Consider the following 54,935-nt stretch of genomic DNA (forward strand, 5'->3'; position numbering starts at 1 on the left):
AGCAGCGCATAGGCATAGGCGCCCACGGCATAAAAGGCGACGTAACCGAGATCGAGCAGGCCGGCGAGGCCGACCACGATGTTCAGGCCCCAGGCCAGCATCACATAGATCAGAACCTGGACGCCGAAATTGTTGACCCATTTCAGCGAGCCCTGCATGCCCACCGTCGACACGATGATCACGGGATACAGAACCAGCAGCGCGATCATGATCTTGAAGCGGTGGCGGCGCAGGAAGGACTGGTCCTTCTCGGCCACGACGGCGATCGGTCCACGATTGGCGCGGCGCCGGTCGACGGCCGGAAGCACGAAGGCGATGAACAGGAAGCGGCCGATCGCGACGAGTGCCACAACCGTTGCCAGCACGCCCCAATGGCTGCGCAGGATCAGCCGGTTGGAAATGTCCTGCGTGCTTTCCAGGCCGATGAAGAAGAAGAACAGGCCGGCGGAAAGGAGCGCCGCGTAAAGGGCCTGGCGAATGGCTTCGCCATAGGGGCTCGACGTGGATCGCGCCGTGTTGTCCGAGATCGCTGTCATGGTCTCAGACCTTTTCCACTTCCGGCCGGCCAAGCAGGCCAGAGGGCAGGAAGATCAGCACGATGGCGAGGATCGAGAAGGCCGCCACGTCCTTGTAGTCGATGGAGAAGTAGGCCGACCACAGCGACTCGATGAGGCCGATCAGCAAGCCGCCGAGCACGGCGCCCGGGATTGAGCCGATGCCGCCAAGAACGGCCGCGGTAAAGGCTTTCACGCCAGGTACGAAGCCGTCCGAGAAGGCAACAACGCCGTAATACATCAGGAACAGCGTGCCGGCGACGGCGGCGAGCGAGGCGCCCATGATGAAGGTGATGGAGATGGTGCGGTCGACATCGACGCCGAGGAGAGCGGCCATCTTGCGATCCTGCTCGCAGGCACGCTGGGCGCGGCCGAGCGAGGTCTTGTTGACGAGGTACCAGAACAGAGTGAGCAGCACGATCGTGACCACCGCGATCACGATCTGCTTCAACGAGATCGAGATGCCGTAGACGTTGTACACGTCGGTGACCAGCGGCGGGATCGGCTTGTTGCGCGGACCTTGCGTGACCTGAACGAAGTTCGACAGCGCGATCGACATGCCAATGGCGGTGATCAACGGTGCCAGGCGGAAGGAGCCGCGCAGCGGGCGGTAGGCGACCTTCTCGATCGTCCAGTTGTAAAGGCTGGTCATGATCATCGCGACAACCATCATGATCAGAAGCGCGACCACCACCGGCACCGAATAGAAGATGGCCGAGAGGATGAGGAACACGATCAGCGCGGTGAAAGCACCGATCATGAAGATGTCACCATGAGCAAAATTGATCATGCCGATGATGCCGTAGACCATCGTATAGCCGATCGCGATCAGGCCATAGATCGATCCCAGCGTCAGCCCGTTGATAAGCTGCTGGATAAAATACTGCATGCTTTAAGTCGCGCTCCCCGAGAATGTCGCAGCCGGCTAAACCGCAGCGCATTCTTCTAGTTACCCCTCAAGTCGTAGCCGCTTGGCTTGCGAATGCAACGCCTAACTTCTACGCCCATCGTCTAGCTTCGTTGGGATGAGAAGGCCGCGTAAGAGGCCTGCCCCCTGTCGAAGTGGACCATCATCTGGCTAGCATTGGCCCAAATCAGAGTCATCGCTTTTTTTCGCCACATTCTCCTTCCCTTACGACATGCTGTCATGCCTAGACGGAAAAGCCGTGGCGGAACGGGTCGCGGTCGTCGATGAAGATGGTGTTGAAGCCGGTCTGACGCGCCCAGCCGCCGATCGACGGGATGATGGCGGGCGTGCCGGCAACTTCGGTTTCCATCTCGACGCGGCCATTGAAGATCGAGCCGATGATCGATTCATGCGCAAAGCTCTCGCCGACCTTCAGCTTCCCCTTGCCGTGCAGCTGCGCCATGCGCGCGGAAGTGCCGGTGCCGCAGGGTGAGCGGTCGATGGCCTTGTCGCCATAGAACACCGCATTGCGGCCATCAGCGCCTTCCACCGTCGGCGCGCCGGTCCATTGGATGTGGCGCAGACCTGATATGTCGGGATTGCCGGGATGGACAAATTGATAGCGTTCGTTGAGGCGCTGCCGCACCATCGGGCTCATGGCGATCAGATCGCCGGCCGAGTAATCCGCCATGTCGCGGTAGTTTTCCTGAGGGTCGACGATGGCGTAGAAGTTGCCGCCATAAGCGATGTCGACGGTGATCTCGCCCAGACCCGGGCAATCCACGGCGAGGCCTTCGGCGTAAAGGAAAGAGGGCACATTGGTGATGCGCACTTCTTCCACATAGTCGCCTTCCTGACGGTATTCGGCGATCACCAGGCCGGCCGGCGTGTCGAGGCGCAGCACGCCCGGCGTCTTCGGCTTCACCAGACCCTGTTCGATCGCCATCGTCACGGTGCCGATCGTGCCATGGCCGCACATCGGCAGGCAGCCGGAGGTTTCAATAAACAGGATGGCGATGTCGCAATCCTCGCGTGTCGGCGGATACAGGATCGAGCCCGACATCACGTCGTGACCGCGCGGCTCGAACATCAGGCCGGTGCGGATCCAGTCATATTCGGCGAGGAAGTGCGCGCGGCGTTCCAGCATCGTGTTGCCGTGGAGCAGCGGAGCGCCGCCGGAAACGAGGCGGACCGGATTGCCGCAGGTGTGACCATCGATGCAGGAGAAGGTGTGGCGAGCCATGGTGGATCCTAGAAGCGGTCGGCACGAAAGGGATTGAGGTCGAGCGAAGGCGTTTGGTCGAGAACAAGATCGCGGATGAGGCTGCCGGTGGCGGCGGCCTGGGTGAGGCCGAGATGGCCGTGGCCGAAAGCATAGAAGACATTGTTGGCGCGCGCACGGCTGATCACCGGCAGTGAGTCCGGCATGGAAGGCCGATAACCCATCCATTCGCGCCCGCCAGAGGGATCGAGGCCGGGCAGGAAGCGCTGCGCCTTGGTCAGCATGGCTTTCGAGCGTTCGTAATTGGCAGGACGAACAAGGCCGGCCAGTTCCACCGCGCCGCCGACACGCAAGCCGGTTTCGAGCGGGGTAATAACAAAGCCATCGCCGGAAAAGATCAGCTGCCGCTTCACGTCGAAGGCGGTGGTGGGCAGGGTGGTGTTGTAGCCGCGCTCGGTTTCGAGCGGGATCCGGTCGCCGAGATTGCCGGCAAGCTTGTGCGACCAGGCGCCGGCGGCGATCACCAGCCGTTTCGCGCGGCGCGTTTCGCCGGTGTCGAGATCGATCTGGATGGTGTTGCCCGAGCCCACCGCCCGCACGCCGGCTTGCACGAAGCGCGCGCCGCGGCTTTCCGCATAGGCCCAGATCGCCTTGCCGAGCAGCTTGGGATCGGACACCGTCTTCCAGTCTGGCACGAAGGTGCCCTTGGTGAATTCGCGGGACAGGCCGGGCTGAAGCGCGGCCAAATCTGCGCCCTCGACATGGCGGAAGGTGATGCCAAAGCGATCGCGCGCATCCCAGCCGGGCAGGGACGCCGCGAACTCGGCCTGGTCGCGATACAATTCCAGCGAGCCGTCTTCGCGCAGCATGGAACGGGTGTTTGAGCGCTGCATCAGCGCCAACCATTCGCGCTCGGCCAGCCGCATCAGACCGGCCTGGGCCTTGAGCGCGGTTTCATAATGGCGCGCGCCGCTGGAGCGATGAAAGCGCCACAGCCATGGCATGAGAGCAGGGAAGTAGGCAGGCGGAATGGACAGGGGCCCGAGCGGATCGCGCAACCAGCGCGGCAGATTGCGCAGCATGCCCTTTTGCGCCAGCGGCAGAACGTCCGAGAAGGCAAAGGCGGCGGCGTTGCCGGAGCTCGTTTCCTCGCAGATGCCGGTACGGTCATAGACCGTGACGGCCAAGCCCGCTTCCGCGAGAATGGCCGCCGTACAGATGCCGATGATGCCCGCGCCGATGATTGCGATATCGTCAGGCGCGGTGGTCATCGGGTCAGGTCCTCGTTTTGGTCAGAAGCTCGGCAGCGTCGGGCGGACGGCGAGCGCATCGGTGATGATCTTCTCGACCGATGCGCGGCGCTCGCCCGAAAGCGGCTGGCGCGGACGCCGTACGCGATCATTGGTATCGATTGCGTGCACTTCGGCCAGCTTGATGTTCTGAACGAGATAGGTGGACACGTCGAGATCCAGCAGCGGGCGGAACCAGCGATAGATCGACAGCGCCTCATCGCGGCGCCCCTGCTTCATCAGCTGGTAGATCGCAACGGTTTCGCGCGGGAAGGCCGTAACGAGACCGGCAACCCAGCCGATCGCACCAACCGACAGCGCTTCGAAAGCGAGGTTGTCGACGCCAGTGAAGAGATCGAAGCGATCACCGAATGTGTTGATGATCTCGGTGGTGCGGCGGATGTCGTCTGAGGATTCCTTGATCGCCACGAAGCGCTCGTCGGCGCCGAGGCGCTCCATGATCTCCAGCGTCACGTCGACACGGTAGGCGACGCGGTTGGAATAGATCATGACCGGCAAGTCAGCGGCAGCTGCCACGGCCGACATGGCGGCAACGGTTTCGTCCGGGTTGGTGTGGTAGATCGGGCTCGGAACCACCATCAGGCCGGAGGCGCCGGCCTGAGCAGCGCGCTTACCGAGTTGTTCGGCTTCCCGGGTGCCGGCTTCGTTAACCGTCATCAGCACCGGCTTACCAGCTGCCGCATCTTGCGCGATCTTCAGCACAGCCAGCTTCTCGTCATGGCTCAGCATCGGGCCTTCGCCCAGCGAACCAGCAACGATGATGCCGTCGCAGCCGGCTTCCATCTGGAGCGCGAAGCAGCGCTCCATCTCGGCGTGGTCGAGTTCATCATCCACGGTGAACTTGGTTGTTACGGCAGGAAAAACGCCAGACCACATAATGACTGCTCCAGTGATATATCAGCTGACAGCCGGCTTAAGGCCCGTCTTGGCTTCTGTCAATCAGTGATATATCAACGTAGCATGAATTTGACCTCGGACGTTCCCGTAGCCTTGCAGGCGTATCATGCGCTTGAAGAGATGATCGTGACCCTGGCGCTCGAGCCGGGCAGCACAACAACCGAAAGCATTCTGCTGGAACGTGTGGGGCTTGGCCGCACGCCGGTACGCGAAGCGATCCAGCGGCTGGCGTGGGAAGGGTTCCTGATCGTGCGGCCACGCACCGGCCTGCTTGTTGCGCCGCTCGATGCCGGCGGCTGGTCCAAGGTCATGGATGCGCGGCAGGGGATCGAGATCGTGCTGGCGCGCTCTGCTGCCTTGTCGATCACACCGGAAGCGCGCCGACCCTTCTTGCAGGCGTCGGAGGCCATGTATGCGGCTGCCGCGACGAATGACGACAAGGCGTTTTTGGCCGCCGACAAAGCTTGGGATGAAGCGCTGGCTTTCGCGTCCGACAATCCGTTTGCCGTGCGGGTGGCCGCACCGCTGCAAACCCACAGCCGCCGTTTCTGGTATCGCTACCGGCGCGGCAGCGGTTTGGCTCAAGCCGCCAACCGGCACATCACGGTGATCGAAGCGGTGTTGCGTGGCGATGCGGATGCCGCAGCGGACGCCATGCAGCGGTTAATGGATATGCTACGAGAAGACGCCGAAGCTTTGCAGCCCGGCGTCTCGATTAGGTCGGATAATGAATTGGTTCGACCGCTGGACGCTGCCGCTATCTAAGACAGCGGAAGCTTAGGCACTCGGGCCGATGTTGCCGCGGCTCTGCCAGCCATCACCGGCCGACAGGATGCAGGAGTTGCCATCCGTACCGGTGGCGAGGATTGTCCAGGTGCCGGCGTCAGACACGAACACTTCCAGCACGGCGCTCTGGTCGACAACACCAACCGACTGCGGTGCTTCCTTGAACTGGGCGTTCAGCTTCTGGACGATTTCGTTTCGTGCGCCGCAGGTGTTCATCTGATCCATGGTCGACGAAGCGAGCTGTGCTGCCGCAGTCTGTTGAACCGGTGCAGCCTGCTCGGCGTGGATGGCCGGAACGGTTGCGAACAGGCCGGCAATGGCGACGGGGGCAAGAAGAGTTGCGATGCGGATCATGGTCTTCTCCTTGAGAGCTTCGCCAACATCAGGAAGCTATGCTTCTCAGTTGCTCGCGCCGGTCTAGAATTCTCTTGTTCGCCGCTGCTTCCGTGTTCGTGCGCTGCGATGACCTAATAAGATTCCGGGGTTAACCTTGTTGCATCACGTTTTTGTGAAGAGTGTTAATGGCGCTTGACGGAACTAAAAAGGCGGCACCGAAGCGCCGCCTTTTCATAAAAGTAACGATAATAGCGATTAGTTCATGGTGGGGATAACGAACTCCGCACCTTCCTTGACGCCGGACGGCCAGCGCGAGGTCACCGTCTTGGTCTTGGTGTAGAAGCGGAACGCATCTGAGCCGTGCTGGTTCAGATCGCCGAAGCCCGAACCCTTCCAGCCGCCGAAAGTGTAGTAAGCGATCGGAACAGGGATCGGCACGTTGATGCCGACCATGCCGACCTGAACGCGCGATGCGAAGTCGCGGGCCGCGTCGCCGTCGCGCGTGAAGATCGCAACGCCATTGCCATATTCATGCTCGTTGGGCAGCTTGAGCGCTTCCTCGTAATTGGCCGCGCGGACAACCGACAGAACGGGGCCGAAGATCTCTTCCTTGTAGATCTTCATGTCCGGCTTCACGTCGTCGAACAAGCAACCGCCCATGTAATAGCCGTTCTCGTAGCCCTGCATGGTGAAGCCACGCCCGTCGACCACGAGCTTGGCGCCTTCCTTCACGCCGGTGTCGACATAGCCGCGCACGCGGTCCAAGGCAGCTTGCGTCACGAGCGGGCCGTAATCGGCGGTCGGATCGGTGGACGGGCCCACCTTGAGGCTTTCCACGCGCGGAACCAGCTTTTCGATCAGGCGATCGGCTGTTTCCTTGCCGACGGGAACCGCAACCGAGATCGCCATGCAGCGCTCGCCGGCCGAACCGTAGCCCGCGCCGATCAGCGCGTCGACGGTCTGGTCCATGTCGGCATCCGGCATGATGATCATGTGGTTCTTGGCGCCGCCGAAGCATTGGGCGCGCTTGCCGTTCGCGGTGGCACGCGAATAGATGTATTGCGCGATCGGGGTCGAACCCACGAAGCCGATGGCCTTGATGTCGGGATCATCGAGGATCGCGTCCACGATCTCCTTGTCGCCATTGACGACATTGAGGATGCCGGCCGGCAGGCCCGCTTCGAGGAACAGTTCGGCGATCTTCATCGGCACGCCCGGATCACGCTCGGACGGCTTGAGAATAAAGGCGTTGCCGCAGGCAATGGCCGGCGCGATCTTCCACAAGGGGATCATGGCTGGGAAGTTGAACGGCGTGATGCCGGCCACCACACCGAGCGGCTGGCGCATGGAGTAAACGTCGATGCCGGGGCCGGCGCCGTCGGTGAACTCGCCCTTCATCAGATGCGGTGCGCCGATGCAGACTTCCACCACTTCGAGGCCGCGCTGAATGTCGCCCTTGGCGTCCGGAATGGTCTTGCCGTGTTCGCGGGCCAGCAGTTCGGCCAGTTCGTTGTAATCGCGCTCGACCAGCTGCAGGAACTTCATCAGCACGCGCACGCGCCGCTGCGGATTGGTGGCAGCCCAGGCCGGCTGTGCGGCCTTGGCGTTTTCGACCGCCTGGCGCAGTTCGGCTACCGTTCCGAGCGCAACTTGGCCGCGCACCGTGCCGTCCATCGGCTGCATGATGTCCTGGCTGCGACCGCTGGTGGAAGCGACATGCTTGCCGCCGATGAAATGTCCGACCTGATCCAATGCTCTTCTCCCTGTTTTCACCTTGGAGCGATGATGCCCCACTGTGCCCCGCTCACGCCGCGCGCGCAACGCGAGAGGCCACGCATCCGTTGTGCATGAATTGATGTCGCTATGTTGTTCGTACTACATTCAGCGCAAGGCGGAGGCTCAATGCAATGAACTGGGACGACATCCGCATCTTCCTGGCCGTTGCGCGATCGGGGCAGATCCTCGGCGCTGCCAAGCGGCTCGGCATCAACCACGCCACGGTTTCGCGCAGGGTCGCGGCGCTGGAAAGCGACACGAAAACGCGCCTGTTTCGCCGCGTCACCACAGGCACGCTGCTGACGCCGGCCGGCGAGCGCTTTTTGGCCGTGGCGGAGCGCATGGAAGCCGATCTGATCGCCGCCCGGGCCGAATTGTCGGGCGAAGAAGAGGCTGTGTCCGGTCCGGTGCGCATCGGCACGCCGGATGGCTTCGGCGTCGCCTTCCTCGCCTCGCATCTCGGCGAGTTGATCAGCCGTCATCCCGAGCTGGAAATCCAGCTCGTGCCGGTGCCGCGATCCTTCTCCCTGTCGCGGCGCGAGGCTGACATCGCCATCACCGTGGATCGGCCGGTGGAAGGGCGGTTGGTGGCCGGCAAGCTGGTGGATTATTCGCTGCAGCTTTATGCGGGCGAGGGCTATGCGGGGGAATACGGCCTTCCGCAGACGATCCCCGACCTCCTGAAGCATCGGCTGGTCGGCTATGTCAGCGATCTCACCGTCAGCCCGTCGCTGGATTACGCGCCGGATATCACGCCGGACTGGCAGGCGCGGTTTTCGATCTCATCGGCGCTGGGGCAGGTGGAAGCCGTGCGCGCCAATGCCGGCATCGGCATTCTCCACACCTTCATCGCCCGGCGTTATCCGGACCTCGTACCGGTTCCGGCCGCCCCGCCGATCCGTCGTGCATACTGGCTGGTTTACCACGACTCGGTGCGCGCCGTGCGGCGGGTGCAGGTCGTTGCGGCCTTTATCCAGGAAGCCGTCGAAAAGAACCGCGGCATCTTTCTCTAGGCGCAAACGAAAACGGCCCGCCGAAGCGAGCCGTTCTCATCGGGGTCGTGAGAACCGCGATTACTGAGTCGTTGTAGTGCCACCAGCCGGAGCGGTGCCCCCTGCGGGAGGCGTTGCGCCGCCAGCCGGAGCTGAATCGGTCGCCGGTGCGGTCGTGGAACCAGCGGCCGGAGCCGTCGTGGTGCCGGATGCCGGAGGCGTAGTGGTCGCCGGGGCGGTCGTGCTGGTCGAGCCAGCGCCGGTGTCGCCAGCGGTTGGCGTCTGCGAGCTTGGAACGAAAACGAAATAAGCCACGATGGCGAGAACGACGATGATCGCGCCGATCAGGATGCCGTTGCCCGACGAGCGGTTCGAAACAACCGTGGAATGGCCTGGAGCCGCCGTTGGATTGACGAGCGGATCAACAGTCGGATCGGTCGGACGACGGGTCGGCGACAGCGGATCGTTGTTCGGGGGTAGTGCCATGGTGCGGATCTCCCTAGTTTGTTGTGGGGAGGTAACGCTGCGAAACCGATTCGGTTTCACGGTGCTGTTACAATGATCGCTAATGCACCACTGATACGCTGAATCCGGCATCCCGCAGCAGCTGCACGACCCCCTCTTTGCCCGGCAGATGCAGCGCGCCGACGGCCATGAACGTCCCGCCTTTGCTCAAGATCGGCTGCGCGCGCTCGGCCATGACACGGTTGCGCGCCGTGATCATCACCTGCTCGAACTGCGCATAGCCTTCGCCTGATATCTCCGGCATTTCATGTTCCAGCAGAGGCCACAGCAGCGCGATCTCGCCCTTGCCATAGAGCGCGATCATGGTTTCGTTGACGTCATTGATGCCGTCGCCCAGTGCCAGCGTATCCACCAGGCTGCGCACATGAAAATTCATCGGCAGCTTCGCCATGGCATCGAGTTGTTCCACGCCGGTTTCCAGCCCGAGCACCTCCTTGTTCGCCGCACTTGCCTTGGCGGCCAGCGTTGCATCGAGCACCACAGCGCCCTTTGCCTGCCGGGCAAGCTCGCAGGGCGAACTGGCCAGCATCGCCGCCAGCATCCACGGCTTCATCTTGTTGACGCTGGCCAGGGTGATGCCGCGCGCCTGCAAGCCATTCTCCACCGTCTTCTTGTCTTCCGGCGACAAAAGCGCGGTCAGCGTTGTGGCGTCGGTGAACATCATGAGGTCGGGACGCGCGGCCAGCACGGCCATCATCCGGTCCTGGCTGAGTGCATCGGTGGTTTCGATCACCAGCCGGTCGGCATGATCAAGCGCTTCGCTCACCGGGGCGGGAAGTTCCAGCACGCGCGGATCGGTGACATGCATGGTGCCGAATAAAAAGGACGGCGCCACGCCGTCGCGCTCGATCTTCCAAAGCAGGCCTTCGCCGTTCTCGGTCTGCGCGGCCTTGTTCCGGATGACGGCGAGCGCCTTCGGATCGCTGGCCTGCAATGCGGTCACGAGGTTCTTGCCGGAACAGGTCTGCTCCTGCGCCCACAGCGTCGCGGGCGTGCCGAGCACGAACAGGAAGGCGAGGATGCGAAGGAGAAAAGCGCTCATGCGACCCTTTTAACGCCGGGGATGGGCGGATTGGTAGATGTCGAGCAGTCGCGCCGAATCGACACCGGTATAGATCTGCGTGGTGGACAGGCTGGCATGGCCCAGCAATTCCTGGATCGTGCGCAGATCGCCGCCGCGCCCCAGCAGATGGGTGGCGAAGGAATGCCGCAGGGCGTGCGGCGTCGCGGTATCCGGCAGACCGAGTGCTGCCCGCATGCGCTGCATTTCACGCTGCACGATCGCCGGCTGCAACGGCCCCCCGCGTGCGCCGCGAAACAGCGGCCCCTCGGGGCTGAGATGATAAGGGCACAAGCGACGGTATTCGGCGACCGCTTGTTGCGCGGCGACCAGCACCGGCACCATCCGCGTCTTGCCGCCCTTGCCGGTGATGCGCAGCGTTTGTTCGCGGCCGGTCAGCGCTCCGGCGGGGAGCCCCAGCGCTTCTGAAATGCGCAAGCCCGCACCATAAAGAAGCGTCAGCACGGCGGCGTTGCGCGCGGCAATCCAAGGTTCTTCCGCCAGCTGCTCGCCTGCGGAAACGACGCGGATCGCGTCGGTTGCGGTCAGCGGCTTGGGCAGGGATTTCGGCTGTTTCGGCGTGCGCATGGCCGAAGCAGTCGCGGCATTGGCGAGGCCGCGGCGTTCGAGAAAGCGCAGGAAAGAGCGCAAACCGGCCATGCCGCGCCCCAGCGTGCGCGCGCCTGCACCATCACCGCGCCGCTGCGTCAGGAAAGCGCGCAGATCGGCCGATTGCAGGTCGGCCACGTCGCTGATGCCCGGCGGTCCGCCAAGATGGCTGGTGAGGAACAGAAGGAACTGCCGCGTGTCACGCTCATAGGCATCCACCGTCAACGGCGAAAGACGGCGCTCTCTCGCCAAACCATCCAGCCAGTCGAGCCGCGCTTGCACGAGGTCCGGCTTGGCGGGGATGAGGATCTCGTTCATGCGACGCGTCGTCCAGTTCAGGTTCACCCCAAACACTGCGCTGCATGCGGTTACTGCGGCGTGAAGATTGAACTCCGCCTCAAGGGCGCGTAGGACGCCGCGAACGAAAACGGACGCGATATGACCAACCTCATCCAAGTTGCCGTGATCGGCGCAGCGCACGGCATCAAGGGCGAAGTGCGGGTAAAGACCTTTACCGACGATCCCCTGGCGATCGGCGATTACGGTCCGCTGCACACCGAAGACGGTCGCTCCTTCACGGTCGCGCAGGTCAGGCCGTCCAAGGAAGTGGTGATCGTCCGCTTCAAGGGCGTGGAAACGCGCAACGATGCCGAAGCGCTGAACGGCACCACCCTGTTCGTGGATCGAAGCAAGCTGCCGGACGATCTGGAAGAAGACGAATTCTATCATGTCGATCTGATCGGCCTGGCCGTCGAAACCGATGCCGGCGAGGCTGTGGGCACCATCGTCGCCGTGCATGATTTCGGCGCGGGCGAAATGCTGGAAGTGAAGGCGCGGGGCGAGAAGCCGGTGCTGATCCCGTTCACGCGTGCGGCCGTGCCGGTGATCGACATCAAAGGTGGCATCATCCGCGTCGAGCCGGTTGCCGCCGGCCTCGTGGAAGACGAAGACGAAAAGAACGCGCCGCGCGAGGAGGGCGACCACTGACCTTCCGCGCCACGGTTCTCACCCTTTATCCCGAAATGTTTCCCGGTCCGCTGGGCCTGGCCCTCGCTGGGCGTGCGCTTGCATCCGGCACATGGTCGCTCGACGCCGTGAACATCCGCGACTTCGCCACCGACCGTCACCGCACGGTGGATGACACGCCGGCGGGCGGCGGGGCGGGCATGGTGATGCGCGCAGACATCGTCGCCAAGGCCGTGGATCATGTCAGCGACGATCGGCCCCGGCTGCTGATGAGCCCGCGTGGGCGTCCGCTCACCCAGGCTCGTGTGCGCGAACTGGCGGAGGGTCCGGGCGCGATCCTGCTTTGCGGGCGCTTCGAGGGCATCGACCAGCGCGTCATCGACAGCCGCGCGCTGGAGGAAGTGTCGGTTGGCGATTACATCCTGTCGGGTGGCGAGGCGGCGGCCCATATCGTGCTCGATGCCGTCGTGCGCCTGCTTCCGGGCGTGATGGGGAATGTCTTGTCGGGCGACGAAGAAAGCTTCGAGAACGGGCTGCTGGAACATCCTCATTACACGCGGCCGGCCGAGTTCGAGGGTATGCCGATCCCTGCCGTGCTGACGTCCGGCGACCATGCCAAGATTGCGGCCTGGCGGCGCTGCAAGGCCGAGCAGCTGACTGCCGCGCGCCGGCCCGATCTCTATGCCGCCTACACACCGCCAAAGACGGGCAAGAAAACCAAGCCGAAGCCACCCCAAGAAGGGTGACAAGCCCGCTAATCTCGTGTATTGGCGCGCCACCATGCGGACTCTGTCCTCATGCCCGTCAACGATCGACGGTGAAATCGCCCCTGTCGACCTGTTCGAGAACAGCAAGACATAGCCGGACGGTCTTTGAACTGGACGGTGAGTGCAGGGCGCTCTGGCAGTCGGAAGAACAAGAAGAGGTATGACCCGATGGATATCATCCGTCAGCTCGAGGCCGAACAGGCCCAGAAGATCGAAGCCAAGCGCACGCTGCCAGAATTCCAGCCGGGCGACACCGTCCGCGTTCTGGTTCGCGTGACCGAAGGTACGCGTACTCGCGTGCAGGCCTATGAAGGCGTTTGCATCGCCCGCGCCGGTTCCGGCTTCCAGGAAAACTTCACCGTCCGCAAGATTTCCTATGGCGAAGGCGTGGAACGCGTGTTCCCGGTTTACTCGCCGATGGTTGAAGGCGTGGAAGTCGTGCGTCGCGGTAAGGTCCGTCGCGCCAAGCTCTATTACCTGCGCGATCGTCGCGGCAAGTCGGCTCGTATCGTCGAGAACACCAGCGTTCGCGCCCGCAAGCTGAACGACGCGACCCGCGAAGCGGCCAATGCCGAGCGCGCCCGCGTTGAAGCCGAGAAGGTTGCTGCCGCCGAGAAGCTGGCTGCCGAGAAGGCCGCTGCCGAGGCAAACGCAGCAGAATAAGAAGCGGGGCTGCGATCGCAGCCGCTTCTAGCCAGACAGATCAAATGGCCGTATCGCTTTCCCGCGATGCGGCCATTTTCTTATGCGCGATAAGGACAAAACAGCATGACCACGATCAGGCCGGCGACCGAAGCGGATCTCCCCGCTATTACCGCGATCTACGGGGATGCGGTGGTAAACGGCACGGCGACCTATGAATTGGAGCCGGCGCCGGATCAGGCGGAAATGCTGTCGCGCTTCCGCGCCATCACCTCGGCCGAATACCCCTATCTCGTGGCGGAGGAAGACGGCGTGGTGCTCGGCTATGCCTATGCCGGCCCGTTCCGCGCCCGCGCAGCCTACCGCTTCATCGTGGAAAACTCGGTCTATCTCGCGCCGTCCGCGCAGGGCCGTGGGCTCGGCCGCTTGCTGATGCAGGCGCTGATCGATGACTGCACGCAGCGCGGTTTCCGGCAGGTGGTTGCGGTGATCGGCGATGCGACGCCTGCAAGCGCCTCGGTGAAGCTGCATACCGCGATGGGTTTCACCTTATGCGGAACCATGACCGGCTCGGGCTATAAGCATGAGCGCTGGCTGGACACTTTGATCATGCAGCTGCCGCTCAATGGCGGCAACACGCTGCCGCCGGATCCGCAATCCGTGCCGGAGCGGCGCTATCGCCAGGGTGCCTAGGGCAATTCCAGCAAAAGTGCGGAGCGGTTTTGCGTCCGGAATTGCTTCTAAACAAAGAGATAGAGCATTTCTGGCGATTCTTCTTTCGCCGGAAATGCTAGGCTTCCGCCAGTTTCAGCGTGCGGTCGAAGGCTTTCAGCGCTGTCGCCAGTTCGTGGCCGCGCTTCAAAACGACACCGCCGGCCGCGACAACCGAATAAGCACCCTGCTTGCGCGCGAGCGCCGGCGTTTTTTCAATACGGAACAGCGGCACTTCGCTGGCACGGCGGAACACGGAAAACACCGCCTGATCCTTCATGTGGTCGATCGCGTAATCGCGCCACTCATTGGCCGCCACCATGCGGCTGTAGATGCGCAGGATCTGGTCGAGTTCCTGCCGGTTGAAGGTAACAGGGATGTTGAGCCGCGCATTGCGCGCTTCGGCGAGCGGGATCAGCGTTGCCGACTGCCCCTTGTCCTCAGGACCAAAATCCATCTGCGCTGCCTCATCTGCTTTGCCGTCTTCGCGAAGTTGGGCCTGTCTGGCCTGCATTGCAAGGAAGGCGACCGCATTAAGTGATCACGCAGATTTCCCTGATGTAACAATTGGTGAAGAGCGAACACAATCTTGCCAAACCTTCAACCCGGTCGAGCCACGAAGCGAAGCGAACATTTCCGTGTTGCCTGAGACGGTTCGATCCGGTCGCATCCGTACCCCAAGCCCCCCGCCCACGGGCGTGGCTGGGTCGAACCAATCCTCCCAAGCGAAATTTCTCGTATTGAGTAGCGCTGGGCAAGCGTACCACAAGCCGGTGCCGCGTTCTTGGCGCCGGCTTTTTCGTATCCGCTTTCGGTTCGCTACTTCTTGTTCGCGACCGCAGGCGCTTCGAGTTCAAGCGAGGCCGCGCCCAGGATCGCACCCGGGCTGCCATTCTCATCCACCGACTGCACCAGCACCGCGCATCCGCCGGTGCCTTTCTTGGCGATCTCGCTCAGGGGGATCTCGAACCGCGCCGGCTGGCCGTGCCACATGCCGGTGGTCTGCATGTCGCGCACGGCGTTCCAATAGGTCACGGTGTGGCCGGCATTCTCACCGCGCTCGATCGTGACGGGGCTTGCGGCATCATAGGAGACGAGCAGGACATGGGCGTTCTGCTTGGGCCCGTCCTGTCCCGGCACGTCGATCACCAGCACGTCGCCATCCTTCTGTACGGTGACGGCCACCGGCAGGCTCGGCGTTTCCGCCAGCTTTTCGTCCACGGCCGACTGGTCGGCGCCATTGACATGGGCGCGGCCATTGATGACGGCTTGCGGCGTATAAAAGGCGCGGCCCTTCATCGCCTTCATGTAATCGCGCTGGCGGTCGGTGTTTTCGGGCGTGGCCAGCGTGTCGCGCCAGCCGCGATAATCCCAGTAATCGACGTGATAGGCCAGCGCCACGATGTCCTTTTGGTGGATCATCTCGCCCAGCATCTTGTCGGCCTTGGGACAGGAATTGCAGCCCTGGCTCGTGAACAGTTCCACCACACCCCGCACTTTTGCCTGTTCGGCCGGCGCCTGACTGGTCGCGACAAGCAGCGCCGCGAAAGCGAGGAAGGGGGTGTAATTCACGATGATCCAGACAGATGTGTTGCGGAACAGATCTGCTCAATGATGCAGAATATGAGCATTCAATGATAGGCAGCGAGCGCTTGAAGGGGGAAGTCACGTTGCGGTGACAAAGCTCATGCCGGGGTCACGAGGCCGTGCGCCCGGCTTGAGAAAAGCGGCCGTCTCTTCCCTCAAGCGACATTGCCGCAGAGGTCGAAACGGCCGCCTTGTTGCTTTAGGCCGCCAGGTCGCGCAGCACCGTCTGCAGGATGCCACCATTGTTCATGTAGGTGACTTCATCCAGCGTATCGATGCGGCAGATCAACGGCACCTGCTTCACCGAGCCATCGGCATAGGTGATGACCGCAGTGCGCTTTTCGCGCGGCTGCACATTGCCGAGACCTTCGATGGTGACGGTCTCGTCACCCTTGAGCCCCAGCGACGCCCAGGTCGTGCCTTCCTCGAACACGAAGGGCACGACGCCCATGCCCACCAGGTTCGAGCGATGGATACGCTCGAAAGACTGCGCGATCACGGCCTTGACGCCGAGCAGGTTGGTGCCCTTTGCCGCCCAGTCGCGCGACGAGCCGTTGCCGTATTCCACGCCGGCGAAGATCACCAGCGGGGTGTTCTCGGCCTTGTACTGCATGGCGGCGTCGTAGATCGGCATCTCTTCCTTGGACGGATAATGGATCGTGTAGCCGCCTTCGCGGCCGTTCGGGCCCATCATGTGGTTGCGGATGCGAATATTGGCGAAGGTGCCGCGCATCATCACTTCATGGTTGCCGCGACGCGTGCCGTACTGGTTGAAGTCGGCCGCACCCACGCCATGCTCCATGAGATAGGCACCGGCCGGCGAGGCCGCCTTGATCGAACCGGCCGGGGAAATGTGGTCGGTGGTGATCTTGTCGCCGAACAGGCCAAGGATGCGCGCACCCTTGATGTCGGCGATGCCCGAGCCGGTCTGGCCCATGCCCACGAAGTAAGGCGGGTTCTGCACATAGGTCGACTGGTCGTCCCAGGCATAGGTCTGGCCGGCCGGAACCTGCACCGCCTGCCAGTTCTCGTCGCCCTTGAACACGTCGGCATACTTGCTCTCATAGAGCTCGCGCGTGACGTAACGCTGGATGAAGTCCTGCACTTCATGTGAGGACGGCCAGATGTCGCGCAGATAAACCGGCTGACCGTCCGAACCGGTGCCGAGCGGCTCCGTGGTCAGGTCCTTCTGCACCGAACCGGCCAGCGCATAGGCAACAACCAGCGGCGGGGAAGCCAGGTAGTTCGCCTGCACGTCCGGCGAAATGCGGCCTTCGAAGTTGCGGTTGCCCGACAGAACGCCGGCGGCGATCAGGCCACGGTCGTTGATCGTCTTGGAGATCGGCGCCGGCAGCGGGCCGGAATTGCCGATGCAGGTGGTGCAACCGAAGCCAACCAGGTTGAAGCCGATCGCGTCGAGGTCCTTCTGCAAGCCGGCCTTTTCAAGATATTCGGCAACGACCTGGGAGCCGGGAGCGAGCGACGTCTTCACCCAGGGCTTGGAGGTCAGGCCCTTGGCGACGGCGTTGCGGGCCAGCAAACCAGCCGCAATCAGCACGCTCGGATTGGAGGTGTTGGTGCAGGACGTGATCGCGGCAATCGCCACGTCGCCATGGCCGAGATCGAAGTCGGTGCCTTCAACCGGATAGCGGTTCGAAAGCTGGTCGGGCTTCTTGTAGTCGGCTTCCAATGCGGTGGCGAAGCCCGACGCGATGTCTTCCAGCGCGATACGGCCTTCCGGGCGCTTCGGGCCGGCCATGGACGGCACGACGTCGCCGAGGTCGAGTTCCAGCGTGTCGGTGAAAACGAGGTCGGAACCGTCGCCCTCGCGCCACATGCCTTGCGCCTTGGAATAGGCTTCCACCAGCGCGATGCGATCCTTGGCGCGGCCGGACATGTTGAGGTAGTTCAGCGTCTCGCCATCAACGGGGAAGAAGCCGCAGGTCGCGCCGTATTCCGGACCCATATTGCCGATCGTGGCGCGGTCGGCGAGCGTCATGTTGTCCAGGCCGGTGCCAAAGAACTCGACGAACTTCGAAACCACGCCCTTCTTGCGCAGCATCTGCACGACGGTCAGCACGAGGTCGGTGGCGGTGACGCCTTCCTTCAGCTTGCCGGTGAGCTTGAAGCCGATCACTTCCGGCAGAAGCATGGAAACCGGCTGGCCGAGCATGGCAGCCTCGGCCTCGATGCCGCCCACGCCCCAGCCGAGCACGCCCAGTCCGTTGATCATCGTGGTGTGCGAATCGGTGCCGACGCAGGTGTCGGGATAGGCGATGGTTTCGCCGTTTTCTTCCTTGGTCCAGACGGTCTGGCCGAGATATTCGAGGTTCACCTGGTGGCAGATGCCGGTGCCGGGCGGCACGACGCGGAAATTCTGGAACGCCTGCTGGCCCCACTTCAGGAAGCGGTAGCGCTCGCCGTTGCGCTCATATTCGAGCTCGACATTGCGGGCGAAGGCGGAAGGCGAACCGAATTCGTCGACGATGACGGAATGGTCGATCACGAGATCGACGGGCACCAGCGGGTTGATCTTTTCGGGGTCGCCGCCAAGGGCTGCCAAGCCGTCGCGCATTGCTGCGAGATCGACCACGGCTGGAACGCCGGTGAAGTCCTGCATCAAAACGCGGGCGGGGCGGTAAGCGATTTCGCTTTCGACCTTGCCCTTGTTGGTCAGCCATTCGGCGACCGTCAGGATGTGCTCCTTGGTGACCGTCTGGCCATCTTCAAAGCGCAGCAGATTTTCCAGCAGCACCTTCATGGAGAAAGGCAGCCTGGAAACGCCCGCGAGACCGTTCTTTTCCGCCTCGATCAGGCTGAAATAAACATAATCCTTGCCACCCACGGTCAGGGTGCGGCGACAGTTGAAACTATCTGATGATGTCGACACGTCGGTCCTCAACTTCTTTATGCCGATGAGGAGCGGACGCCTGCTGCGCGGATCAAGATGATCGCGCCATAGGTGCGGGTGCGATCATTTCCGCTGTCCGTTCCTCGCGTCCCGGCCGGTCAAAGACGGCTCGCGCGCTGGGTTCGGCGCAAATTTTGCAGATCCCACACCGACCGCTGGCGTGGTTGCCCGGGATATAGAGAATTTCGTAGAAGAGTTCTAGACTGATTTCGTGATGCGAGCGTGATCGTTCGCAGGATAGTGCAGGAAAGAGCATGCGGATCACCGCGAGGGATCTTGGCGCGGATCGCGGTGGCGAGCGCATCTTCTCCGATATTTCATTCGATGTGGACGACGGCGGCTGTTTGCTGGTGACAGGCCCGAACGGCTCCGGCAAGTCGACGCTGTTGCGCGCGATCGGCGGCCTTCTGCCGCTGACGGAGGGCACGATCGCGTTCGAGCCGGTCAGCGAGACATGGCCGAGCGTTCCTGCCGCCTGCCATTATCTCGGCCATCACAACGGCTTGAAGCAGACGCTGAGCGTGGAAGAAAATCTCCATTTCTGGCGCGATTTTTCCGGCGAACCGCGCCAGAGCGTGGAAGAAGCGCTCGATAATGTCGGCCTGTACGGCCTCGGCCATCTGCCTTTCGCGGTGCTGTCCACCGGCCAGCGCCGCCGCGCGGCGATTGCGCGGCTCTTGGTAACCTGGCGGCCGATCTGGCTGCTGGACGAACCCACCGCCGGCCTCGACGCCCGCTCCGAAAAGCGCTTCGCCGGTTTGATGGAAGCGCATCGGGCACAAGGCGGCATCATTATCGCGGCGACGCATTGGCCGTTGGGTCTGGTGGATGTGCAGGATCTGGTGATGGGTGAGTTGAATGGAGGCGTTGCGGCGTGAGGAAAGGTAGCAAGCACCCCCTCACCGACCCTTCGGGCCACCTCTCCCCCTGCCCGGGGGAGAGGAACCGCCTGCCGCACTCTTCGCGATCTCTCACGCAATCGCGTGTGACAGTTGAGGCGAAAAGAAACAGACAAGCCTCAGGTTGCGGCCTTCATCCAGCTTGGGTTCCTCTTCCCCTGGCAGGGGAGAGGGATCGCCTGCCGCACTCTTCGCGATCTCTCGCGCAATCGAGCGTTACAGTTAGGGCCAAAAGAAACGTGCAAGCCTCAGGTTGCAGCCTTCATCCAGCTTGGTTTCCTCTCCCCCGGGCAGGGGGAGAGGTGGCCCGAAGGGTCGGTGAGGGGGTGCTCAGCGCCGAGCTTTCCCCATGCTAGACCTCTACCTCCGCGACCTGAAACTCGGCATCCGCGCCGGCGGCGGCGCGCTGATCGGCATCCTGTTCTTTCTGGCGGTCGTCACCACCATCCCCTTTGCCGTCGGTCCCGACCTCAACCTCCTGTCGCGGCTCGGCCCCGCCATGTTGTGGATCGGCGCGCTGCTCGCTTCGCTGCTCGGTCTCGACCGGCTGTTCCAGGCCGACCGCGAGGACGGTTCGCTCGACCTGCTTCTGCTGGCCTCCGACCGTCATATGCTGGCGCTGAGCGTGCTGGTGAAATGCCTGGCGCATTGGACTGCGAGCGTGTTGCCGCTGGTGATCGCCGCACCTCTGCTCGGCGTTCTCCTCAATATGGAGCCGGTGGCGCTCGGTGCGGCAACGCTGACCCTGCTGATCGGCACGCCTGCCATCACCTTTATCGGCGCAACGGGTGCAGCCGTTGCCGTGACCTTGCCGCGCGGCGGCTTGCTGGTGTCGGTGCTGATCCTGCCGCTTGCCATTCCCGTGCTGATCTTCGGCGTTTCGGCAAGCTATGCGTCGGTCACCGATCCCGCGCCCTTCCTGCCGCCCTTCCTGATCCTTTGCGCGCTGACGCTGGTTTTCGCCGTGGTCGGTCCGGTTTCCGCAGCCGCGGCACTTCGCGCGGCGCAGGACTAGGACCGGTCATGCTATTCAAGATCATGCAACGAGCCGGTTCCCGCAACTTCAGCGCCGATACGCAGCACCCATTTCCATGCCGATGAGCGACACGACCTCCACCTCCTCCACCGGTACGCCCACTTCTCCTGCAGGCGTCGGCTGGTTCAGCGCGCTCGCCAACCCGACCCGCTTCCTGGCGCTGTCGGGACGCATCGTTCCGGTGCTGGCGGTTCTGTCGGTGCTGGTTCTGGTGATCGGCCTTTATCTCAGCTTCGCGGCGCCCGAAGATTACCAGCAGGGCTCCACGGTGCAGATCATGTATATCCACGTGCCGTTCGCCTGGCTGTCGATGATGTGCTGGGGTGTGATGTCGCTGGCAGCCCTCGGCACGCTGGTGTGGCGCCATCCGCTGGCCGACGTATCGCTGAAGGCCGCCGCGCCGATCGGCCTCGTTTTCACCGGCCTCGCGCTCGCCACCGGCTCGATCTGGGGCAAGCCGATGTGGGGAACGTGGTGGGTTTGGGATGCGCGCCTGACCTCGGTCTTCGTTCTCTTTCTCATGTATCTCGGTATCATCGCCCTGACCCGCGCGATCGACGACGCCAGCCGTGCCGCCAAGGCTGCCGCCATCATCACGCTGGTGGGCGCCATCAACCTGCCCATCATCAAATTTTCCGTGGATTGGTGGAACACGCTGCATCAGCCGGCCGCCGTGTTCCGGCTGGACGGTCCCACCATCGACCCCTCCATGCTGTGGCCGCTGCTGATCATGGCCGTCGGCTTCACGCTTTTGTTCTTCACGCTGCATCTGACGGCGATCCGCACGGAAATCTGGCGCCGCCGCGTTCAGGCCATGCAGCGTATCGCGGCGCGTCGCGCTGAAGGGCGCACTCGATGACCCACGCGATGTATGTTGCCGCCGCTTACGGCATTACGGCGATAGCGCTAGCAGGCCTGCTCCTTTGGATCCTGATCGACGGGCGCAACCGCAAGCGCGAACTGGCGCGGCTGGAAGCCGAAGGTGTGCGGCGTCGCTCTTCGGGAGCAACACGGTCATGACCACGCCGCTCGAAGACAGCCGCAACCCGGCACCGGCGCGTCGGCGCCGCACCGGCCTTTATCTCCTGCCGTTCCTGTTGTTCGTGATCCTGGCGGGCTTTTTTCTGGCGCAGCTGATGTCGGGCCGCGACGGGTCCGTTGTACCCTCGGCCCTGCTCGATGCGCCGGCACCGGAAACCGATCTGCCAGCGCTCGCCGGCATGAATGTGCCGGGCCTTCGCTCCGCCGATTTTGCCGGCAAGGTGACGCTGGTCAACGTCTTCGCATCCTGGTGCGCGCCGTGCCGCGAAGAGCATCCGACCTTGATCCAACTGGCAAAGGAAAAGCGCTTTTCGCTGGTCGGGCTGAACTACAAGGACAAGGAAGACAACGCCCGCGGTTTCCTGGGCGAACTCGGCAATCCCTATGCCGCGATTGGCGTGGATGCGTCGGGTCGCAAGGGGATCGACTGGGGCGTCTATGGTGTGCCGGAAACCTTCGTGATCGGCCGAGACGGCCGTATCGCCTACAAGTTCGTCGGGCCGCTGACGTCGGAAGGCGTATCGAAGAAGCTGATGCCGGCGATCGAAGCTGCGATGACAAAGACGCCGAGCCAGTAAGGGTGTCGGCAGGGCATCGCGCCCGGTTACATTTTAGTCTCTAGTCATGAGGAAGGCCGCAGCGTGTGAACCGCGTGCGGCCTTAAACCTTTAAATCACCAGTCATGATGCCTGGGGTCAGCCGTAGATTTCACGGCGCAGGTCACGCAGCATCTGCGTGCGATCGACATTGAGGTCGAGGATTTCGCGCGGGCTGAGACCCTGAATTTCGGCAGCGAGGCGATTGAAGCGAGCGCGCTTTTCGAGGCGACGCTGGACGTTGATCATGAGGCCGTTAAGCAGCATTGGAGCACCTTTTGTCCGACCGATGCGCCGGTCGTTGCGCTCCTCCCTAAAAACAAGGATGCCCTGCTTCTCCGCCATGCGAAACGATTTATGTTGCAATGCACCATTGCATTTGATGCATACCGGTTAAGCGGCCTTAAGAAGTGTGTTTTTCTTGTGCAGGTTGTTTGATCTCATGGCGAAGGATCAGCGGCATCTGCGCGATCGTGAAGAGCGTGGTGATCGGGATCGTGCCCCAGACCTTGAAGAACAGCCAGGTGTTCTCGGCGAAGTTGCGCCACACGACTTCGTTCAGCACGGCAAGAAAAAGAAAGAACACGCCCCAGCGCAGCGTCAGCTTGCGCCAGCCTTCGGCATCCAGTTCGAAGGCGGAATCGAACACGTAAGCCAGCAGTGATCGGCGAAACGCCAGGCCCACCAGCAACACGGTGCCGAACAGCGCGTTGATGATGGTCGGCTTCATGAAGGCGAAGGTCTTGTCCTGCAGGTAGAGCGCCAAAGCACCGAACACGAACACCACGACCGTCGACACCAGCGGCATGATTGGCAGGCTGCGCGTCAGCAGCCAGGACACGGCAAGCGACAAAGCGGTCGCGACCATGAAGAAGGCGGTAGCGATCAGGATCGGCTCGCCGATCGAGGCAAGGATCGGAAACTTGGCCGCCAGCCATTCGCCTCGAAGAGTGACAAAGAAGAAGACCAGTCCCGGTCCCAGCTCCAGCGCAAATTTCAAAGCTGGGTTGATCGCCTTCTTTCGGGGATCGCCGGGAGCGCGTTCGAGGATGGGGCTTGTCATTGTTATTATGAGCCTTTGACGGAACGCGTATCGAGAAAACCGGAAACTTCGGCGAGAAAAGCGGAACTTTTCGGCTGTTTTGCGGAGAAAACCGGCGTTATTTCAGGTTAAACCGGCAATGGTTGCCGCAAAATCACGGGCAGAAAACGGCTCGAGATCGTCGACCTGCTCGCCCACGCCGATGAAATAAACCGGCAGCTTGTGCTTGGCGGCAATCGCCACAAGGATGCCGCCGCGCGCCGTTCCATCGAGCTTGGTCAGCACCAGACCGTTGACCCCCGCCACGCTGCGGAAGATCTCGACCTGGTTCATCGCGTTCTGCCCGGTGGTCGCATCGACCGTCTGAAGGATCGTATGCGGCGCTTCCGGATCGAGCTTTTTCAGCACGCGCACGATCTTGTCGAGCTCGTCCATCAGCTCGGCCTTGTTCTGCAGCCGGCCCGCCGTGTCGATGATCAGGACATCGGCATGTTGTTGTTTTGCTTGCGCAAAAGCCTCATAGGCGAGGCTTGCGGCATCCGCACCAAGGCGCGATGAAATCACCGGCGCACCGGTCCGCTCGCCCCAGATCTTCAGCTGTTCGATGGCGGCTGCGCGGAACGTATCGCCCGCCGCCAGCATCACCTTGACGCCGCCGGCCGTCAGCTTAGCCGCGAGCTTGCCGATCGTCGTGGTCTTGCCGGTGCCATTGACGCCGACAACCAGGATCACATGCGGCTTGTGCGCGAGGTTGAGTTCAAGCGGCTTGGCCACCGGCGTCAGCACGCTCTCGACCTCGCCAGCCACGACCCGGCGCACATCGGCTTCCGTGGTGCGGCTGGAAAAACGACCTTCCGCCAGCTTATCCGCCACCCGCATCGCCGTTTCGACGCCAAGATCGGCGCGGATCAGCACTTCTTCCAGCTCCTCGACGATTTCTTCCGTCAGCAGCGTGCGCGTGAAAACGCCGGCCAGATTGTCGCCAAGCTCGCGTGACGACCGCGACAGGCCGTTCCTCAAGCGGTCCAACCACTTGTTGCGCTGGACCTCGGCTGCCGTCAGCTGAACCGGGCGCTCCACCGTCTTGCCGACGGTAATGCGGTCGTCCGGGAAAGCGCGCGGTGCGGGCGAGAAAGACGAGGGCGCGGGCGTAAAGCTCGGTGCCGGAGCCGGTGCGACATCGCGTAGGGGCTGCTCGGGCTCGACCGGCGTTGGCGCCGGCACTTCCATCGGCACTTCCGGAGCCGGCTGCGGCTCGTAAGGAGCAGGGCCTTCCGGCGGAAGAGCGTCGGGAACTTCCGCGGGCGTTGGTTCGGCCGGAACTTCCTGCGGCGCCGGAGTGGGCGAGGCGGGTTCCGGTGCCGGCTGCGGCTGCGCCGGTTCAGGTTGAACGGGGATTTCCGGCGCGGGTTGCGGCTGGGGTTCCGGCGCAGGGGCTGGCCGTTCGGGTTGCGGCGCGGGCGGTTGCTGCTGATCCTCGGGCTGGTTGCCGAAGGAAAAGATCTTCTTGATGAAACCAAGGGCCATAAGGGATTCCGCTCAGGCTGCGCGTGCGCTGGACAAGGAGAGGGCGCCGGCGGCGACCGTCAGAAGGCGCTGGCCGTCATGGCCGGTGACGATGCGCTCGACGATCGTGCCGGGCTCGCCCGCATCGACGGCCGCCATCGTAAAGCCTTCCGTGCGGCCGAGGCCGTCGCGCTCGATCAACACGCTTTGCCGTGTGTTTGTGAGACTTTCGAGATGGGCGAGGTAGGCTTGGTCGCCCACGGCGCGCAAACGCGCGGCGCGTTCCTTGATCAATCCGCGATCGAGCTGCGGCATGCGCGCGGCGGGCGTGCCTTCGCGCGGGCTGAAGGGGAAGACGTGGAGATGCGACAGACCGCAATCCGCCACCAGCTTCAGCGTGTTTTCGAACATGGCTTCCGTTTCAGTTGGGAAGCCGGCGATGAGGTCGGCACCGAACACGATGTCGGAACGCACCGCGCGGATATCGGCGCAGAAGCGGATGGAATCATCACGCAGATGGCGTCGCTTCATGCGCTTCAGGATCATGTCGTCGCCGGCCTGCAAGGACAAATGCAGATGCGGCATCAGGCGCGGCTCGGCCCCGATCAGGGCGATCAGTTCGGGATCGGCTTCCACGGAATCGATGGAGGACAGGCGCAAACGTGGCAGATCCGGCACCTGGGAGAGGATTGCGCGCACAAGGCGGCCGAGTTTTGGTGCGCCCGGCAGGTCGGCGCCCCAGCTTGTGAGATCGACGCCCGACAGCACGACTTCGGCATAACCGTTGCCGGTCAGCCGCTTCACCTGTTCCACAACGGCGCCCATCGGCACGGAGCGCGAATTGCCTCGTCCGTAGGGGATGATGCAGAAGGTACAGCGATGGTCGCAGCCGTTCTGGACCTGCACGATCGCCCTGGCGCGGCCTTCGATGGCATCCACCAGATGGCCGGCGGTTTCGCTGATGCTCATGATGTCGTTGACGCGCACCTTTTCGGTGTCGTTGACGCCGAAGTCGGGCAGCGCGCGATAGGAATGGGCCTTGAGCTTGTCTTCGTTGCCGAGAACGAGATCGACTTCCGCCATGTCGCCGAAGCTGGCCGGCTCGGTCTGGGCCGCACAGCCGGTGACGATGATGCGGGCATCCGGATTTTCACGCCGCGCCTTGCGGATCGCCTGCTTGGCCTGGCGCACGGCTTCGGCGGTGACGGCGCAGGTGTTGAACACAACCGCGCCGCCCTTCAACGCATCAAGGCCGGCCGCACTCGCTTCGCGGCGCATGACCTCGGACTCGTAGGTGTTCATGCGGCAGCCGAAGGTGACGATCTCCAAGCCGCTTTTGGGCTCCTGCATCAGGCTGCGCTCCCCAAATCACGCTGCCAGTTGCCCGTTTCCGGATCGAAAGTGCCGGAAAATTCCCATTCTGCAGGACCGGTCATGACCACGTGGTCGTCGTCGCGCCACTCGATGTGGAGCTGACCGCCAGCCGGAACGGTGACCGTCACCGAACGGCCGGTGCGGCGGGTGCGGGCTGCGGAAACGGCGGCGGCACAGGCGGCGGATCCGCAAGCGCCGGTGAGACCTGCGCCGCGTTCCCAGGTGCGGATGATCATGGCGTCGGGTGCGGTGACCTGCGCGATCGTGATGTTGGCGCGCTCGGGGAAGATAGGGTGGTTTTCCAGCAGCGGGCCGAACTTGTCCAATTCGTAAGACCAAACATCCCCATCAACCCAGAAGATCGCATGCGGATTGCCCATGGAAGCGACGGAGGGCGAATGCAGTACGGGAGCGTCGATCGGGCCGACCTGCAGCTCGATCATGCGGGTGTCGCGGAACTCTTCGGCCAGCGGAATATCCTGCCAGTTGAAGCGCGGCACGCCCATGTCGACGGAAATCAATCCATCCGCATGCTGCTCGGCATTGAGGATGCCGGCCACGGTTTCGAAGGTGAATCGGGTGCGGCCAGTGTCGGCGTTGAGGGCCTGGACTACGCAGCGCGTGCCGTTGCCGCAAGCCTGCGCCATCGATCCGTCGGCGTTCAAAATGGCGATGTAGTTGTCGGTGCCATCAAGACGCGGATCGTAGATCGCCATGATCTGATCGAAGTGGGTGGCAGGATCGGCGGCGAGCGCGATTGCGGCAGTCGAGGTTACCGTGTCCGCACGACCGCGCATGTCGGCAACGATGATGTCGTTGCCGAGTCCGTTCATCTTGGCGAAAGGGGCCATCTCAGCGAGAGGGGTGGCTGAAGCCATAGTTTGCGGTCCTTGTCGGCCGCTATATGGCGGAAAGCGGCCGGAATTACCAGCATGCAGGCAGGGTCAGCCTCGCGGCAGACGGTCAGGGAATGTCCCAGACCTGACCGGGGCGGAGTGCCTGGAAGTGCTCGGCTTCAATACTTGCGGCTTGGAGCGCGATGGCGAGATCGTTTGCCGGCGCGTCGACCGCTTCGTTGGTGAGCTGGAACGTGCCCCAATGATAGCCGCCCGCCAGCGGCGCCTGGAGGATCTTAAAGGCTTCCACGGCTTCCGCAGGGTTCTGGTGATGCCCTTCCATGAACCAGCGCGGCTCATAAGCGCCGATCGGCAGGAGGGCGAAACGCAGGATCGGATGGCGCTCGGCCGTGGCGCGGAAATTGCTGCCGTTATGGAAGCCGGTGTCGCCGGCAAAATAGATCTTGCCGCCGGGCGTTTCGATCACAAAGGCTGCCCACAGCGCCATGCGGCGGTCGCGCGTCCAGCGTGCCGACCAGTGATGCGCGGGCTCGAAATGGATCGTGACGTCGTTGCGCAAGGGCACGCTGTCCAGCCAGTCGCCTGTTTTGACGCGGGCTTTCGGCACCTTTGCGTGAATGACATGATCGTTGCCGAGCGGCGTGATGATCAGCGGATCATGGATGTCGACCAGCTGCTTGATCGCTACGATGTCCAGGTGATCATAATGATTGTGGCTGAGCAGTACGGCATCAATCGGCGGCAGGTCTTCGAAGCGAATGCCGGGCTCGTTGACGCGAGTTGGTCCCATGAAGCTGACGGGCGACACGCGTTTGGCAAAAACGGGATCGGTCAGCAGGTTGAGACCGGCTGTCTGGATCAGGATCGAGGCGTGGCCGATCATGGTGATCCGCAAGGCATCGCCGTCCACCCGTGGCTCGGGCTTAGCCTGCGGGAAGGGGCTCGGCCAGCTCTTCGGCCACGCCGCGCGCTTTTCGCCGCGCATCCAGCGATACAGATCGCGGAAGCCGCCGGGGAGCTTGTCGCTGTCTGGATTGAAAAAGATCGCGCCATCGAAGTGATCGCTGCGCGCGCCGGAATAATAGCGATTGGTCATGGCTGCGAAATAAGCGGGAATGGCTGATGTTCAACCACAGGCGATGCAGGGATGACACACCTGTCACCTCACAAACACGCTAGGGAGCGCAAACTTAACCACGTTTCTACCATTGTTCCTGATATTACCATAGTTATGGGCTCCACATCGTCCTTGCGGCGATACGATCTGCGACGAATTTTACGACGATAGGGGTTAAGACATGGGCATCGGGAAAATCGGTCTGGCAGCATCAGCTGTGGTTTTGTTGGCCGCCGCAGGCTGTCAGAGCGAGCGCATTTCCCGCGTCGACACGCGCCCGACCCCGCTTCCCGCAGCCCCTGCCGGCAATGTGACGGCTTCGCAGCTGCCGCCTCCGGCGCCGACCAGCTTCCCCGAGACCCCGCCAGCGGCACCGAACACGCAGGTCGCGGCGATCGATCCGAATGCAGGGGCAGCACCGTCCGCGCCCGTCACCGAAGGTGGCGTTGCCGGCGTTTGGAACGTGTCCGTCGGTGGCCAGAGCTGCCGGGTCGCCACCCCGCGCACCAAGTTCGGCCAGGGTTATCGCGCTGCCCCGCTGCGCTGCCCGGCTCCGCTCGATGGCGTGAAGTCGTGGGCCGTGCAGGGCAATCAGATGATCCTGTATAATGACAGCGGCTCGCAGGTTGCTTCGCTGTCGTCTTCCGGTCCCGAGAAGTTCAACGGCACGACCTCCAGTGGTTCGCCCGTCAGCCTGACCCGCTGATCGCCTGAATCCAAGCATGTCGCCCGAGCATGTCACCTTTGCCTGAGCCGACGGCTGCCGGCGCGCTGCGCAGCCGTTACGACCGTCTTGCGGCAGAGGGCGCGATCCATCCGGATCCGCATCAGCTCAAGGTGGTGGCCGCGCTCGACCGCCTCCTTTCCGACCTGCAAGCCCGGCCGCTGGACAGCAGACCGGGCTTTTTTGCGCGGCTATTCGGCGGCAAAGCTGGTCGCGACGAGGTGGGGCCTCGCGGGCTTTATGTTTATGGCAGCGTCGGGCGTGGCAAGACCATGCTCATGGACCTGTTCCTGGAAGCCGCACCGGTTGAAAAGAAGCGGCGCGCCCATTTCAACGACTTCATGGCTGATGTGCATGACCGCATCGGTCGCCATCGCGCGGCGGTGAAGGCCGGCACGGCATCGGGCGACGATCCGATCCCGCCGGTTGCCAAGGACCTCGCTGAACAAGCCAAGCTCTTGTGTTTCGACGAGTTCAGCGTGACCGACATTGCCGATGCGATGATCCTGTCGCGGCTGTTCACGGCGCTGTTCGACCAAGGCGTGGTGCTGGTCGCGACCTCCAACGTTGCACCCGATGATCTGTATCGCGAAGGCCTGAACCGGCAGCTGTTCCTACCGTTTATCGGCCTGCTAAAGCGGCATGTCGAGGTGCTCGACATTGGCGGCACGCAGGACCATCGCATGGCCAAGCTCGACCGTTTGCCGGTCTATCTGACCCCGCTTGGGGCCGAAGCCGCCGCCCGGATGGATGAGGCTTGGAAGGCTGCGACCGAAGGGCAGCGCGCCGTGCGCGCTCAAGTCGAGGTCAAGGGCCGCACGATCCCGGTTCGCCAGGCAGCAGGGGAGGCGGCGCGCTTTGCCTTTGCCGATCTCTGCTCGCAACCGCTTGCCGCCCGCGATTACCTTGCCATCGTGGAACGCTATCCGACGATCTTCATCGACGGTATTCCGGTGCTCGACGTCAGCCAGCGCAACGAAGCCAAGCGGCTCATCCTGCTGGTGGATGTGCTTTACGATCGTCACGCCACGCTAGTCGCGACGGCTGCGGCCGAGCCGGATGATCTCTTCAAGGGCCGGCCGGGCTCGACCGAAGCCTTCGAGTTTGTTCGCACGGCTTCGCGCTTGAACGAAATGCGTAGCGCGGAATGGCGGGCTGCGCAGGGTGCCGACAGCGAGGAACAGCCGGCGTGAGCGATGCCGCCAAGGACCGCGCTTTCGGCGCGTTGATCGGGCTGGCGATGGGCGATGCGGTGGGAACGACGGTGGAGTTCCAGGCGCGCGACACGTTTGCGCCGCTCACTGATATGGTCGGCGGCGGACCGTTCAAGCTGAAGCCGGGGGAATGGACGGATGACACCTCCATGGCCCTGTGCCTGGCCGATACGCTGATTGCTCATCAGGGACGCGTCGATGCCCGGCATCTCCTTTGCGGTTTCGTGAACTGGTGGCAGCATGGCTGGAACTCGGTCACCGGTGTCTGCTTCGACATCGGCATTGCGACGACGCAGGCGCTGTCCAGTTTTCTGCGCGATGGTACGCTGATCAACAATGCCGAGCCGCAGATGCAGGCCAACGGCTCGATCATGCGGCTCGCGCCAGTCGTGCTCTGCGCCCGGAGCGAGCAGGAGGCGGTCGATCTCGCGATGGCGCAGGGGCAGGTGACGCATGCAGCGCCCGTGCCGCAGGCTTGTTGCGAGGACCTTGCCCGCTTGTTGTGGAGGCTTGTGGAAACGGGCGACGAACCCGCTGCGTTCCCCGCGGCGCGGCGCATTGAGCGCAACGCCATCATCAGCAGCGGCCACGCGCCGGCCACATTGCAGGCCGCAATCTGGAGTGTAGCCACGACCACAAACCCGCGCGATGCCATCCTGACGGCAGCCAATCTCGGCGATGATGCCGACACGGTGGCGGCGGTTGCCGGACAGATCGCGGGCGCCAGATATAGCTTGTCGGCACTTGATCGAGCGTGGGTACAGCGGCTCGCCTGGCGCGACGACATCCTGCAGCGCTGCGAAGATCTTTGGGCGCTACGCTCCAGATGATCGGGCCCTAGAAAGCACGTTGACGTTTACGTAAGTGCCGATTGATCTAAACGATTGAAGTTGCTTGTGTAACAAGAATCGTTTGAGTTTTTTGCCGTTGAGGTCTATTGGCTGCGCGGATTGTCGCGGGCTGTCATCATCTGGTCGCCCGTCTATGACTTGATCGTAGCGACGCACACGGGAGAGCCTCAAGTATGGCACGCAACAAGATCGCGCTTATCGGTTCGGGAATGATCGGCGGCACGCTCGCCCACCTGATCGGCCTCAAGGAATTGGGTGATGTCACGCTGTTCGACATTGCCGAAGGCACGCCGCAGGGCAAGGGCCTCGACATCGCGCAGTCTTCCCCGGTTGACGGCTTCGACGCAAACTTCACGGGCGCCAATGACTATTCCGCGATTGAAGGCGCCGATGTCTGCATCGTGACCGCCGGCGTGCCGCGCAAGCCCGGCATGAGCCGCGACGACCTGCTCGGCATCAACCTCAAGGTCATGGAGCAGGTGGGCGCGGGCCTCAAGAAGTACGCCCCGAACGCCTTCGTGATCTGCATCACCAACCCGCTCGACGCGATGGTCTGGGCGCTGCAGAAGTTCTCCGGCCTGCCCAAGACCCATGTGGTCGGCATGGCCGGCGTGCTGGACTCGGCGCGTTTCCGCTATTTCCTCGCCGAAGAGTTCAAGGTCTCGGTTGAAGACGTCACCGCCTTCGTGCTTGGCGGCCATGGCGACACGATGGTGCCGCTGACGCGCTATTCCACCGTTGCCGGCATTCCGCTGCCGGATCTCGTCAACATGGGTTGGACCAGCCAGGAAAAGCTCGACCAGATCGTTCAGCGCACCCGCGACGGCGGCGCCGAGATCGTCGGCCTCCTGAAGACCGGCTCGGCCTATTATGCGCCGGCTTCCGCCGCCGTTTCGATGGCGGAAAGCTATCTCAAGGACAAGAAGCGCGTTCTTCCCTGCGCTGCTCATCTGTCCGGCCAGTATGGCCTGTCCGACATGTATGTCGGCGTGCCGACCGTGATCGGTGCCGGCGGTGTCGAGCGCGTGATCGAGATCGACCTCAACAAGACCGAACAGGCGATGTTCGACAAGTCGGTGGCTTCGGTGCAGGGTCTTTGCGAAGCCTGCATCAACATCGCGCCGAACCTCAAGTAAGTCGTTCCCGAGCCTTAAAGGACGGATCCCATGAATATCCATGAATACCAGGCCAAGGCGCTGCTCAAGACGTTCGGCGCTCCGGTTGCCGAAGGCGTGCCGATCTTCTCGGCCGACGAGGCTGAAGCCGCTGCCAAGCAGTTGCCCGGTCCGCTTTATGTCGTGAAGAGCCAGATCCATGCCGGCGGTCGCGGCAAGGGCAAGTTCACTGAACTCGGCGCGGACTCCAAGGGCGGCGTGCGCCTTGCCAAGTCGATCGAGGAAGTGGTCGCGCATGCCAAGGAAATGCTCGGCAACACGCTGGTCACCAAGCAGACCGGTGAAGCCGGCAAGCAGGTCAACCGCCTTTACATCGAAGACGGCGCCGACATCGACCGCGAACTGTATCTGTCGATCCTAATTGACCGCACGGTGGGTCGTCCGGCTTTCGTCGTGTCCACCGAAGGCGGCATGGACATTGAGGCTGTCGCCCATGACACGCCGGAAAAGATCATCACCGTTGCGGTTGATCCGGAAACCGGCCTGACGCAGTCGGATCTCGACACGCTGACCTCGTCGCTGAAGCTCGAAGGCGAAGCCAAGGCCGACGGCGAGAAGCTGTTCCCGATCCTCTACAAGGCCTTCGTCGAAACCGACATGAGCCTGCTTGAGGTGAACCCGCTGATCGTGATGACCGACGGCCGCCTTCGCGTGCTCGACGCCAAGGTGTCGTTCGACGGCAATGCCATGTTCCGTCACGACGACATCCGGCAGCTGCGCGACGAAACGGAAGAAGACGCCAAGGAAATCGAGGCCTCCAAGTGGGACCTCGCTTATGTCGCGCTCGACGGCAATATTGGCTGCATGGTCAATGGCGCGGGTCTTGCCATGGCGACGATGGACATCATCAAGCTCTACGGCAAGGAGCCGGCGAACTTCTGTGACGTCGGTGGTGGCGCCGGCAAGGAAAAGGTCGCTGCGGCCTTCAAGATCATCACGGCCGACCCGAAGGTCGAGGGCATCCTCGTCAACATCTTCGGCGGCATCATGAAGTGCGACGTCATCGCCGAAGGCGTTGTCGCTGCGGTTCAGGAAGTCGGCCTCAAGGTTCCGCTGGTGGTTCGCCTCGAAGGCACCAATGTGGATCTCGGCAAGAAGATCCTGAACGAGTCCGGTCTGGCCATCACGGCTGCTGACGACCTGGACGACGCCGCCAAGAAGATCGTCGCGGCGATCCAGGCCTAAGCGCAAGGACCGAAAATCATGTCTATCCTTATCGACAAGAACACCAAGGTCCTCGTTCAGGGCCTGACCGGCAAGACCGGCACCTTCCACACCGAACAGGCGCTGGCCTACCATGGCACGCAGATGGTCGGCGGTATCCATCCGAAGAAGGGTGGCGAGAACTGGACCGGCGCCAAGGGCGAAACGCTCCCGATTTTCGCGTCCGTTTCCGAGGGACGCGAAGAGACCGGTGCGACCGCATCCGTGGTTTACGTTCCGCCGGCAGGTGCCGCGGCCGCCATCATCGAGGCGATCGAGGCCGAGATGGAACTGATCGTCTGCATCACCGAAGGCATTCCGGTGATGGACATGGTGAAGGTCAAGGCTCGTCTGGAGAAGTCCAAGTCGCGTTTGATCGGCCCGAACTGCCCGGGTCTGGTTACGCCGGACGAGTGCAAGATCGGCATCATGCCGGGCTCGATCTTCCGCAAGGGCTCGGTGGGCGTTGTTTCGCGCTCGGGAACCCTTACCTATGAAGCGGTGTTCCAGACCTCGAATGCCGGCCTCGGCCAGACCACGGCTGTGGGTATCGGCGGCGATCCGGTGAAGGGTACCGAATTCATTGACATCCTGGAAATGTTCCTGGCCGATGATGAAACCAAGTCGATCATCATGATCGGCGAAATCGGCGGCTCGGCCGAAGAAGACGCGGCGCAGTTCCTGCGCGACGAAGCCAAGCGCGGCCGTTCAAAGCCGATGGCAGGCTTCATCGCCGGCCGTACCGCTCCTGCCGGACGCACCATGGGCCATGCCGGCGCCGTGATTTCGGGCGGCAAGGGTGGCGCCGAAGACAAGATCGCAGCGATGGAAGCTGCGGGCATCCGGGTTTCGCCTTCGCCGGCACGGCTGGGCACGACGCTGGTTGAAGCACTGAAGGGCTGAGCGGCCCTTTAGCTCGGAGTTCCCCCGGCGGCTGGGCACCGCCGGGTTCACGCGGGGCGGGAGCGCGGACGGGCTGGCCGTCCACGACATGAGCGGCGGATCACGCTGCCGAAGAAACAGGAGAGCGGACGGATAGTCCGCGACGATCATGGCGCGCAACGACCAAGCCAATGACCAATTTGCCGGAACCTCGTTCCTGTATGGCGGCAATGCCGACTATATCGAAGCGCTTTATGCGCGCTACCAGGAGGACCAGCAGTCGGTTTCTCCGGAATGGCGGCAGTTCTTCAGCGAGCTGAAGGACGAAGCCGGCGACGTCAAGAAGAATGCCGAAGGTGCATCCTGGACGAAGCCGAACTGGCCGCTGGTTGCCAATGGCGAACTCGTGTCCGCCCTCGACGGCAACTGGGGCACGGTTGAAAAGCACATCGAAAAGAAGCTGAAGGGCAAGATCGGCGAAGCCGCCGCGTCCCCGGCTGCCGATGCGCCTGCCGTTGCGCCGCAATCCGACAAGGATGTGTTGCAGGCAACGCGCGATTCCGTTCGCGCGATCATGATGATCCGCGCGTTCCGCATGCGCGGTCACCTGCATGCCAAGCTCGATCCGCTGGGCATCGCCTCGAAGATCGAGGATTACAACGAGCTTTCGCCCGAGAATTACGGCTTCACCGAAGCCGATTATGATCGTCCGATCTTCATCGACAATGTGCTGGGGCTGGAATACGCCACCATCCGTCAGATGCTCGAAATTCTCGAGCGGACCTATTGCTCGACTATCGGCGTCGAGTTCATGCACATCTCGAACCCCGAGGAAAAGGCCTGGATCCAGGAGCGGATCGAAGGCGAGCACAAGGGTGTCGAGTTCACGCCCAACGGCAAGAAGGCGATCCTGCAGAAGCTGGTCGAGGCCGAAGGCTTCGAGCAGTTCATCGACGTCAAGTACAAGGGCACCAAGCGTTTCGGTCTCGATGGCGGCGAAGCGCTGATCCCGGCGCTGGAGCAGATCATCAAGCGCGGCGGTCAGCTCGGCTTGAAGGAAGTCGTGCTCGGCATGGCCCATCGCGGCCGCTTGAACGTCTTGACCAATGTCATGGCGAAGCCGCATCGCGCCGTTTTCCACGAATTCAAGGGCGGCTCCTATGCCCCTGATGATGTGGAAGGCTCGGGCGACGTGAAGTACCATCTGGGTGCATCGTCGGACCGCGAATTCGACGGCAACAAGGTTCACCTGTCGCTGACGGCCAACCCGTCGCATCTGGAAATCGTCAATCCGGTGGTGATGGGCAAGGCTCGCGCCAAGCAGGACATTCTGTTCGGCCGCACCCGTGAAGAGGGTGTTCCGCCGGAAGAACGGTCCAAGGTCCTGCCGCTGCTGCTGCATGGCGATGCGGCGTTTGCCGGCCAGGGCGTTGTGGCTGAAATCCTCGGCCTGTCCGGTCTGCGCGGCCACCGCGTCGGCGGCACCGTGCATTTCATCATCAACAACCAGATCGGCTTCACCACCAATCCGCGCTTCTCGCGCTCTTCGCCTTATCCGTCCGATACGGCCAAGATGATCGAGGCGCCGATCTTCCATGTGAATGGCGACGATCCGGAAGCGGTGACCTACGCCACCAAGATTGCGATCGAATATCGCATGAAGTTCCACAAGCCGGTGGTTGTGGACATGTTCTGTTACCGCCGCTTCGGCCACAACGAGGGCGACGAGCCGGCGTTCACGCAGCCGCAGATGTACAAGACCATCAGGGGGCACCGCACGGTTGTTCAACTTTACGGCGACAAGCTGGTTGAAGAAGGCCTGATGACGGCTGAAGAGCTCGACCAGATGAAGGCCGATTGGCGCGCCCATCTCGAGGTCGAGTTCGAAAGCGGCCAGCAATACAAGCCGAACAAGGCCGACTGGCTGGATGGCGCATGGAGCGGCTTCCGCTCGGCCGACAATCAGGACGAGCAGCGTCGCGGCAAGACCGCCGTTCCGGTCAAGACCCTGAAGGACATCGGCAAGAAGCTGACCGAAGTTCCGAAGGACTTCGAAGCCCACAAGACGATCGGCCGTTTCCTCGAAAACCGCCGCAAGATGATCGATACCGGCGAAGGGATCGACTGGTCGACGGCTGAAGCGCTTGCTTTCGGCTCGATCGTGCTGGACGGCAATCCGATCCGCTTGTCGGGTCAGGATTCCGAGCGCGGCACCTTCTCGCAGCGCCATTCGGTGCTTTACGACCAGCGCGACGAAACCCGCTACGTGCCGCTGAACAATCTGGGTGCGGCTCAGGCCAATTACGAAGTCATCAACTCGATGCTTTCGGAAGAAGCCGTGCTCGGCTTCGAATATGGCTACAGCCTTGCCGAGCCGCGCGCGCTGACCTTGTGGGAAGCCCAGTTCGGCGACTTCGCCAACGGTGCGCAGGTCGTGTTCGACCAGTTCATCTCGTCGGGTGAACGCAAGTGGCTGCGCATGTCGGGCCTCGTCTGCCTTCTGCCGCATGGCTACGAAGGCCAGGGTCCGGAGCATTCGTCGGCCCGTCTAGAGCGCTACCTTCAGCTTTGCGCTGAAGACAATATGCAGGTCGCGTATTGCTCGACGCCGGCGAATTACTTCCACATTCTGCGCCGGCAGCTGAAGCGCGACTTCCGCAAGCCGCTGATCCTGATGACGCCGAAGTCGCTGCTGCGCCACAAGCGCGCTGTGTCGACGCTCGCCGATCTGTCGGGCGAAAGCTCGTTCCACCGTCTGCTTTGGGACGATGCGAGCGGCCAGCTGCAGAAGGATTCTAAGATCCGCCGCGTCGTGCTTTGCTCGGGCAAGGTTTATTATGACCTCCTGGAAGAGCGCGAAAAGCGTGGCATCGACGACATCTATCTGCTGCGCGTCGAACAGCTTTATCCATTCCCAGCCAAGGCGCTGATCAACGAGCTGTCGCGCTTCCGCAATGCGGAGATGGTGTGGTGCCAGGAAGAGCCCAAGAATATGGGCGCCTGGTCCTTCATCGACCCATATCTGGAATGGGTGCTGGCCCATATCGACGCCAAGCATCAGCGCGTGCGCTATACCGGCCGTCCGGCCGCCGCATCGCCGGCAACCGGTCTGATGTCGAAGCATCTCGCACAGTTGCAAGCCTTCCTGGAGGACGCGCTCGGCGAATAAGCCGACGCATCTTTCGATCCGATAATTAAGCTCCACAGGACACCGGTTTAAAACAATGGCTAACGAAATCCGCGTTCCGACGCTTGGCGAATCCGTTACCGAAGCCACGATCGGCAAGTGGTTCAAGAAGGTCGGCGATACGGTCGCGGCCGATGAAGCGCTGGTTGAACTGGAAACCGACAAGGTGACGATCGAAGTGCCCGCCCCTGCCGCCGGTACGCTGTCGGAAATCACCGCCGCCGAAGGCGAAACCGTCGGCGTTGGCGCACTGCTCGGCCAGATCGGCGCTGCTGGTGCCGCTGCTGCCGCCAAGCCGGCCGCCGCCGCTTCGGCTCCGGGCGGTGCCAAGCAAGCGGAAAATACGGCCGATTACGGCGGCCAGAAGTCGGAAGCGATTGCCTCGGCTTCGGGCGCGGGAAGCGCCTCCACAACAAAGGAAGCTGCGGAAAAGACCGCCGCGGTGACGGGCGAAGGCGAGATCACGCCTCGTGGCACGCAGCCGGCTCCGGCTGCCGCCAAGATGCTGTCGGAAAACAACCTGTCGGCCGATCAGGTCCAGGGCTCGGGCAAGCGCGGCCAGGTTCTGAAGGGCGACGTGATTGACGCCGTCGCCAAGGGCCCGCAGTCATCGGGCGCTTCGCAGGCTGCCGCGCCTGCTGCGCGTCCGTCGGGCAATGAAGACGCGCGCGAAGAGCGGGTCAAGATGACCCGCCTGCGCCAGACCATTGCCAAGCGTTTGAAGGACGCCCAAAACGCCGCCGCGATGCTCACCACCTTCAACGAGGTGGATATGAGCGCAGTGATGGCACTGCGCACCAAGTACAAAGACGTGTTCGAGAAGAAGCACGGCGTGAAGCTCGGCTTCATGGGCTTCTTCACCAAGGCTGTGACCCATGCCTTGAAGGAGATCCCGGCAGTCAACGCTGAGATCGACGGCACCGATCTCGTCTACAAGAACTACGCGCATGTCGGCATGGCCGTCGGCACCGACAAGGGCCTGGTTGTTCCCGTTATCCGCGACGCCGACCAGATGTCGATTGCCGAGATCGAGAAGGAACTCGGTCGTCTTGCCAAGGCAGCCCGCGACGGCCAGCTGTCGGTTGCCGATATGCAGGGCGGAACCTTCACCATCACCAATGGCGGTGTTTACGGTTCGCTGATGTCGACGCCGATCCTGAATGCGCCGCAGTCGGGCATTCTCGGCATGCACAAGATCCAGGAGCGCCCGATGGTTGTCGGCGGCCAGATCGTCATCCGCCCGATGATGTATCTCGCTTTGTCCTATGACCACCGCATCGTCGACGGCAAGGAAGCCGTGACCTTCCTTGTGCGCGTGAAGGACAGCCTGGAAGATCCGGAACGTCTGGTTCTCGATCTCTAAGAAACAAGGAGAGCCGTTTTTGCTCAAGGGCGTTATCAACGCAGCAAGCGGCTCTCGTGGCACCTCGCGTGCTGCGCTTTCCACTGTGATTGGCGGAGCCGCGCTTGTTGCGGCTCTGCTGTTTGCCTCAGGCGCCGGCGCGCAGGATCAAACGCCGCCGGATTATCGCGACGATCGCTCCACGGCCGAGTCCGTCGTTCACAGCCTCTACAACGCCATCGAGCGGCAGGAATATCTTCGGGCCTGGAGCTATTTTCGCGAGGAACCCAGCCGGCCGAGCTATCAGGCTTTTGCCGGGGGCTACGAGACCACCGCGCATGTACGGCTACGTTTGGGCAAGGGTACGAGCGAGGGCGCTGCCGGTTCGATCTATACGACCCTGCCTGCCGTCGTCGAGGCAACCGACAAGAGCGGCGGCCACGCGGTGTTCGCCGGCTGTTATCTTCTGCGCCTCGTTCAGCCGGCCATGCAGGACACGCAGCCCTTTATCCCGCTGGGGATCGTGAAGGGCGAGTTGAAGCCGACAAAGGCATCCTTCGCGGAAGCCGAAGGGTCGTGCGACGGCATTGAGCCCGGCGCGGCCAAGTAAGGAGCGGGATCATGGATACGAGCTTACCCACTGAACTGCTGGTGCTCGGCTGGAGCGTCGTGCTTCTGCTGGTTTATATCTTCGCGCACAGCCAGTCGGCCACGCGCGACAATGGGCTTGGCTACAATGCCAGCGCGCGCGACGAGCAGAAGCCGGTCTCCAAACTGACCGGCCGTTTGGAACGCGCCAAGTGGAATTTCCTGGAAACTTACCCGGCCTTCGTGGCGCTGGCGCTGGGCCTCGTCATTTCAGGCCAGGCCAGCCAATGGGGTGAGATCGGCGCGATCCTTTGGTTCGTTGCCCGCATCATCTATCTGCCGCTTTATGCCTTCGGCGTCCCTTGCGTCCGCTCCCTCGTTTGGGCGGTGTCGCTGATCGGCCTTCTCATCATGCTCGGCAGCTTCTTGGGCTGACGCCCATTTCCTTTCAAAACCAATTCATACGCAGGAACAGGACTCATGGCGGCTTTTGATGTTGTGGTAATCGGAACCGGTCCGGCGGGCTATGTTTGCGCGATCAAGGCCGCACAGCTCGGCTTGAACACGGCGGTGATCGAGAAGAACCCAAGCTTCGGCGGCACCTGCATCAATATCGGCTGCATTCCCTCCAAGGCGCTGCTGCATGCCTCCGAGATGTTTGCTGCCGTTGGCCACGACTTCGCCAAGCTCGGCATCAAGGTGCCGGCGCCCGAGCTCGATCTGCCGGCCATGCTCCAGCACAAGACCGAAACGGTCGCTTCGAACGTCAAGGGCCTTGAGTTCCTGATGAAGAAGAACAAGATCACCGTGTTCCGCGGCACCGGCAAGGTGCAGGGCGCCGGCAAGGTGCAGGTGACGGCGGAAGACGGCGCGGCGCAGGATGTCGAAGCCAAGAACATCGTGATTGCGACCGGCTCCGAAGTCGCCGGCATTCCGGGCGTCGATGTTGCCTTTGACGAGCAGATCATCGTGTCCTCCACCGGCGCACTGTCCTTCGAGAAGGTGCCGGAAACGCTGGTCGTTGTCGGCGGCGGCGTGATCGGCTTGGAGCTCGGCTCGGTGTGGTCGCGGCTCGGCGCCAAGGTCACGGTGGTTGAGTATCTCGATAACCTGCTCGGCGGCATGGATGGCGAGGTCGCCAAGCAGTTTCAGCGCGTGCTGGCCAAGCAGGGCATGGAGTTCAAGCTCGGCGCACGGGTGACTGCAGTTGAAAAGGGCGGTTCCGGTGCCCGCGTCACCTTCTCGCCGGTCAAGGGTGGAGATGCGGAAACGATCGAAGCCGAGCGCGTGCTGGTCGCGACCGGCCGCAAGCCGTTCCATGACAAGCTTGGCCTGACGGAAGCCGGCGTTGCTTTGGATGAGCGCGGCCGCGTGGCCGTCGATAACCATTACAAGACCAACATCGACGGCATCTATGCCATCGGCGACGTCATCGCCGGTCCGATGCTGGCGCATAAGGGCGAAGACGAGGGCGTGGCGGTTGCCGAGATCCTCGCCGGCCAGCATGGCCATGTGAACTACGACGTCATCCCGAGCGTGGTCTACACCAATCCGGAAGTGGCTTCCGTCGGCAAGACCGAGGAAGAGCTGAAGAAGGCGGGCGTCGAATACAAGGCGGGCAAGTTCCCGTTCTCGGCCAACGGCCGTGCCCGCGCCATGCTGCAGACCGAGGGCTTCGTGAAGGTTCTGGCGGACGCCAAGACCGACCGCGTGCTTGGCGTTCACATCCTAGGTTTTGGTGCCGGCGAGATGATCCACGAAGCGGCCGTGCTGATGGAGTTCGGTGGTTCGTCGGAAGATCTGGCGCGCACCTGCCATGCGCATCCGACCATGTCGGAAGCCGTGAAAGAAGCCGCGCTCGGCACCTTCTTCAAGACCATCCATTCTTGATGTTGCCCTGATCTGGGGCTGATACGGACCTCAGGCGCTTCTAAGCCATTCGTGCAGATTGACTCTGCGCGAAGGTAGCGTAGAAGCAGCCTCGTTCCGGAGAACACCATGCGCAGCCTGACCACGGCTTTTCCTGCTTTCGCCTCCGCCCCCTTTGCGGCGGCCTGCGATTGCGCGCGCATTGCGCCTTCGAAAACTACGGCCAAAACGACCATGACCGCGAAAACGGTCTGATCCCTCTGGCCTGCTCACCCTCTCCCGGGTTCGGCCTGGGGGGAGCAGCCGAGGCGGGACCCGCATGATGGCCAGCGGGTTTTTTCCAAGGCGCGACAGCGGAGAGGAAGAGGAGAAGTTCCATGGGTTACAAGGTTGCGATCGTCGGTGCCACGGGCAATGTGGGCCGCGAAATGCTCAATATTCTGGAAGAACGCGGCTTTCCCGTCAGCGAGGTCGTCGCGTTGGCGTCCCGTCGCAGCCAGGGCACGGATGTGTCCTTCGGTGACCGCACGCTGAAGGTGCAGGCGCTCGAGCGCTATGATTTTTCAGACACCGATATCTGCCTGATGTCGGCCGGCGGTAGCGTTTCCAAGGAATGGTCGCCCAAGATCGGCAAGCAGGGTTGCGTCGTGATCGATAATTCCTCAGCCTTTCGCTATGATCCGGACGTGCCGCTGATCGTGCCGGAAGTGAATGCCGATGCGGTTGCAGGCTTCGCCAAGAAGAACATCATCGCCAATCCGAACTGTTCGACGGCACAGATGCTGGTGGCACTGAAGCCGCTGCATGATCATGCCACGATCAAGCGGGTCGTGGTGTCGACCTACCAGTCCGTTTCGGGCGCCGGCAAGGAAGGCATGGACGAGCTGTTCACGCAGACCCGCGCCGTGTTCGTCGCCGATCCGGTGGAAGCCAAGAAGTTCACCAAGCGCATCGCCTTCAACGTCATTCCTCATATCGACGTCTTCATGGAAGACGGCACGACCAAGGAAGAATGGAAGATGGTCGCCGAAACCAAGAAGATGCTCGATCCGAAGATCAAGGTAACCGCGACCTGTGTGCGCGTGCCAGTCTTCATCGGCCATTCCGAAGCGATCAACATCGAGTTCGAAAACCCGATCACGGCCGACGAAGCGCGCGAGATCCTGCGCGAAGCACCAGGCTGCCTCGTGATCGACAAGCATGAAGACGGCGGCTACATCACGCCGCTGGAATCGGCCGGCGAAGATGCCACCTATATCAGCCGAATCCGCGAAGACTCGACGCTCGACAACGGTTTGAACATTTGGGTCGTGTCCGACAATCTGCGCAAGGGCGCCGCCCTGAACGCCGTGCAGATCGCCGAGCTGCTCGTTGAACGCGACCTGATCAAGCCGCGTCAAAAGGCGGCCTGAGACTCACCTGCGCATCGCTTCCGGCTTCAAGAAACAGGCCGGGAGCGTGACAGTGGGTGATCCTGAGCCTATGCTTGTTCCATGGGTTACGGGGTTTTCGTGCATCGCTCGGATTCGATCTACAACGACGTTCCTACGGAGCGTTATCACTTCCCCGTTCAATATCTCCGCCGCGTTCAGGCGACCATAGGAAGCTGGATCGTCTATTACGAACCCAGCAAGGTGCGCGGCAGCCGCGGCTATTTCGCTGCGGCCAAAGTGGGAGGCGTTGTTGCCGATGTCGAACAGGCCGGCATGTTCTTCGCGCTTATTGTGCCTGGCAGCTATCTCGAATTTGCGCGAAAGATCCCGTTCCGCGAAGATGAGGCCTATTTCGAGCAAGGCCTTCTAAATGCCGAGGGACGATTGTCTGGACGGGCGCAGTCCGCGGTGCGAGCGCTGGCGCCGAGTGATTTTGCCCGGATCGTAGAGGCCGGGCTCGGCCACGAGCCGCTGCTTCCCCGAGCTGAGCGCGACGACAATCCTGCCGGTCTTGAAGAAGAGCAGGCGCCCTTCTTTGTTGATGAGGCACAAATGCGCGCTTCGCAGCTTGTGCAACGCGTGATCCGGGACCGAGTGTTTCGGAAGATCGTTCTTGAGGCTTATGACGAGCGATGTGCGATAACTGGCCTGAAGCTCATTAATGGCGGCGGGCGTGCCGAAGTGGCTGCGGCGCATATCAGGCCGGTGCATGCCAATGGGCCTGATACCGTCAGCAATGGCTTGGCCTTGTCTGGAACTGCGCACTGGATGTTTGACCGGGGTTTGATCAGCCTAAGCGACGACCTCGACATCCTCATATCGAGGCAGGCCAATGATCCGGAAGGGATCCGATCCATCATCAACAAGACCGGACGCGGCCTTAGCCCGGCTCATCCTTCTCAGCGCCCGCATCCAAAATTTCTCGCTTGGCACCGGGAGCATTGCTTCAAGAGCTGAGGCTTGCGTGGATGCGGCGGCTTCTCTCGGGCTGTCCTGAGTGGCACGAGCAAAACGTTCACAAAGAAAAAGCCGGGCGCGAGCCCGGCTTTTTAAGTCCTCAGGCGAAGCGCTTAGGAAGCGGCTTCTTCTTCGGCCGGTGCGTTGGCGGCTTCGGCCGCAGCAGCTTCGTCAGCGGCCTTCTTGGCGGCTGCGGCTTCTTCAGCCTGCTTGGCGGCAGCGAGACGCTCCTGGGCCTTCTTGCCCGGCAGACCCTTGGTCGGGTTGTTGCGGGTGTCGCGCTTGGCGAGGCCAGCCTGATCCAAGAAGCGCACGACGCGATCGGTCGGCTGCGCGCCTTCCGACAGCCAATGCTGCAGGCGCTCTTCGTTGAGCTTCACGCGCTCGCCATCCTTCGGCAGCATCGGGTTCCAAGCGCCAACCTGCTCGATGAAGCGGCCGTCGCGGGGCGAGCGGGCGTCGGCAACGACGATGTGGTAGTAAGGGCGCTTCTTGGAGCCAGCGCGGGCGAGACGGATCTTGAGGGACATTTCGTTACTCCTGGTGGTCTTGTTCTGTGTTGATGAAGGTCGGTCAGTCGTTTGATCGCTGAACCGGACCGGGATTAGCCAATTCGGGATTAGCCTGGGCGGAAGCCGCCGCCTCGTGATGGCGGATCACTTCCTTGACGATGAAGTTCAAGAACTTCTCCGCGAAATCCGGATTGAACTTCGCATCCTTCGCCAGGTCCCGCAGGCGAGCGATCTGTTCGCGCTCGCGGGTGGGATCGGCGGCAGGGAGTTTATGCTCGGCCTTGAGTAGTCCGACGCGCTCGGTGGCGCGGAACCGCTCGGCGAGCAGATAGATGATCGACGCGTCGAAATTGTCGATCGACGTGCGCAGATCGCGCAGCAACTCGCGGGCGCGGGCTACGTCATCAGTTTCGGATGCAATCTCGGCGCTCATCGATCCGGCCTTATTTCTTCTTCGGCAAACCGGGCAGACCGGGCATGCGCATGCCGCCGCCGGGCAGGCCGGGGAGACCGCCACCAGGCAAGCCGGGCATGCCTCCGAGGCCGCCCATCTTGCCGCCCGCGCCGAAGCCGGCCGCTTCGGCCTGCTTCTGGAGGGCTTCGAGCTGCTTGGGATCCATCTTCGAGAGATCCGGCATGCCGCCGCCCATCATGCTGCCGAGACCGCCCAGGCCCATCTTGTTGGCCATGCCGCCCATGAGGCCGCGCATCATGCCGCCCTTCTTGCCCGCCATCGACTTCATGACATCGGCCATCTGGCGATGCATCTTGAGCAGCTTGTTGATCTGCGCGGCATCCGTACCGGAACCCGCTGCGATGCGCTTCTTGCGGCTATGCTTGAGAAGATCGGGATTGGCGCGCTCGGCCTTGGTCATGGAGGAGATGATGGCGATCTGCTTGCCGAACATCTTGTCGTCCAGACCGGCCGAAGCCATCTGGTCCTTCATCTTGCCCATGCCGGGCATCATGCCCATGATGCCGCCCATGCCGCCCATCTTTTCCATCTGGCGCAGCTGGTCGGCCAGATCGTCCAGGTCGAACTTGCCTGACTGCATCTTCTTGGCCATCGCCGCGGCTTTTTCCGCGTCGATGTTTTCGGCAGCGCGTTCCACGAGCGAAACGATGTCGCCCATGCCGAGAATGCGGTCGGCGATGCGCTTGGGGAAGAACTCTTCCAGAGCATCCATCTTTTCGCCGGTACCGATCAGCTTGATCGGCTTGCCGGTGACGGCACGCATGGACAGGGCCGCACCGCCGCGGCCATCGCCGTCCATACGGGTCAGCACGAGACCGGTGATGCCGACGCGCTCGTCGAAGTTGCGCGCGAGATTGACGGCGTCCTGACCGGTGAGCGAGTCGGCCACGAGCAGGATTTCATGCGGACGGGCAGCCGACTTGATGTCGGCCATTTCCACCATCAGCGGCTCGTCGATATGGGTGCGGCCGGCGGTGTCGAGGATCACGACATCGTAGCCGCCGAGACGACCTGCCTGTTCGGCGCGACGGGCGATTTCAACCGGCGACTGACCGGCGATGATCGGCAGCGTGGAAACCTTTGTCTGCTCGCCGAGCTGGCGCAACTGCTCCTGCGCGGCCGGACGGCGCGTGTCGAGCGAGGCCATCAGGACCTTCTTGCCCTGGCGATCGGTCAGCCGCTTGGCGATCTTGGCCGAGGTGGTCGTCTTGCCCGAGCCCTGCAGGCCGACCATCATGATGATGACGGGCGCGGGCGCATTGAGGTCGATCGCAACGCCTTCGGCGCCCAGCATATCCACCAGTTCGTCATGAACGATCTTCACGACCATCTGGCCGGGCTTGATCGACTTCAGGACATCGGCGCCGACAGCCTTGGCGCGGACCTTGTCGGTGAAGGAACGCACGACGTCGAGCGACACGTCAGCCTCGATCAGGGCACGACGCACTTCGCGCATGGCGGCTGCAACGTCGGCATCCGACAATGCGCCGCGGCCGGTCAGGCCATTGAGGATCGTGCCAAGGCGATCCTGCAGGTTCTCGAACATCCCGTGTCTTCCTTTCCCGAGGGCACAAACCCTGAGATAAGTGTCTCCGCGCCGTTCCCCAAACCGCCAACATAGCCAAAAAGCACCCGGGGGCGCTTCGCGCTGCCGGATGTTGACCTCCGGGATCGAAGCTCAAGGGCAACGTCCCGGTCGGCGCTCGGAGGTTTACTCGTCGCGGAATCTGACTGTGTTCAACAGCATGGTGGCGGGAAAGTCAAGCAAAGCAGGCAGTGAGGCCCTGAAACAACAAAGGCGCCGGCATAGCGAGCCGACGCCTTTGTTCAGAGATGGTGTGGCGCTTAGCGAACCACGGACACGATGCGGCGGGTTGCCGGATCGACCAGAACAGGCTGGCCGTTGATATAGGCATATTCGTATTCGTAATCGGGCACCGGCGTCAGCGCGACGTTCTCCGGCAGACCGGCGCCGACGACGACTTCGCCTTCGAGGTAAACCGGTTCGACGCGGTTGGTGGTGACATATTCGCGAACAACCGGGGTCGGCTGTACGGCTTCACCCACGACACCGCCGGTTGCAGCACCTGCTACACCGCCGATCGCCGCGCCAACCGGGCCGCCGATCAGCGCACCGACAACGACGCCACCGATGGTGCCGGCCGCGGCGCCAGGTGCACCGCCGCCGCCCTGACCAGTCGTGGTCGTAGTTGTGGTCGTCGTGGTTGCCGGTGCGGCTTCGCGGTACTCGACAACCGGCACGGCTTCGGCCGGACGTTCGGTCACGATCACGCGGCTGCCGGAGGTAAATTCGCTGGTGAGGTAATCGGAATAGGCCCAGGCCGGCTGGCCCTTGACTGTAACCTGGCACCACTTGCTGCCTTGTGCGCAGCCGTCGAGCGTGGCGGTTTCATCGACGCCGAGCGTGCCAACGACGGGGTATTGCGGGCCGGGACCTGCGCGCAGGTTGAGATCCGTGATGGCGCTCACGGCGGTCTGTGCGAGGGAAGCGCCGGTTGCGGCAAGTAGAAGTCCGGCCGTCGCGGTGATCAATCGAAGCTTGGTCATAGAGGTAATCCTTAGCTTAGCCCTTCGGCAGCACAAACGAAGGCTCTCCATCTTCGTTCCTTCGAAGACTTCACGAACTATAGCGGAGTGTTGCAGCTTTCAGGCCGCGTCTTCTTCCACATGCTGCGCAGCAACGCCGCTGGTGCCCTTCAAAACATCGTCGATAAAAGCGAGCTTCTTCGTGACGGGTTGGGAGATCACGAACGGATAAAGATCGCCGAGGCCCATGCAGCGGTTGATGGAATTGGCGACTTCCGAAAGAACGATCCAGCGATGCAGCACGCCATCGAAGGTGGTGGCCTCGGGAATAGGGGGCGTCGGCACGTCCAGACGCTCCAGCGGCACCTTGAAGGCTTCCGCCATTTCCAGCGTGTCGACGATATGAAGGTAATGCGCCCAGCATTCCGCCCAGTCTTCCCACGGATGGCTCGCCGCATAGGCGGAGATATGCTCGTTGGCCCAGCCGGCCGGTGCGCCGTTGGAATAGTGGTTCTGCAGCGCCTGCGCGTAATCGACGCTTTCATTGCCAAACAGATCACGGAAGCCGGCAAGGAAGTCGGGATCGTCGCGGATCAGTCGGTCCCAGTAATAATGGCCGAGCTCATGACGGAAGTGGCCGAGCAGGGTGCGGTAGCGTTCGCCCATCGCCACCCGCATAGCTTCCCGCTCCGGCGAATCCGCTTCCGCGACGTTGAGCGTGATGAGGCCATTGTCGTGGCCGGTGAGAATACGCTCGCCGCCTGGGCCGGCGCCGATCGGATTGCCGAGGAAGTCAAAGGCGATGCCTTCTTCGTCTGACGGTTGCGCCTTGGGCGCGACAGGAAGCTTCAGCGCCAGAAGCGTGTAGAGCGTGCGCCGCTTGGCCATCTCGATCTTGGCCCAGCGGCCGCGATTGCCTTCAACCGACAGGTCGGGGATCGTGCGGTTGAGGCTGCAGGCCAGACACAGAGTCGGTTGTTCTTCCGCGACCCAGTTGCAGTCGCATTCACCGGCGTTGGTGCAGACGGGCGCGCCAGCTTCACCGGCCACTACGAAGTTCGCCTGATGTGGATCGTAGGCCACCGGCGTCTTGCAGTTGAGGCAGAGCGAGTTTTCAAAATAAAGACGCTGTCCGCAATGCGGGCACGTGAACAGTTTCATGCGGGACGCTCCGGCGAGCACAAGCGGATGCGCCTTTGCGCAGAGGGCCGCGAAGCCGCATAACGTAACGAGACGCCGCGTGTTCCACCTCAACGAAGCGGATGGACAACAGGACGCTTTTTGCCGCCATTTCTTGTCGCGACAATCAACTTTCCGCCAGAATCATCGCCTTTACCCGAATGCAATCGAGGTGTGGCCTCGTCATCCTTGAACTGAAAGACAATATCTGCGAACCGCAGAACGGAAAAGTCACGGCGGTCGGCGTGATCGTAAAGATCATCTTAACACGCGGGCCGGTAATCAACATGAAATCAGCCGCGTCTTGCGGTTATACGGATTGGAGAATGGCATGAGGCTGTTGAAGACGCTTCTTGGTTTCACGGGTTTTGCCGTGGTGGCGCTTGGAATGAGTGGTCAGGCGCAGGCAGCCTCGTGCGGCAACACTGCCGGCGGGTTCGAAGCCTGGAAGACGCAGTTTGCGAGCGAAGCATCGGGTCGCGTCGGCCAGCGTGCACTGACGGCTTTGCAGGGCACCAGCTACGCAACCAAGACGATTGCTGCCGACCGCGGCCAGCATTCCTTCAAGCTCAGCCTTTCCGAGTTCATGGAAAAGCGCGGCTCCAAGACCATCGTGTCGCGCGGCAAGAAGCAGCTCGCCGGCAACAAGGCGCTGTTTGACCGCATCGAGCAGCGCTACGGCGTTCCCGCCGGCCCGCTGATCGCGATCTGGGGCATGGAAACCGGGTTCGGCTCGTTCCTGGGCAACCAGAACACGATCTCGGCCGTGGCGACGCTGGCCTATGATTGCCGCCGCACCGAGTTCTTCACCGACCAGCTTTATTCGGCGCTTCAACTCGTCGACAAGGGCATCCTGACCAGCGCTGCCCAGGGCGCTGCGCATGGCGAAATTGGCCAGACCCAGTTCCTGCCGAAGAACGTGCTGCAGTATGGTGCCGATGGTGACGGCGACGGCCGCATCGACATGGTCGGCTCCAAGGCGGACGCCTTGGCCTCGACCGCCAACTTCCTGAAGGGTCATGGCTGGCGCGCCGGTGCCGGCTACCAGCAGGGTGAGCCGAACTACGCGGCGATCCAAGGCTGGAACGCTGCCAGCGTTTATCAGCAGGCGATTGCGCTGATGGGCGCGGAGATCGACGGCCGCTAAACCGCGCCTTAGTGAAAACAAAAAGCCCGGTCTCGCGACCGGGCTTTTTTATTGGCGCTCAGCGCTCCACGAATTTGTTGAAACGGCTGGTGCTGCCGTCCTTCGTTTCTTCCTGATACAGGAAAGCGAGTTTGCTTTCCTCGAAGATCTTGAAGAACTCGTCCCATTCGACTTCTTCGAAGTCTTCTTCCTTTTCGCCGAAATCCAGCCGCAGCACGCCGCCCTTGCCCTCGGTGCGGATCACCGAAGGCCGGCCTTCACGGCTTTCAGCCCATTCGCGGATTTCTTCGTGATCGGTGGTGGTCTTGGATTCGCTCATGGTCGTCACTCCCGTTGGCTCCGGTATGGCAAACGTACCGAAGTCAGCGGGTGTTCCGAGACCAATGGCAGGAGCAACGCGCGCTTGAGCGATCAGCCCTTACGGTTGCGCGCTCCCAGCGTGCGCAGGCGCAACGCATTGAGGCGGATGAAGCCGGCGGCGTCTTTCTGGTCATAGGCGCCGCGATCGTCTTCGAAGGTGACCAGCGCGTCGGAATAAAGCGATTTGTCGGAACGACGGCCGGAAACGATGACGTTGCCCTTGTAGAGCTTGAGGCGCACTTCGCCTTCCACATGTTCCTGGCTCTTGTCGATCAGCGCCTGAAGCATTTCGCGCTCCGGCGAGAACCAGAAGCCGTTATAGATGAGCTCGGCATAACGCGGCATCAGCTCGTCCTTGAGGTGCGCAGCACCGCGATCGAGCGTGATGGACTCAATGGCGCGGTGGGCCTGCAGCAGGATCGTGCCGCCCGGCGTTTCGTAAACACCGCGGCTCTTCATGCCGACGAAGCGGTTTTCCACCAAGTCCAAACGACCAATGCCGTTGTCGCGGCCGAGATCGTTGAGCTTCGCGAGGATGGTGGCCGGCGAGAGCTTTTCGCCGTCGATCGAGACGGCATCACCCCTAGCAAAGCCGATGGTGATTTCAGTGACCTGATCCGGCGCATCCATCGGCGACACCGTGCGCTGATGCACATATTCCGGCGCCTCCGCCCACGGATCTTCCAGCACCTTACCCTCGGACGAGGAGTGCAGGAGGTTGGCATCAACGGAGAAGGGGGCTTCGCCCTGCTTGTCCTTGGTGACCTGGATCTGGTGTTCCTGCGCGAATTGCATCAGATCGGTGCGGGACTTGAAGGTCCAGTCGCGCCACGGTGCGATGACCTTGATGTCGGGGTTCAGCGCGTAGGCAGACAGCTCGAAGCGGACCTGGTCGTTGCCCTTGCCGGTTGCGCCATGGGCGATGGCATCGGCGCCGGTTTCCTTGGCGATCTCGACAAGGCGCTTGGAGATCAGCGGGCGGGCAATCGACGTGCCGAGCAGGTACAGGCCTTCATATTCGGCATTGGCGCGAAACATCGGGAACACGAAATCGCGCACAAATTCCTCGCGGACATCTTCGATATAGATGTCCTTGATGCCCATCATCTCCGCCTTCTTGCGGGCGGGCTCGAGTTCCTCACCCTGGCCGAGATCGGCGGTGAAGGTGACGACTTCCGCGTTCAGCTCGGTTTGCAGCCACTTCAGGATGATCGACGTATCGAGGCCGCCCGAATAGGCGAGAACCACCTTCTTGACGTCCTTGGCCTTGCTGCTCGACATGGAAAAATCCTGAGGTTGCGGAAAAATGCTGCGGTTCTTTTAACAGGACGACCCGCCGGGACAAGCGGGTTTGCGCTCGTCATTTCGTCGATCCCGGTCGTTGCGGAAGCTTGCAACGGCCATCGGCGTAAAGCTCCTTTTACCAACCGCGCCTACCCTGACGTCTCAATGGGCAAAGGCGTCTGCGCGAGGTGGACGGCGAGCAGGAGGGGCGCAGCATGGTTCAGGTTTCAGGGATGCTCAGCCGCTTTCAAAGCCTTGCTACTCGCCGGCTGGGCATGGCTGCGGCGCTGGTTCTCGGCGTTCTGTCGATTGCACCTGCTCATGCCGCGTCGGTCTGGGAGCAGGCTGGCAGCGGCTCGGTGGCGATCCTGCCGCAGCCGACCAAGGCCGACGGGATCGTCGGTGCATCGCTGTCTTGTGCCGAACAGGAATGGACGCTGCTGCTGCGCACCGGCGCGGACTGGCGCAACCAGCTGCGCGGTGACGTGTCGGCTTCGTCGATCACCGGTGCGGCCGAGGTCACAATCGGCAAAGCGCGCTTTGCCATGCCGGCAATGCGCACCAACGGCACGATTGCGCTCAGTCTGCCATACAAGGCCTTGCAGCCGATCAGCACCGGCACGATCATGTTTGTCGACATTTCCGGCGAGGCAGGTCCGGCAGCAGCGCAGTTCGCGCTCAGCGGATCGAAGAAGGTTCTCGAGGCTATCGAACCGCTTTGCAGCCCGCGCAGCATGGATGGCTATGAGCTTGTTGCCTTGTCGGAAAGCGATGCAGCTGTAGTAGATGCCCGTCGCCTGATGGACGACGACATCAAGGCTTTCAAGCTGGCGACGATGTCGGAGCCGCGGGTGGAAGCCGCGCAGAAGACGCTGGCTGATGGCAAGGCGATGCTGTTTGCGCGGCTGTGCGGCTCGTCCTGGTATTTTGGACGCAGCGGCTGCAACACATCCGCATTTGTTCGCGATCATGCGCAGCAGGATTGGCACGCCGCTTACGAGAATGAAGGCAGCAATGCCTATCTCGACCTTGCATCCACTGGTGATGGCTGGCCCAACATCGTGTCGGTGCCGCTGAAGGGCAAGCCGGATCTTTCGGTCTGGCGCTATGAGGGCGGTGTTTACGCGCTCGACCCGGGTTTAATGGCAGCGGAGTAGGAGGCCATTGGCGGCAGGCAAGGGATGGCGTAAGACTTCCGCATCTTCACGCGAGCGCCGCCGATGAGCTTTCTGCCCGACCTTTCGATCTTCATTCAGTTCGCCATCGCCACCTTGGTAATTTCTATTACGCCCGGGCCGGACATGACCCTGTTCGTCGGCCGTGCCTTGTCGGAAGGCCGGGCTGCCGGCTTTGCGTGCATGTTCGGGGCGATGTGCGGCATTGTCGTGCATACGAGCCTTGTGGCGCTGGGTCTGTCTGCACTTATCGTGGCCTCGCCCGAAGCGTTCCTTGCGTTGAAAGTGGTAGGCGCCGGGTATCTCGTATTTCTTGCAGTCCAAGCACTACGCAAGGGCTCGGCCTTCTCGCCTGATACAACCAACCGCGCGCCCCGTACACTGTTCCAGAACTGGGCGACAGGGATCGGCATCAACCTGCTCAACCCCAAGATCATCCTGTTCTTCATGACCTTTTTGCCGCAATTCGTGTCGGCGTCCGACCCTCACGCACCGGGCAAACTGTTCTTTCTCGGCTTGATGTTCATTCCGCTATCGCTGCCGGTCGTGGTGCCGATGGTAATTGCGGCCGACAAGTTTGCCGGGCTTTTGCGCAAAAGCCCGCGCGTCACTCGCGTCGTGGACTATCTATTTGCCGGTATCTTCTCCGCCTTCGCCCTGAAGATCCTGACGGCGCAGGCGCGCTAGGCGCGGCGGCTTGCAACGTAGCGGCCGCTCGCGAACCAGTAGGCCAGGCCCCCGGCAAAGCCGCCGGGAAAAGACGAGACGGTCATCGCCGTCAGGTCGGACAGCGAGCCGAACAGGACAGAGAAGATGGCGAGCGCGGGTGCTGCGTTGCCAAAGCCGGCAATCGCATAAGGACGCCAGCTGTTCCATTTCAGCTTTTCGCCAATCAGGACGGCAACCAGAAAGCCGGGAAGGGCGCAGGGGAACGTCCACGCCGTCCCTACGGTCACTAATGACGGCAGTTGACGCAAGACGTCAGGCCAGGTCACCACGCCGACTTCGCTTTCAAAGAAAGGCGTGCCAATAATCAGCAAGACCGTCACCATTACCGCCACGATGACGGCGACGAAATAGCCGACGGCAACAGGCAGGAACGGCGGAGGCCGAAGGCTCATTCTTCGCCGTGATTGGCGATCATCATCGCTTCGAACGCCAGACGCTCGGTCTTCTTCATGCGCTCGGATTCCGACTTCAGCTGACCGCAGGCAGCGAGGATGTCGCGGCCGCGCGGGGTGCGGATCGGGGAGGCATAGCCGGCCTGGTTGATGTAGTCGGCAAATTTCTCGATCTGCTCCCATTCCGAGCACTGGTAGTTCGTGCCGGGCCAGGGATTGAACGGGATCAGGTTTATCTTGGCAGGAATGCCCTTGAGCAACTTCACCAGCGCCTTGGCGTCCTCGATGCTGTCGTTGACCTCGCGCAGCATCACATATTCGAAGGTGATGCGGCGCGCATTCGACAGGCCGGGGTAAGCGCGGCAGGCGGCAATCAGATCCTTGAGCGGATACTTCTTGTTGATCGGCACAAGCAGATCGCGCAGGTCGTCATTGGTGGCGTGCAGCGAGATGGCCAGCATGACGCCGATCTCTTCGCCAGTGCGGGCGATTTCCGGCACGACGCCTGAGGTGGACAGCGTGATGCGGCGCTTGGACATCGACAGGCCTTCATTGTCGGCGGCAATCAACAGCGCCTTCTTGACCTCGTCGAAGTTGTAGAGCGGCTCCCCCATGCCCATCATGACGATGTTGGTGATCTTGCGCCCATCGGCCGGCACGATGGCACCATCCGGCGTATCGCGGTCGGGGAAGTCGCCAAGACGATGGCGCGCGGTAATCAGCTGCGCCAGCACTTCCTCGGCGGTCAGGTTCCGCACCAGCTTCTGCGTGCCGGTATGACAGAAGGAGCAGGTCAGGGTGCAGCCGACCTGGCTCGAAATGCAAAGCGTGCCGCGCCCTTCTTCCGGGATGTAAACGGTCTCGATCTCGACAGGGCGGCCTGCGCCGCGCGGCGGAAAGCGGAACAGCCACTTGCGCGTGCCGTCTTCGGAAATCTGTTCTTCGATGATTTCGGGCCGTGCAATGGTGAAGCGCGCATCAAGGCTGGCACGCAGGTCCTTCGACACGTTGAACATGGCGTCGAAATCGCCAACGCCGCGCACATACATCCAGTGCCACAGCTGCTGCACGCGCATCTTGATCTGCTTGGGCGGCACGCGGACTTCGGCCAGCGCCTCGCCAAGCTCTTCGCGCGTCATGCCGATCAGCGACGGCTTGCCGTCCAGCGGATGCACGGCAGGAACCCGCGGGGTAAGCGCGGGCCTTGTTGCAACGGGCATGTCAAGCACGGTGGTCATCAACAGTCTCTGGTGAATGGAAAAGGCCGCGCTCCAAGCGCGAGCGGTGCTCCTTTAACATAAGAATCCCACCACGTCATCGCCAGCCTGAAAGGACATTGGGCTAGCCTAGAAAGACAATGGGCTAGCCTGAAACGACAAAGGCCGGGCTTGGACAGCCCGGCCATTGCAATCAGTGGGTCGCGTCGGCTTACTTGCAGGTCTGGATCGAGCCCAGAGCCGCCGAGATGCCCTTCAGCGAAAACACATAGCTGGTCGGATTGCCGCGACCGGACTTAGCTGCGATCTTCATGTCGGAACCACCCTTCATGGCTGCAACCAGCTGCGGTTCTTCCGCCGGATTTTCCATCCAGGCCGACTTGCCGCGCGTAAACATGGAGAAGGTCTTGTCGCCGATTTGCACCTGAACCTTGGAATTCGCCTGCAGGTCATAGGAAGCGATAAAC

General features: G+C 62.3%; 57 protein-coding genes (2 of these 57 cut by a window edge). 28 read left to right on the top strand and 29 right to left on the bottom strand.

What is annotated here, in order from left to right:
* From livM to IE166_RS14290, 5 genes are all read right to left on the bottom strand, one after another.
* On the bottom strand, positions 1-536 hold the 5' end (the start) of the coding sequence (livM, locus tag IE166_RS14270; protein ID WP_189504919.1) for a high-affinity branched-chain amino acid ABC transporter permease LivM. 859 nt of this gene lie to the left of the window's left edge; only the first 536 of its 1,395 coding nucleotides appear in the window; it begins with the start codon at positions 534-536; its stop codon lies off the left edge, out of view.
* 4 nt (positions 537-540) lie between these two features.
* Complete coding sequence (locus IE166_RS14275; RefSeq protein ID WP_189504921.1) at positions 541-1,443, bottom strand: branched-chain amino acid ABC transporter permease; 903 nt, start codon at positions 1,441-1,443, stop codon at positions 541-543.
* Positions 1,444-1,705: 262 nt separating this feature from the next.
* Entirely contained in the window at positions 1,706-2,704 is a 999-nt protein-coding gene (locus IE166_RS14280; protein ID WP_189504923.1) for a 4-hydroxyproline epimerase, read from the bottom strand.
* 8 nt (positions 2,705-2,712) lie between these two features.
* Positions 2,713-3,954, bottom strand: a complete 1,242-nt coding sequence (locus IE166_RS14285; RefSeq protein WP_189504925.1) for an NAD(P)/FAD-dependent oxidoreductase — start codon at positions 3,952-3,954, stop codon at positions 2,713-2,715.
* A 21-nt stretch (positions 3,955-3,975) separates the two neighbouring features.
* Entirely contained in the window at positions 3,976-4,869 is an 894-nt protein-coding gene (locus IE166_RS14290; RefSeq protein ID WP_189504927.1) for a dihydrodipicolinate synthase family protein, read from the bottom strand.
* An 84-nt stretch (positions 4,870-4,953) separates the two neighbouring features.
* Here IE166_RS14290 and IE166_RS14295 point away from each other — a divergent pair, with 84 nt between their 5' ends.
* A complete protein-coding gene (locus IE166_RS14295) occupies positions 4,954-5,655 on the top strand; it encodes a GntR family transcriptional regulator (RefSeq protein ID WP_189504929.1) in 702 nt (233 codons plus the stop codon).
* A 12-nt stretch (positions 5,656-5,667) separates the two neighbouring features.
* Here IE166_RS14295 and IE166_RS14300 read toward each other — a convergent pair whose 3' ends face one another.
* Together IE166_RS14300 and IE166_RS14305 are read right to left on the bottom strand one after the other, a co-directional pair.
* On the bottom strand, positions 5,668-6,030 hold the full coding sequence (locus tag IE166_RS14300) for a hypothetical protein (protein ID WP_189504931.1): 363 nt from the start codon (positions 6,028-6,030) through the stop codon (positions 5,668-5,670).
* Between the two features lie 237 nt (positions 6,031-6,267).
* Positions 6,268-7,764, bottom strand: a complete 1,497-nt coding sequence (locus tag IE166_RS14305; RefSeq protein WP_189504933.1) for a CoA-acylating methylmalonate-semialdehyde dehydrogenase — start codon at positions 7,762-7,764, stop codon at positions 6,268-6,270.
* Between the two features lie 155 nt (positions 7,765-7,919).
* On the opposite strand from IE166_RS14305, the gene IE166_RS14310 reads away from it, so the two are divergent.
* Positions 7,920-8,801 (top strand): LysR family transcriptional regulator, encoded by an 882-nt coding sequence (locus tag IE166_RS14310; protein WP_189504935.1) that lies wholly within the window; start codon positions 7,920-7,922, stop codon positions 8,799-8,801.
* A 60-nt stretch (positions 8,802-8,861) separates the two neighbouring features.
* Here IE166_RS14310 and IE166_RS14315 read toward each other — a convergent pair whose 3' ends face one another.
* From IE166_RS14315 to IE166_RS14325, 3 genes are all read right to left on the bottom strand, one after another.
* Positions 8,862-9,266 carry a hypothetical protein gene (locus tag IE166_RS14315; RefSeq protein ID WP_189504937.1) on the bottom strand — a complete coding sequence of 135 codons (405 nt, stop codon included), beginning with the start codon at positions 9,264-9,266 and terminating at the stop codon, positions 8,862-8,864.
* Between the two features lie 79 nt (positions 9,267-9,345).
* Positions 9,346-10,347, bottom strand: coding sequence for a TraB/GumN family protein (locus IE166_RS14320; RefSeq protein WP_189504946.1), 1,002 nt, complete (start codon positions 10,345-10,347; stop codon positions 9,346-9,348).
* A gap of 9 nt (positions 10,348-10,356) precedes the next feature.
* Positions 10,357-11,292, bottom strand: a complete 936-nt coding sequence (locus IE166_RS14325; RefSeq protein WP_189504948.1) for a tyrosine recombinase XerC — start codon at positions 11,290-11,292, stop codon at positions 10,357-10,359.
* A 120-nt stretch (positions 11,293-11,412) separates the two neighbouring features.
* On the opposite strand from IE166_RS14325, the gene rimM reads away from it, so the two are divergent.
* The 4 genes from rimM to IE166_RS14345 all read left to right on the top strand — a co-directional run bounded on the left by rimM (position 11,413) and on the right by IE166_RS14345 (position 14,042).
* On the top strand, positions 11,413-11,961 hold the full coding sequence (gene rimM / locus IE166_RS14330; RefSeq protein WP_189504950.1) for a ribosome maturation factor RimM: 549 nt from the start codon (positions 11,413-11,415) through the stop codon (positions 11,959-11,961).
* On the top strand, positions 11,958-12,686 hold the full coding sequence (trmD, locus tag IE166_RS14335; RefSeq protein WP_189506004.1) for a tRNA (guanosine(37)-N1)-methyltransferase TrmD: 729 nt from the start codon (positions 11,958-11,960) through the stop codon (positions 12,684-12,686). The genes rimM and trmD overlap by 4 nt, the downstream gene beginning before the upstream one ends.
* Before the next feature lie 189 nt (positions 12,687-12,875).
* On the top strand, positions 12,876-13,370 hold the full coding sequence (gene rplS, locus IE166_RS14340) for a 50S ribosomal protein L19 (RefSeq protein WP_189504952.1): 495 nt from the start codon (positions 12,876-12,878) through the stop codon (positions 13,368-13,370).
* A gap of 105 nt (positions 13,371-13,475) precedes the next feature.
* On the top strand, positions 13,476-14,042 hold the full coding sequence (locus tag IE166_RS14345; protein ID WP_189504954.1) for a GNAT family N-acetyltransferase: 567 nt from the start codon (positions 13,476-13,478) through the stop codon (positions 14,040-14,042).
* A gap of 97 nt (positions 14,043-14,139) precedes the next feature.
* Here IE166_RS14345 and IE166_RS14350 read toward each other — a convergent pair whose 3' ends face one another.
* From IE166_RS14350 to acnA, 3 genes are all read right to left on the bottom strand, one after another.
* Entirely contained in the window at positions 14,140-14,517 is a 378-nt protein-coding gene (locus tag IE166_RS14350) for a DUF2794 domain-containing protein (RefSeq protein WP_189506006.1), read from the bottom strand.
* Between the two features lie 362 nt (positions 14,518-14,879).
* On the bottom strand, positions 14,880-15,632 hold the full coding sequence (locus tag IE166_RS14355; protein ID WP_189504956.1) for a DUF1223 domain-containing protein: 753 nt from the start codon (positions 15,630-15,632) through the stop codon (positions 14,880-14,882).
* Between the two features lie 214 nt (positions 15,633-15,846).
* Positions 15,847-18,537: an aconitate hydratase AcnA gene (gene acnA / locus IE166_RS14360; RefSeq protein ID WP_189504958.1), complete on the bottom strand. Its 2,691-nt coding sequence runs from the start codon at positions 18,535-18,537 to the stop codon at positions 15,847-15,849.
* A 275-nt stretch (positions 18,538-18,812) separates the two neighbouring features.
* Between acnA and ccmA the strand changes: the two genes are divergently transcribed.
* The 5 genes from ccmA to IE166_RS14385 all read left to right on the top strand — a co-directional run bounded on the left by ccmA (position 18,813) and on the right by IE166_RS14385 (position 22,112).
* A complete protein-coding gene (gene ccmA / locus IE166_RS14365; RefSeq protein WP_189504960.1) occupies positions 18,813-19,436 on the top strand; it encodes a heme ABC exporter ATP-binding protein CcmA in 624 nt (207 codons plus the stop codon).
* Between the two features lie 370 nt (positions 19,437-19,806).
* On the top strand, positions 19,807-20,472 hold the full coding sequence (gene ccmB, locus IE166_RS14370) for a heme exporter protein CcmB (protein WP_189504962.1): 666 nt from the start codon (positions 19,807-19,809) through the stop codon (positions 20,470-20,472).
* Between the two features lie 82 nt (positions 20,473-20,554).
* The gene (locus IE166_RS14375; protein ID WP_189504964.1) at positions 20,555-21,352 is read left to right on the top strand and encodes a heme ABC transporter permease; all 798 of its coding nucleotides are present in this window, start codon (positions 20,555-20,557) and stop codon (positions 21,350-21,352) included.
* Positions 21,349-21,513 carry a heme exporter protein CcmD gene (gene ccmD, locus IE166_RS14380; protein WP_189504966.1) on the top strand — a complete coding sequence of 55 codons (165 nt, stop codon included), beginning with the start codon at positions 21,349-21,351 and terminating at the stop codon, positions 21,511-21,513. The genes IE166_RS14375 and ccmD overlap by 4 nt, the downstream gene beginning before the upstream one ends.
* On the top strand, positions 21,510-22,112 hold the full coding sequence (locus tag IE166_RS14385) for a DsbE family thiol:disulfide interchange protein (RefSeq protein WP_189504968.1): 603 nt from the start codon (positions 21,510-21,512) through the stop codon (positions 22,110-22,112). The genes ccmD and IE166_RS14385 overlap by 4 nt, the downstream gene beginning before the upstream one ends.
* 117 nt (positions 22,113-22,229) lie before the next feature.
* Here IE166_RS14385 and IE166_RS14390 read toward each other — a convergent pair whose 3' ends face one another.
* From IE166_RS14390 to IE166_RS14415, 6 genes are all read right to left on the bottom strand, one after another.
* Positions 22,230-22,475, bottom strand: a complete 246-nt coding sequence (locus IE166_RS14390; protein WP_189504970.1) for a hypothetical protein — start codon at positions 22,473-22,475, stop codon at positions 22,230-22,232.
* A 58-nt stretch (positions 22,476-22,533) separates the two neighbouring features.
* The gene (locus IE166_RS14395) at positions 22,534-23,193 is read right to left on the bottom strand and encodes a septation protein A (RefSeq protein WP_189504972.1); all 660 of its coding nucleotides are present in this window, start codon (positions 23,191-23,193) and stop codon (positions 22,534-22,536) included.
* A gap of 102 nt (positions 23,194-23,295) precedes the next feature.
* The gene (gene ftsY, locus IE166_RS14400; RefSeq protein ID WP_189504974.1) at positions 23,296-24,699 is read right to left on the bottom strand and encodes a signal recognition particle-docking protein FtsY; all 1,404 of its coding nucleotides are present in this window, start codon (positions 24,697-24,699) and stop codon (positions 23,296-23,298) included.
* Between the two features lie 12 nt (positions 24,700-24,711).
* Entirely contained in the window at positions 24,712-26,028 is a 1,317-nt protein-coding gene (mtaB, locus tag IE166_RS14405) for a tRNA (N(6)-L-threonylcarbamoyladenosine(37)-C(2))-methylthiotransferase MtaB (protein WP_189504976.1), read from the bottom strand.
* Positions 26,028-26,930, bottom strand: a complete 903-nt coding sequence (gene dapF / locus IE166_RS14410) for a diaminopimelate epimerase (RefSeq protein ID WP_189504978.1) — start codon at positions 26,928-26,930, stop codon at positions 26,028-26,030. Before dapF ends, mtaB begins: the two co-directional genes overlap by 1 nt.
* Before the next feature lie 85 nt (positions 26,931-27,015).
* Positions 27,016-28,005 carry an MBL fold metallo-hydrolase gene (locus IE166_RS14415; RefSeq protein ID WP_189504980.1) on the bottom strand — a complete coding sequence of 330 codons (990 nt, stop codon included), beginning with the start codon at positions 28,003-28,005 and terminating at the stop codon, positions 27,016-27,018.
* A 202-nt stretch (positions 28,006-28,207) separates the two neighbouring features.
* Here IE166_RS14415 and IE166_RS14420 point away from each other — a divergent pair, with 202 nt between their 5' ends.
* The 13 genes from IE166_RS14420 to IE166_RS14480 all read left to right on the top strand — a co-directional run bounded on the left by IE166_RS14420 (position 28,208) and on the right by IE166_RS14480 (position 43,451).
* Positions 28,208-28,732, top strand: coding sequence for an AprI/Inh family metalloprotease inhibitor (locus tag IE166_RS14420; RefSeq protein WP_189504982.1), 525 nt, complete (start codon positions 28,208-28,210; stop codon positions 28,730-28,732).
* 29 nt (positions 28,733-28,761) lie between these two features.
* Positions 28,762-29,943: a cell division protein ZapE gene (gene zapE / locus IE166_RS14425; RefSeq protein WP_189504984.1), complete on the top strand. Its 1,182-nt coding sequence runs from the start codon at positions 28,762-28,764 to the stop codon at positions 29,941-29,943.
* Positions 29,940-30,794 carry an ADP-ribosylglycohydrolase family protein gene (locus tag IE166_RS14430; protein ID WP_189504986.1) on the top strand — a complete coding sequence of 285 codons (855 nt, stop codon included), beginning with the start codon at positions 29,940-29,942 and terminating at the stop codon, positions 30,792-30,794. The genes zapE and IE166_RS14430 overlap by 4 nt, the downstream gene beginning before the upstream one ends.
* A gap of 194 nt (positions 30,795-30,988) precedes the next feature.
* A complete protein-coding gene (gene mdh / locus IE166_RS14435) occupies positions 30,989-31,951 on the top strand; it encodes a malate dehydrogenase (RefSeq protein ID WP_189504988.1) in 963 nt (320 codons plus the stop codon).
* A gap of 30 nt (positions 31,952-31,981) precedes the next feature.
* Complete coding sequence (gene sucC / locus IE166_RS14440; protein WP_189504991.1) at positions 31,982-33,175, top strand: ADP-forming succinate--CoA ligase subunit beta; 1,194 nt, start codon at positions 31,982-31,984, stop codon at positions 33,173-33,175.
* Positions 33,176-33,193: 18 nt separating this feature from the next.
* A complete protein-coding gene (sucD, locus tag IE166_RS14445; RefSeq protein ID WP_189504993.1) occupies positions 33,194-34,096 on the top strand; it encodes a succinate--CoA ligase subunit alpha in 903 nt (300 codons plus the stop codon).
* Between the two features lie 148 nt (positions 34,097-34,244).
* A complete protein-coding gene (locus IE166_RS14450; RefSeq protein WP_189504995.1) occupies positions 34,245-37,244 on the top strand; it encodes a 2-oxoglutarate dehydrogenase E1 component in 3,000 nt (999 codons plus the stop codon).
* Positions 37,245-37,299: 55 nt separating this feature from the next.
* Entirely contained in the window at positions 37,300-38,625 is a 1,326-nt protein-coding gene (gene odhB, locus IE166_RS14455; RefSeq protein ID WP_189504997.1) for a 2-oxoglutarate dehydrogenase complex dihydrolipoyllysine-residue succinyltransferase, read from the top strand.
* A gap of 19 nt (positions 38,626-38,644) precedes the next feature.
* A complete protein-coding gene (locus IE166_RS14460) occupies positions 38,645-39,214 on the top strand; it encodes a hypothetical protein (RefSeq protein WP_189504999.1) in 570 nt (189 codons plus the stop codon).
* An 11-nt stretch (positions 39,215-39,225) separates the two neighbouring features.
* Positions 39,226-39,627, top strand: coding sequence for an MAPEG family protein (locus IE166_RS14465; protein WP_189505001.1), 402 nt, complete (start codon positions 39,226-39,228; stop codon positions 39,625-39,627).
* Positions 39,628-39,672: 45 nt separating this feature from the next.
* Positions 39,673-41,082: a dihydrolipoyl dehydrogenase gene (gene lpdA, locus IE166_RS14470; protein ID WP_189505003.1), complete on the top strand. Its 1,410-nt coding sequence runs from the start codon at positions 39,673-39,675 to the stop codon at positions 41,080-41,082.
* A gap of 356 nt (positions 41,083-41,438) precedes the next feature.
* Positions 41,439-42,473: an aspartate-semialdehyde dehydrogenase gene (locus IE166_RS14475; protein ID WP_189505005.1), complete on the top strand. Its 1,035-nt coding sequence runs from the start codon at positions 41,439-41,441 to the stop codon at positions 42,471-42,473.
* A gap of 81 nt (positions 42,474-42,554) precedes the next feature.
* On the top strand, positions 42,555-43,451 hold the full coding sequence (locus tag IE166_RS14480) for an HNH endonuclease (protein WP_189505007.1): 897 nt from the start codon (positions 42,555-42,557) through the stop codon (positions 43,449-43,451).
* A gap of 113 nt (positions 43,452-43,564) precedes the next feature.
* Here the strand turns inward: IE166_RS14480 and rpsP are convergent, their stop codons facing one another.
* The 5 genes from rpsP to IE166_RS14505 form a co-directional block, all read right to left on the bottom strand.
* Positions 43,565-43,981 carry a 30S ribosomal protein S16 gene (gene rpsP / locus IE166_RS14485; RefSeq protein ID WP_189505009.1) on the bottom strand — a complete coding sequence of 139 codons (417 nt, stop codon included), beginning with the start codon at positions 43,979-43,981 and terminating at the stop codon, positions 43,565-43,567.
* Positions 43,982-44,024: 43 nt separating this feature from the next.
* Positions 44,025-44,396 (bottom strand): chorismate mutase, encoded by a 372-nt coding sequence (locus IE166_RS14490; protein ID WP_189505011.1) that lies wholly within the window; start codon positions 44,394-44,396, stop codon positions 44,025-44,027.
* Between the two features lie 10 nt (positions 44,397-44,406).
* A complete protein-coding gene (gene ffh / locus IE166_RS14495) occupies positions 44,407-45,984 on the bottom strand; it encodes a signal recognition particle protein (RefSeq protein WP_189505013.1) in 1,578 nt (525 codons plus the stop codon).
* 299 nt (positions 45,985-46,283) lie between these two features.
* Positions 46,284-47,006 carry a DUF1236 domain-containing protein gene (locus tag IE166_RS14500; protein ID WP_189505014.1) on the bottom strand — a complete coding sequence of 241 codons (723 nt, stop codon included), beginning with the start codon at positions 47,004-47,006 and terminating at the stop codon, positions 46,284-46,286.
* 99 nt (positions 47,007-47,105) lie between these two features.
* Positions 47,106-48,146: a zinc-binding metallopeptidase family protein gene (locus IE166_RS14505; RefSeq protein ID WP_189505016.1), complete on the bottom strand. Its 1,041-nt coding sequence runs from the start codon at positions 48,144-48,146 to the stop codon at positions 47,106-47,108.
* A gap of 101 nt (positions 48,147-48,247) precedes the next feature.
* Between IE166_RS14505 and IE166_RS14510 the strand changes: the two genes are divergently transcribed.
* Positions 48,248-48,499 (top strand): hypothetical protein, encoded by a 252-nt coding sequence (locus tag IE166_RS14510; protein ID WP_189505018.1) that lies wholly within the window; start codon positions 48,248-48,250, stop codon positions 48,497-48,499.
* Positions 48,496-49,311 carry a lytic murein transglycosylase gene (locus tag IE166_RS14515; protein ID WP_189505020.1) on the top strand — a complete coding sequence of 272 codons (816 nt, stop codon included), beginning with the start codon at positions 48,496-48,498 and terminating at the stop codon, positions 49,309-49,311. Before IE166_RS14510 ends, IE166_RS14515 begins: the two co-directional genes overlap by 4 nt.
* A gap of 58 nt (positions 49,312-49,369) precedes the next feature.
* On the opposite strand, the gene IE166_RS14520 is transcribed toward IE166_RS14515, so the two are convergent.
* Positions 49,370-49,630 (bottom strand): hypothetical protein, encoded by a 261-nt coding sequence (locus IE166_RS14520; RefSeq protein ID WP_189505022.1) that lies wholly within the window; start codon positions 49,628-49,630, stop codon positions 49,370-49,372.
* Between the two features lie 92 nt (positions 49,631-49,722).
* Complete coding sequence (locus tag IE166_RS14525; protein WP_189505024.1) at positions 49,723-50,952, bottom strand: argininosuccinate synthase; 1,230 nt, start codon at positions 50,950-50,952, stop codon at positions 49,723-49,725.
* Positions 50,953-51,170: 218 nt separating this feature from the next.
* Here IE166_RS14525 and IE166_RS14530 point away from each other — a divergent pair, with 218 nt between their 5' ends.
* On the top strand, positions 51,171-52,112 hold the full coding sequence (locus IE166_RS14530; RefSeq protein WP_189505025.1) for a hypothetical protein: 942 nt from the start codon (positions 51,171-51,173) through the stop codon (positions 52,110-52,112).
* A 63-nt stretch (positions 52,113-52,175) separates the two neighbouring features.
* Positions 52,176-52,817, top strand: coding sequence for a LysE family translocator (locus IE166_RS14535; RefSeq protein ID WP_189505027.1), 642 nt, complete (start codon positions 52,176-52,178; stop codon positions 52,815-52,817).
* On the opposite strand, the gene IE166_RS14540 is transcribed toward IE166_RS14535, so the two are convergent.
* From IE166_RS14540 to IE166_RS14550, 3 genes are all read right to left on the bottom strand, one after another.
* Positions 52,814-53,251: a hypothetical protein gene (locus tag IE166_RS14540; protein ID WP_189505029.1), complete on the bottom strand. Its 438-nt coding sequence runs from the start codon at positions 53,249-53,251 to the stop codon at positions 52,814-52,816. The genes IE166_RS14535 and IE166_RS14540 overlap by 4 nt on opposite strands.
* Positions 53,248-54,471 carry a 23S rRNA (adenine(2503)-C(2))-methyltransferase RlmN gene (gene rlmN, locus IE166_RS14545; RefSeq protein ID WP_385966348.1) on the bottom strand — a complete coding sequence of 408 codons (1,224 nt, stop codon included), beginning with the start codon at positions 54,469-54,471 and terminating at the stop codon, positions 53,248-53,250. The genes IE166_RS14540 and rlmN overlap by 4 nt, the downstream gene beginning before the upstream one ends.
* Positions 54,472-54,679: 208 nt before the next feature.
* Positions 54,680-54,935 carry the 3' portion of an invasion associated locus B family protein gene (locus tag IE166_RS14550; protein ID WP_189505033.1) on the bottom strand. The gene runs 248 nt beyond the window's last position, so 256 of the gene's 504 nt are visible here — the last part of the coding sequence; its start codon lies off the right edge, out of view; the stop codon is at positions 54,680-54,682.

It is taken from the genome of Tianweitania populi (assembly GCF_014652875.1).
Taxonomy (GTDB): domain Bacteria; phylum Pseudomonadota; class Alphaproteobacteria; order Rhizobiales; family Rhizobiaceae; genus Tianweitania; species Tianweitania populi.

Excerpts from the sequence above, each read along its gene's own strand:
- ffh (WP_189505013.1), bottom strand. The coding sequence starts at position 45,984 with ATGTTCGAGAACCTGCAGGATCGCCTTGGCACGATCCTCAATGGCCTG.
- IE166_RS14500 (WP_189505014.1), bottom strand. The coding sequence starts at position 47,006 with ATGACCAAGCTTCGATTGATCACCGCGACGGCCGGACTTCTACTTGCC.
- IE166_RS14325 (WP_189504948.1), bottom strand. The coding sequence starts at position 11,292 with ATGAACGAGATCCTCATCCCCGCCAAGCCGGACCTCGTGCAAGCGCGG.
- rpsP (WP_189505009.1), bottom strand. The coding sequence starts at position 43,981 with ATGTCCCTCAAGATCCGTCTCGCCCGCGCTGGCTCCAAGAAGCGCCCT.
- mdh (WP_189504988.1), top strand. The coding sequence starts at position 30,989 with ATGGCACGCAACAAGATCGCGCTTATCGGTTCGGGAATGATCGGCGGC.
- IE166_RS14315 (WP_189504937.1), bottom strand. The coding sequence starts at position 9,266 with ATGGCACTACCCCCGAACAACGATCCGCTGTCGCCGACCCGTCGTCCG.
- IE166_RS14515 (WP_189505020.1), top strand. The coding sequence starts at position 48,496 with ATGAGGCTGTTGAAGACGCTTCTTGGTTTCACGGGTTTTGCCGTGGTG.
- IE166_RS14465 (WP_189505001.1), top strand. The coding sequence starts at position 39,226 with ATGGATACGAGCTTACCCACTGAACTGCTGGTGCTCGGCTGGAGCGTC.
- rlmN (WP_385966348.1), bottom strand. The coding sequence starts at position 54,471 with ATGCCCGTTGCAACAAGGCCCGCGCTTACCCCGCGGGTTCCTGCCGTG.
- rplS (WP_189504952.1), top strand. The coding sequence starts at position 12,876 with ATGGATATCATCCGTCAGCTCGAGGCCGAACAGGCCCAGAAGATCGAA.
- ccmA (WP_189504960.1), top strand. The coding sequence starts at position 18,813 with ATGCGGATCACCGCGAGGGATCTTGGCGCGGATCGCGGTGGCGAGCGC.
- IE166_RS14505 (WP_189505016.1), bottom strand. The coding sequence starts at position 48,146 with ATGAAACTGTTCACGTGCCCGCATTGCGGACAGCGTCTTTATTTTGAA.
- IE166_RS14490 (WP_189505011.1), bottom strand. The coding sequence starts at position 44,396 with ATGAGCGCCGAGATTGCATCCGAAACTGATGACGTAGCCCGCGCCCGC.
- ccmB (WP_189504962.1), top strand. The coding sequence starts at position 19,807 with ATGCTAGACCTCTACCTCCGCGACCTGAAACTCGGCATCCGCGCCGGC.
- IE166_RS14345 (WP_189504954.1), top strand. The coding sequence starts at position 13,476 with ATGACCACGATCAGGCCGGCGACCGAAGCGGATCTCCCCGCTATTACC.
- sucD (WP_189504993.1), top strand. The coding sequence starts at position 33,194 with ATGTCTATCCTTATCGACAAGAACACCAAGGTCCTCGTTCAGGGCCTG.
- lpdA (WP_189505003.1), top strand. The coding sequence starts at position 39,673 with ATGGCGGCTTTTGATGTTGTGGTAATCGGAACCGGTCCGGCGGGCTAT.
- mtaB (WP_189504976.1), bottom strand. The coding sequence starts at position 26,028 with ATGCAGGAGCCCAAAAGCGGCTTGGAGATCGTCACCTTCGGCTGCCGC.
- IE166_RS14295 (WP_189504929.1), top strand. The coding sequence starts at position 4,954 with ATGAATTTGACCTCGGACGTTCCCGTAGCCTTGCAGGCGTATCATGCG.
- rimM (WP_189504950.1), top strand. The coding sequence starts at position 11,413 with ATGACCAACCTCATCCAAGTTGCCGTGATCGGCGCAGCGCACGGCATC.
- IE166_RS14475 (WP_189505005.1), top strand. The coding sequence starts at position 41,439 with ATGGGTTACAAGGTTGCGATCGTCGGTGCCACGGGCAATGTGGGCCGC.
- IE166_RS14290 (WP_189504927.1), bottom strand. The coding sequence starts at position 4,869 with ATGTGGTCTGGCGTTTTTCCTGCCGTAACAACCAAGTTCACCGTGGAT.
- zapE (WP_189504984.1), top strand. The coding sequence starts at position 28,762 with ATGTCACCTTTGCCTGAGCCGACGGCTGCCGGCGCGCTGCGCAGCCGT.
- IE166_RS14535 (WP_189505027.1), top strand. The coding sequence starts at position 52,176 with ATGAGCTTTCTGCCCGACCTTTCGATCTTCATTCAGTTCGCCATCGCC.
- IE166_RS14310 (WP_189504935.1), top strand. The coding sequence starts at position 7,920 with ATGAACTGGGACGACATCCGCATCTTCCTGGCCGTTGCGCGATCGGGG.
- sucC (WP_189504991.1), top strand. The coding sequence starts at position 31,982 with ATGAATATCCATGAATACCAGGCCAAGGCGCTGCTCAAGACGTTCGGC.
- IE166_RS14395 (WP_189504972.1), bottom strand. The coding sequence starts at position 23,193 with ATGACAAGCCCCATCCTCGAACGCGCTCCCGGCGATCCCCGAAAGAAG.
- IE166_RS14540 (WP_189505029.1), bottom strand. The coding sequence starts at position 53,251 with ATGAGCCTTCGGCCTCCGCCGTTCCTGCCTGTTGCCGTCGGCTATTTC.
- IE166_RS14525 (WP_189505024.1), bottom strand. The coding sequence starts at position 50,952 with ATGTCGAGCAGCAAGGCCAAGGACGTCAAGAAGGTGGTTCTCGCCTAT.
- IE166_RS14350 (WP_189506006.1), bottom strand. The coding sequence starts at position 14,517 with ATGGATTTTGGTCCTGAGGACAAGGGGCAGTCGGCAACGCTGATCCCG.
- IE166_RS14300 (WP_189504931.1), bottom strand. The coding sequence starts at position 6,030 with ATGATCCGCATCGCAACTCTTCTTGCCCCCGTCGCCATTGCCGGCCTG.
- IE166_RS14285 (WP_189504925.1), bottom strand. The coding sequence starts at position 3,954 with ATGACCACCGCGCCTGACGATATCGCAATCATCGGCGCGGGCATCATC.
- IE166_RS14420 (WP_189504982.1), top strand. The coding sequence starts at position 28,208 with ATGGGCATCGGGAAAATCGGTCTGGCAGCATCAGCTGTGGTTTTGTTG.
- IE166_RS14510 (WP_189505018.1), top strand. The coding sequence starts at position 48,248 with ATGGACAACAGGACGCTTTTTGCCGCCATTTCTTGTCGCGACAATCAA.
- IE166_RS14320 (WP_189504946.1), bottom strand. The coding sequence starts at position 10,347 with ATGAGCGCTTTTCTCCTTCGCATCCTCGCCTTCCTGTTCGTGCTCGGC.
- IE166_RS14450 (WP_189504995.1), top strand. The coding sequence starts at position 34,245 with ATGGCGCGCAACGACCAAGCCAATGACCAATTTGCCGGAACCTCGTTC.
- IE166_RS14520 (WP_189505022.1), bottom strand. The coding sequence starts at position 49,630 with ATGAGCGAATCCAAGACCACCACCGATCACGAAGAAATCCGCGAATGG.
- ftsY (WP_189504974.1), bottom strand. The coding sequence starts at position 24,699 with ATGGCCCTTGGTTTCATCAAGAAGATCTTTTCCTTCGGCAACCAGCCC.
- odhB (WP_189504997.1), top strand. The coding sequence starts at position 37,300 with ATGGCTAACGAAATCCGCGTTCCGACGCTTGGCGAATCCGTTACCGAA.
- IE166_RS14530 (WP_189505025.1), top strand. The coding sequence starts at position 51,171 with ATGGTTCAGGTTTCAGGGATGCTCAGCCGCTTTCAAAGCCTTGCTACT.
- dapF (WP_189504978.1), bottom strand. The coding sequence starts at position 26,930 with ATGGCTTCAGCCACCCCTCTCGCTGAGATGGCCCCTTTCGCCAAGATG.
- IE166_RS14275 (WP_189504921.1), bottom strand. The coding sequence starts at position 1,443 with ATGCAGTATTTTATCCAGCAGCTTATCAACGGGCTGACGCTGGGATCG.
- IE166_RS14390 (WP_189504970.1), bottom strand. The coding sequence starts at position 22,475 with ATGGCGGAGAAGCAGGGCATCCTTGTTTTTAGGGAGGAGCGCAACGAC.
- IE166_RS14280 (WP_189504923.1), bottom strand. The coding sequence starts at position 2,704 with ATGGCTCGCCACACCTTCTCCTGCATCGATGGTCACACCTGCGGCAAT.
- IE166_RS14385 (WP_189504968.1), top strand. The coding sequence starts at position 21,510 with ATGACCACGCCGCTCGAAGACAGCCGCAACCCGGCACCGGCGCGTCGG.
- IE166_RS14415 (WP_189504980.1), bottom strand. The coding sequence starts at position 28,005 with ATGACCAATCGCTATTATTCCGGCGCGCGCAGCGATCACTTCGATGGC.
- IE166_RS14375 (WP_189504964.1), top strand. The coding sequence starts at position 20,555 with ATGAGCGACACGACCTCCACCTCCTCCACCGGTACGCCCACTTCTCCT.
- ccmD (WP_189504966.1), top strand. The coding sequence starts at position 21,349 with ATGACCCACGCGATGTATGTTGCCGCCGCTTACGGCATTACGGCGATA.
- IE166_RS14480 (WP_189505007.1), top strand. The coding sequence starts at position 42,555 with ATGGGTTACGGGGTTTTCGTGCATCGCTCGGATTCGATCTACAACGAC.